Here is a 55,958-nt window from a genome sequence, read left to right on the forward strand (position 1 = left end):
CGCAAGCAGTTCGGGAAGGCGATCGCGGAGTTCCAGGGCGTGCAGTTCATGCTGGCGGACATGGCGATGAAGCTGGAGGCGGCGCGGCAGTTGACGTACGCGGCGGCGGCGAAGTCGCAGCGCGGTGACGGGGACCTGACGTTCTTCGGGGCGTCGGCGAAGTGCTTCGCGTCGGACGTGGCGATGGAGGTCACGACGGACGCGGTGCAGTTGCTGGGCGGGTACGGGTACACGCGGGACTACCCGGTGGAGCGGATGATGCGCGACGCGAAGATCACGCAGATCTACGAGGGCACCAACCAGGTCCAGCGCATCGTGATGGCCCGCAACCTGCCGTAACGGGCAGCGGGCGGCACCACCGGGGGCGCGGGGAACCGCGCCCCTTCCCCATGCCCGCTCCTCCGCGCGCCGGAGCTCTCTGATGCCGAGTCAGGGAACGCCTGTGCGAAGGACCGTGGCCCGGGGCGGGGGAGCGGGCCCGGTCGATGGGCTACTGGCGTTAATTGACGACGTTTCAGGCGGAATGTCGGATTGTTCGGTCGCTGTGAGTGACATCTATAGGCGTTGTGTGTGCGAATCGCGGGCTGCGGCCCGCCCTCGCCGCCCTCGCCGTCACTCCGTGTGGCCCGACTGCCCGACCGAGAGGAACCGTCATGAGACGTCGCCGACCCCCTTGCGAACGCACACACGGACGCCACGGGCCGACGGCGATCCGCGGCCGCGTCGCCCGCGCACTGCTGCCGCTCGCCCTCGCGTTCGCCACGGCGTCGGCCTCCTTCGCCGGACCCGCCACCGCCCACCCGACCTCGGCCGCGCACACGGCCGCGGGCGACCGGGCCGGCCGCCAGCAGCCCGTGACCCTGTCCAAGACCGGCACCGACCTCGCCACCGGCAGCACCACCCAGACCGCGCACGGCGACACCGTCCGCTGGGTGGTCTCCGCGACCAACCCCGACGGTGTCCCGGTCGACGCCACCATCACCGACGTGATCCAGGGCGGACCGGGCAGCGCCCCCGAGAGCCAGACGTACGTGCCCGGCACGCTCCAGGCCCCGCCCGGCTTCACCAAGCAGTGGTCCACCGACGGCGGCGCCACCTTCACCGGCACCGACCAGGGCCCCGCGACCAACGCCGTCCAGGCCCGCAACCCGATGCTCGCCTCGCCCGCGACCGGCCAGGTGGTCCAGATCCCGCCGCCGTTCACCCCGGTCAACACCGCCACCGGCGGCGACGGCTTCACGCCCATCCTGTACACCGCCACGATCAACGGCGTCGCCACGCCCGAGGTCTGGAACATCTACCACCACGGCTTCTCCAACCAGGCCAGCGTGGTCTGCACCGACCTGCTCACCAACGGGCCCTGCCCCGCCCCCGACGGGACGCCGGCGACCTGGCCCCGGGCGCTGAACTCCTCGGAGCCCGGCGCCACCACCGGCGACCTCGGCAGCACCCGCACCCCGACCTACGTGCAGATCGGCTCCAAGCTGTACTACGCGGCGATCAGCCGGGTCACGTTCGGGCTGATCGGCGTCGGCTGCATCGACCTCCAGGCCCAGGCCAGCTGCGGCTTCACCCCCCTCCAGACCGGCAGCGGACTGGTCGTCGGCGGCGTCGTCCAGGCGCCGAACGGGCTCCTCTACGCGGTCTCCGGCACCGGCGAGATCCTCTGCTACGACGCCGCCGCCAACGCGCCCTGCGGGACCTTCGACATCGGCCTCCCCCCCAACGAGGGCCAGGTCGTGTTCAGCGGCGACTACGCCGGCATCATGCGGACGATCAACGGAAAGATCTACGTCACCGACAACACACCGGCCCCCGAGCCGACGGTGATGTCCTGCTTCGACCCGTCGACCAACGCCGCGTGCGCCGGGTGGGCCACCCCCAGGACCGTGGTCACCCCGACCGGCAGCGCGCCCGCCCGGGCCGACAACGTCTTCGAGATGTACAACCCGGCCGGCGCCGTCACCGGCGTCTGCACGATCGTCGGCGGCGTCTACCAGGAGGTGAACCCGGCCGTCGGCACCGTCGTCTGCTTCGACCTCACCGGCAACCCGATCGCCGCACCGCCCGGCCTCACCACCCTGGTCAGCACCAACGCCGCCCCCGGCGAGGCGAACTACCAGGTGCCGCTGACGATCACCGCCCCCAACGGCCACCTGGAGACCGAGTTCCCGCTCTGGATCTACCAGGGCAACACGCCGACCCTCAACAGCACCTCGTACTGCTACGACTGGACGACCCAGGCGCCCTGCGCCCAGTACGGCACCAACGGCATCGTCAACGGCCCGCCCAACGTCAACGGCGGCAACACCAGCCCGTACGGCTACGCCTACGACGGGCAGTGCAAGTACAGCCTGGGCGACACCGGCTACCTGTTCACGCTCGACCCCGTCACCGGCGCCTCGCCCTGCCTGAAGACCAAGGCGCAGAGCACCGTCAACCCCGCCGCGTTCTACTGCGACGGGGCGACCGGGCACGTCAGGTCCTACGGAGCGGTCAGCCTCATCGGCATCGACCCGACCACCGTCGACTTCACCCAGTCCTCGGTGACCGTGTACGCGGCCGACGGCACCGTGGTCGGCACCTTCCCGTTCGACCCGGCGACCGGCACGGCGGACATCTCGTCCGTCCCGGTGGCCGACTCGCCGATCCAGGTGGTCGCCAACCTCACCCTGACCAGCGGCAGCTCCTTCACCCCCGACAACCACCCGCTGATGCAGGTCGGCTTCGTCGGCGACGCCCCGCAGATCTGCTACGAGACCAAGGTGGCGACCGACTGCGCCGTCACCTCCGTCTCCGACCACGCCACCGCCGTCACCAACGGCCAGCCGCCGGTCACCTCCAACACCGTGACGCTGCAGGTGGCTCCGAGCCCCGAGTGCGCGCCGGTCCTCAATGTCGTCAAGGAGGTCTGCACCTCCGACTCGCCCGGTGACTGCGGTCCCGGCGGTCCGGGCCCCTGGGGTCCCGTGACCACCGTCCCGCCGGGAGCGACCGCCTTCTGGCGGATCACCGTCATCAACCCCGGCCCGGTCGAGGTCAACGGCATCACCCTGACCGACGACGTCACCCCGTCCTGCGCGGCGGCGGCCGGAGTGTTCGACCTGCCCCCCGGCGCCGTCCACGAGGTCTTCTGCGAGCTCCCCGGCATCACCGAGACCACCACCAACATCGTCTTCGCCGCCTTCAGGGGCCCCGACGGCAGTGAGCACGTCACGCCGCCCGCCGAGGCGACCGCCGAGGTGAAGGGCGTCGGGGCGCTGGGGATCGAGAAGATCGCGGACGGCCCCGGCCCGTTCCAGGTGGGCGACCTGGTGCCCTACACCTACACCGTCACCAACACGGGCACGGTGGTGCTCCACAACATCACGGTGCACGACGACCACATCGCCGGAGTGACCTGCGACATCACGGTCCTGAGCCCGGGTCAGAGCACGCTGTGCCACGGTCTGTACATGGTCACGCCGGCCGATGCGGAGCTGGGCAAGGTGTACAACATCGCCCACGCGAGCGGTGTCGACGACCAGGGCCAGGAGATCAACAGCCCGCCCGCCGAGGCGAGCGTCCCGGTGGAGGGCGAGGCGGTGCTGGCCATCGAGAAGAGGGCCGACAGCGCGGGCCCGTTCCACGCGGGCGACAAGGTGCCCTACACGTACACCGTCACCAACACCGGTACCGCACCCGTCCACGCCCTCACGATCGCGGACGACCGGATCGTCGTGACGTCGTGCGACGTGACGGACCTCTTCCCGGGCCAGAGCACGCTGTGCCACGGCTCGTACGTGGTGACGGAGGAGGACGCGAAGGCCGGTCACGTGACGAACATCGCCCATGCGGAGGGCACCGACCCGCTGGGGCGGACGGTGATCAGCCCGCCCGCCGAGGCGACCGTCCCGGTGGTCGGCGAAGGGCTGCTGGTCATCGAGAAGACGGCCGACAGCGCGGGCCCGTTCCGCCTGGGCGAGACGGTGGACTACACGTACACCGTCACCAACACCGGGACGGCCGCGGTGCACAACCTGACCGTGGTGGACGACCGCGTCTCCTCGGTGACCTGCGACACGACGACGCTGAACCCGGGTCAGAGCACGCTGTGCCGCGGCTCGTACGTGGTGACGGCCGCCGACGTGACGGCCGGTCACGTGACCAACACCGCGCACGCGGAGGGCACCGACCCGCTCGGCCAGCAGGTGACGAGCCCGCCGACCGTGGCGACCGTCCCGGTGGTGGGCACCGCGGAGCTGACCATCCGGAAGGCGGCCGACAGCGCCGGCCCGTTCCACGCGGGTGACCACGTCTCCTACACGTACACGGTGACCAACACCGGTACGGCGACGGTGCACAATCTGACCGTCGCGGACGACCACGTCGCCACGGTGACCTGCGACACGACCACGCTGAACCCCGGCCAGAGCACGACCTGCCGCGGCTCGTACGTGGTGACGGCCGCGGACGTGACGGCCGGTCACGTCACCAACACCGCGTACGCGGAGGGCACCGACCCCGAGGGCCTGACGGTGACCAGCCCGCCGGCCGAGGCGACCGTCCCCGTGGTCGGCGAAGCGCTGCTGGTCATCGAGAAGGCGGCCGACAGCGCGGGCCCGTTCGGTGTGGGCGACACCGTCCCGTACACCTACACGGTGACGAACACGGGCACGGCCACGGTGAACAACCTCACCGTGACCGACGACCACATCGGCACGGTGACCTGCGACACGACGACCCTGAACCCCGGTCAGAGCACGTTCTGCCACGGCACGTACGTGATCACCGCGGCGGACGTGACGGCCGGCTCCGTGACCAACACCGCGCACGCGAACGGCACGGACCCGCAGGGCCAGGCAGTCCAGAGCCCCCCGGGCCAGGCCACGATCCACATCGTGGGCGACGCCCAGCTCACCCTCCAGAAGGTGGCGAACAGCGCGGGCCCGTTCCGGCTGGGTGACACGGTGAACTACACCTACACCGTCACCAACGCGGGCACGGCCGCGGTGAACAGCCTCACCGTGACGGACGACCACATCGGCACGGTGACCTGCGACCTGACCACGCTGAACCCGGGTCAGAGCACGCTGTGCCACGGCTCGTACGTGGTGACGGCCGCGGACGTGACGGCCGGTCACGTCACCAACACCGCGCACGCGCAAGGCACTGACCCGCAGGGCCGCGAGGTGACGAGCCCGCCGACCGACGCCACCGTCACGGTGGTCGGCGTCGGGCAGCTGACCCTCCGCAAGACGGCGGACAGTGCGGGCCCGTTCCACGCCGGTGACACCGTCTCCTACACGTACACCGTGACCAACACGGGGACGGCGGTCGTCGACCACCTCACGGTGGCGGACGACCACGTGGCGGTGGTGACGTGCGAGGCGACGACGCTGAACCCGGGGCAGAGCACCACCTGCCGCGGCTCGTACGTGATCGCGCCCGCCGACGTGACGGCGGGTCACGTCACCAACACCGCGCACGCGGAGGGCACCGACCCGCAGGGGCAGACGGTGACCAGTCCGCCCGCCGAGGCGACCGTCCCGGTGGTCGGCGAAGGGCTGCTGGTCATCGAGAAGACGGCCGACAGCGCGGGCCCGTTCCGCCTGGGCGAGACGGTGGACTACACGTACACCGTCACCAACACCGGCACGGCTGCGGTGCACAACCTGACCGTGGTGGACGACCGCGTCTCCTCGGTGACGTGCGACACGACGACGCTGAACCCGGGTCAGAGCACGCTGTGCCGCGGCTCGTACGTGGTGACGGCCGCCGACGTGACGGCCGGTCACGTGACCAACACCGCGCACGCGGAGGGCACCGACCCGCAGGGGCAGGCGGTGAAGAGCCCGCCCGCCGAGGTCACCGTCCCGGTCGCGGGCACGGCGCAGCTGACCATCCGGAAGGCGGCCGACAGCGCCGGCCCGTTCCACGCGGGTGACCACGTCTCCTACACCTACACGGTGACCAACACCGGTACGGCGGTCGTCGACCACCTCACGGTGACGGACGACCACGTGGTGACGGTGACGTGCGAGGCGACGACGCTGAACCCGGGGCAGAGCACCACGTGCCGCGGCAGCTACGTCGTCACCGAGGCCGACGTGAAGGCCGGTCACGTGACCAACACGGCCCGCGCGGAGGGCACCGACCCGCAGGGGCAGACGGTGACCAGTCCGCCCGCCGAGGCGACCGTCCCCGTCCTGGGGAGGGCGCTGCTGGTCGTCGAGAAGACCGCCGACAGCACCGGCCCGTTCCGCCTGGGCGAGACGGTGAAGTACACGTACACCGTCACCAACACCGGGACGGCCGCGGTGCACGACATCGCGGTGCGCGACGACCGGATCACCACCGTGCGGTGCGACGCCACGGTCCTGAACCCGGGGCAGAGCACGCTGTGCTACGGCTCGTACGTGGTGACGGCCGCCGATGTGACGGCCGGTCACATCACCAACACCGCGCACGCGGAAGGCACGGATCCGCAGGGACAGGCGGTGACCAGCCCGCCGGCCGAGGTGACGGTGCCGGTGGTGGGGGCCGGTCAGCTCGGGTTCCAGAAGAAGGCCGACAGCGCGGGTCCGTTCCGGGTGGGTGAGACGGTGAGCTACACGTACACCGTCACCAACTCGGGGACGGGCGCGGTGAGCGGCGTGAAGGTGACGGACGACCGGGTGTCGACGGTGACGTGCGAGGCGACGACGCTGAACCCGGGGCAGAGCACCACGTGCCGCGGCAGCTACGTCGTCACCGAGGCCGACGTGAAGGCCGGTCACGTGACCAACACGGCCCACGCGTCCGGCACCGGGCCCGACGGGCGTGAGGTGACCAGCCCGCCGGCCGAGGTGACGGTGCCGGTGGTGGGGGCCGGTCAGCTCGGGTTCCGGAAGAAGGCCGACAGTGCGGGTCCGTTCCGGGTGGGTGAGACGGTGAGCTACACGTACACCGTCACCAACTCGGGGACGGGCGTGGTGAGCGGCGTGAAGGTGGCGGACGACCGGGTGTCGACGGTCACCTGCGAGGCGACGACGCTGAACCCGGGGCAGAGCACCACGTGCCGCGGCAGCTACGTCGTCACCGAGGCCGACGTGAAGGCCGGGCATGTGACCAACACGGCCCACGCGTCCGGCACCGGGCCCGACGGGCGTGAGGTGACCAGCCCGCCGGCCGAGGTGACGGTGGAGACGGTCGCGGGCGCGTCGTCGCTGTCGGTGGTGAAGCGGGCCGAGGTGACGGGGGCGGTCCGTCCCGGTGACACGGTGGCGTACACGTACACGGTGACGAACACCGGGTCGACGGTGCTGACGGAGGTGTCCGTCAGCGACGACCGGGTGGCGTCGGTGTCGTGCGAGGCGACGACGCTGGAGCCGGGTGCGAGCACGACGTGCCACGGCACGTACGTGGTGACCGAGGAGGACGCGAAGGCCGGTCACGTGACGAACACGGCGACGGCGTCGGCGCGCGATCCGCAGGGGGAGGCGGTGCACAGCAAGCCGGTGGAGGTGTGCGTCACGGTCTCGCCGGCCTGCCCTGAGAAGGAGGAGTGCGGGAAGCCGCCCCGTCCGACCTCCCCTCCGGCTCCGCCGCACGGTGGCGGTGGCGGTGGCGGGGGCCTGCCGGAGACGGGAGCGCCGACCGCCCTGGCGGCGGCGGGCCTGGCCGGCGGCGGGCTGCTGACCGCGGGTGGCGTGCTGCTGTACCGGGCGCGGCGCCGGGCGGGAGCCGACCGGATCGCCGCGTAGCACCCGCGGATCCGCCGGTCCTCCGGTGAGCGACCGCCCCCGGGGCCTTCGGGCCCCGGGGGCGGTCGCGCGTAAAGGCGGTGGGCCCGGTCCCCGCGTTCCGGTGCGGCCTGCGGCCCGTCGTGACGTCGGTCACATGTATGGCCAACTCGCGTTCCCCGGAGGTTATTTGACCGAAAGCGACGGGTCGGCAGGTGACGGAGTGTCGACGGTGGTGTCGACCCTGGTGTGGCGGGGGATCTAAGGTATGCCTTAGCTTACTGAGCGGCGGTCCGACCGGGATTTCCGGAAGGGGTGCCGCACTGGTGTTTCCCCCTTCCCTCGCCTCTGGAGTGAGCATGCCCGCCCGCCGTACGACTGCCGCGACCTTCCTCGTTCTCGCTGTGGCGGGTGCCGCGTTGGTGGGGTGCTCGAAGAAGGACGACGGGAAGGCGTCCGCGGACGGCAGCGGCCCGGTGCAGGTCACGGCGACGGACAGCAAGTGCGAGCTGTCGCGGACGACGTTCCCGGCGGGCCACGTCGAGCTGGCCGTGGCGAACAAGGGCAACAAGACCACCGAGGTCTACGTCTACGCCGAGGGCGACAAGATCGTCACCGAGCGGGAGAACATCGGCCCCGGCACCAAGGTGAGCATCAACGCGGAGATCAAGGCCGGCACCTACGAGGTGGCGTGCAAGCCGGGCATGACCGGTGACGGCATCCGCCAGAAGATCACCGTGACCGCCGCGTCCGGCGCCCCCGTGAAGACCGACGACCGGCTGACCCAGGCGGTCGCGGACTACCGCAAGTACGCCCAGGAGCAGGCCGACGCCACCATCCCGGTGGTGGAGCAGTTCGCGGCGGCGATCACCGCCGGGGACGTGGAGAAGGCGAAGTCGCTGTTCGCGGCCTCCCGGGTGGGCTGGGAGCGGACCGAGCCGGTCGCGGAGAGCTTCGGCGACATCGACCCGAAGACCGACACCCGCGAGGACGCGCTCGAGGACGGCCAGCAGTGGACCGGCTGGCACCGCCTGGAGAAGGCGCTGTGGGTGGACGGGAAGATCGGCGACGAGGAGAAGACCCTCGCCACCCAGCTGGTCACCGACCTGAAGGACTGGCAGAAGCGCGTCCCCGCCGCGGAGATCACCCCGACCGGCATGGCCAACGGCGCCAAGGAGCTGCTGGACGAGGTCTCCAAGAACAAGATCACCGGCGAGGAGGACCGCTACAGCCACACCGACCTGTCGGACTTCGCCGCCAACGTCGAGGGCGCCCGCCAGGCCTACGAGCTGCTGAAGCCGGTCGCCGCGGAGAGCGACCCGGTGCTGTCGAAGACCCTGGACGCCGAGTTCGAGAAGATCACCGAGCTGCTGGCCAAGTACCGCCAGGCCGACGGGAGCTACACCTCGTACGACAAGGTGACCGAGGGGGAGCGGAAGACCTTCTCCGACGCCGTGAACGCGCTGAGCGAGCCGCTGTCGAAGCTGGCCGCGGCCGTCGTGGTGAAGTAAGGGCAGCGTAAGCTAAGGCGCTGTCAGCAGGTCGGGTCCGAGCAGGTACGAGCAGGTCATGTCCGAGAGGGAACGCACGATGGACGTCGAGAACGAGCAGCAGGCGGTCTCCGCCGACGGCGGCGCGGAGAAGCCGCGGGCCGGGCTCAGCCGACGGGCCGTCATCGGCTGGGCCGGTGCGGGGGTGGCGATCGGCGCGGCCGGCGTGGGCACGGTGGCCGCGGCGACCATGGCGGACGACGCTCCGGCCGCCGCGCCGCAGACCCCGGACGTGCCGTTCTACGGCGAGCACCAGTCGGGGATCTCGACGCCCGTTCAGGACCGGCTGCACTTCGCCGCGTTCGACGTGATCACCGAGGACCGCGACGCGCTGGTCAAGATGCTCAAGGAGTGGACCAAGGCGGCCGCCTCGATCACGGGCGGCCGCGAGGTCGGCGGCGGCGCGGTCGGCGTCGTCCCGCAGTCGCCGCCGGACGACACCGGCGAGGCGCTCGGCCTGCCGGCGTCCCGGCTGACGCTGACCATCGGGTTCGGGCCGACGCTGTTCGAGAAGGACGGCAAGGACCGGTTCGGGCTGAAGGCGAAGCGGCCCGAGGCGCTGGTCGACCTGCCGAAGTTCAAGGGCGACCGCCTGGAGGCGAACCGTTCGGGCGGCGACATCTGCATCCAGGCGTGCGCGGACGACCCGCAGGTCGCGGTGCACGCGATCCGCAACCTGGCCCGGATAGGCATGGGCGTGGTCAACGTCCGCTGGTCGCAGCTCGGTTTCGGCAAGACCTCGTCCACCACGCCCGACTCCCAGACGCCGCGCAACCTGATGGGCTTCAAGGACGGCACCCACAACATCGCCGGGACGGACGCCGACTCGCTCGCCCGGCACGTGTGGGTGGCGCCCGGTGACGGCCAGGACTGGATGACCGGCGGCTCGTACCTGGTGGCCCGCCGGATCCGGATGACCATCGAGACCTGGGACCGCGCCTCGCTGCAGGACCAGGAGGACACCTTCGGCCGCACCAAGATCGAAGGCGCCCCGTACGGCAAGCAGAAGGAGCGCGACGCTCCCGACCTGTCCGCGATGCCGGCCGACTCGCACGTGCGGCTGGCCCACCCGGACAGCAACAACGGGCTGATGATCCTGCGCCGCGGCTACTCGTTCACGGACGGCACCGACGGCCTCGGCCGGCTGGACGCCGGCCTGTTCTTCCTGGCGTACCAGCGCGACACCCGCAAGGCGTTCGTGCCGCTGCAGACCAAGCTCGCGGCCAACGACAAGCTGAACGAGTACATCACGCACGTCGGATCCGCCCACTTCGCCTGCCCGCCCGGGGTCCGCAAGCCCGGCGAGTGGTGGGGCCAGACCCTGTTCGGCTGACCCCCGCCCCCTCTCCCGCACGCCCTCACGCCCCCACGAGGAGAACCGCCGTGTTCGCCAACTACCTGATCGGCCTCCGAGAAGGCCTCGAAGCCAGCCTGGTGGTCTGCATCCTGATCGCCTACCTGGTGAAGACCGGCCGCAAGGACCGGCTCGGCCCGGTGTGGATCGGCGTCGGCAGTGCCGTGGCACTGTCGATGGCGTTCGGCGCGGTGCTGCAGTTCGGCTCCAACCAGCTGTCCTTCGAGGCGCAGGAGGCGCTCGGCGGCACCCTGTCGATCGTCGCGGTCGGCCTGGTCACCTGGATGGTGTTCTGGATGCGGCGCACCGCGCGGCACCTGAAGAGCGAACTCCAGGGCAAGCTGGACGCCGCGCTGGCGATGGGCACCGTCGCCCTGGTCGTCACCTCCTTCCTGGCCGTCGGCCGGGAGGGCCTGGAGACCGCGCTGTTCATCTGGACCGCCGTGCAGGCCACCGGCGACGGCTGGAACCCGCTGGTCGGCGCGATCCTCGGCCTGCTCACCTCGGCGGTGCTGGGCTGGCTGTTCTACCGCGGCGCGCTCAAGATCAACCTGGCGAAGTTCTTCACCTGGACCGGCGGCATGCTGGTCGTGGTCGCCGCGGGCGTCCTCGCCTACGGCGTGCACGACCTGCAGGAGGCCGGCTGGATCCCCGGCCTGCACGAGCTGGCCTTCAACATCTCCTCCACCGTTCCGGTGGACAGCTGGTACGGCACCCTGCTGAAGGGCGTGTTCAACTTCCAGCCCGACCCGACGGTGGTCCAGGTCGTGGTGTGGCTGCTGTACCTGGTGCCGACGCTGTACTTCTTCTTCCGCAGGCCGAAGGCCACCGGCCCCGCGCCGAAGCCCGCCGTCACGGAGGCGAAGGCCGCCTGACGGCCGGTCAGGACAGAAGAACCGCCCGGTTGCCGCTGATGCGGCAGCCGGGCGGTTCGGCGTTTTCCGGGCGGTCTAGTAGATGGAGAAGACCGACGCCCAGTTCTGGCTGTACGCGGTGGAGGCGGTGGTGGCGGTGACCGCGTGGCCGGCGGTGGCGTCGCCGTCGAGGACGAAGCCGGTGGCCGGGTTCTTCAGGGTGTAGGTGCCGACGGCGTTCTGGGTGACCGTCCACTTCTGGTTGGCCTGGCCGAGGTTGATGGCCTGGAGGGTGATCTGGCCGCCCGCGTTGGCCGGCGCGGTCAGGTAGAGCGGGATCAGGCAGCTGTCGTAGATCCGCACGGTGCCGTCGCCGTTGGAGGCGAACTTCCAGCGCTGCGAGGCCCGGGAGGTGTCCAGCGCGGCGAACTCGGCGACCGAGGGGATGCTGCCGCTACAGGTGCCGCCGCGCTGCAGGGCGTTGCCGGCGCCGTTGGTCAGCGCGTGGTAGCCGTTGTCGTCGATCACGGTGGGGCCGTAGTTGATGGAGCTGCTGTCGAGCGCGGTCAGGGCCGCGCCGGTGGTGGACAGGCCGCTGGCCAGCCGGACGTTCTTGAACCAGTCGGCGAAGGTGGTGGGCGTGTTCGCGCCCAGCGAGGCGATGGTGCCGTTCCAGTTGCCGTCCACCGTGTTCCAGAGCTTCAGCAGCGCCATGTCGACGTTGCCCTGCACCTGGTCGCCGGTCTGCCAGCCGGCGGCGGCGACGAAGGGCGTGACGTCGCCGTTCGGGAACACGAACCGCTGGTCGCCGAGCACGTAGGCGGCGGCCGCGTCGGCGAAGGCCTCGGTCCAGGAGCAGGTCGCGGAGGACGGCCAGTTGATGTAGTGCGGGTTGCAGTTGGGTATGTTCGCCGGCCAGAAGTCCTTGTACAGCCGGTGCTGGAAGAAGTGCGAGGCCTCGTGCAGCACCATGTGCTCCGAGTCCGGGTCCTGGTCGGACAGGAACACGGTGTGCGAGGCGGTGATGTACCACGGGCCGCTGGTGGAGCCCGAGGTCCAGTTCAGGTTCAACGTGGTGCAGGCGGCGGCGTTCGCCTCGGCGGACGTCCAGCACGGGGTGGTGGAGTTGGCCCGCTTCGACCAGAGCGCGTTGACGGTGTCGAAGGCGTGCCAGGCGCGGTTGGTGGCGACCGGCGGCTTGACGGTGCCGAGCGCCACGCTGCTCGACACGTTCGACTGGGTCGCGGTGTTGAAGCTGTACGGCGTGTTGTTGGAGTCCTGGACGACCCGCCAGACCTGGTTGTTCTGGGTGGTGAAGCGGACGTACAGGTGGTCCATCGAGGTGGTGGTCACCGGGGTGTAGCAGAGGTTGAACGAGCCGTCGGCGGCACCGGTCAGCTGGGTGTCGGTGTTCAGCTTGTGGTCGGTGTCGGTGGACTTCTCCCGGCCCCACAGTTCGACCGAGGCGTTGCGGGCGGACCGGGTCAGGGTCGGCTTGGTGGGGCCCGCCTCGGCGGACTGGTAGTCGAACTGCAGGGTGCCGTTCATGCAGATCGGCGTCGCGGCGGACGCGGTGCCCGCCGTCAGCGGGACGATGCCGCCGGCAGCGAGCAGCGCCGGCACCAGCAGGCGCAGCAGGGTGGTGGAGCGGTGTGCCATGGACGTCCTTCCAGACGGTGGCCCGGACCGCGCACGGGTCGGCCGGGCAGGCGAAGGCCGGGTGAGGGCCCGGCCCCGGCCCGGACGCGTCGTCCGGCGACGGGCGTCGGCGGGCCGGGAGCCATCGTCGGGGCCGCGACACGGGGACCACCAGGGGCGCGCGGAATCATCTGTTCCGGTTGTGCTTGCCCCCGGTGTGCCGGGCGCATGGCGGAGGGTTCGTGCGCCCCCGGGCCGACCTGCTGACGGACCGTCAGGCGGACGGCCAGGCGCGCAGGGCGAACTCGGCCGTGCTGCGCAACTGTTCGGCCGGAGCGCCGTCGGCGGCGCGGACGGCCAGGCCGTGGGTGAGGGTGGTGAGGTAGTCGGCGAGCACGGCCGGATCGGTGCCGGGGGCGAACTCGCCCGCCTCGGCGGCCCGTTCGAGACGGGCCCGGAGGGCGGCGCGGCCCTCGGCCCGCCTGGCGGCGGCGTCGGCGCGGACGGCCGCGGAGCCCTCGCCGGTGGCCAGCGCCCCGTGCACCATCAGGCAGCCCGGGCCCTCCTCGCGGGTGATCGCCTCGACGGTGCCGCGCAGCAGGTGCTCGGCGACCGCCCGGGCGGTGGGCTGGTCGAGCGACTCCCGGACGTGCCGGCCCGGGCCGCGGCGGTAGTGGTCCAGGCACTGTCGGAACAGCGCCTCCTTGTTGCCGTACGCGGCGTACAGGCTGGGCCGGTTGATGCCCATCGCGGCCGTCAAGTCGGACAGCGCGCTGCCCTCGTAGCCGTGCCGCCAGAACACCCGCATGGCGCGCTCCAGTCGGTCCTCGACGTCGAACGTGCGCGGACGGCCCGTCATGTCGCCCTGCCTCCAAGGGTCTCGGCCCAGTTCTGTACCGATCGATATGGTAGCTTCCCCGCTGTGTACCGAACGGTACAGAATTCGGAGGGGAATCCACCATGACGCTCACCACCGCCACCTTCGCGCCCGACGTGCTGGCCGGCCGCACCGCGCTGGTCACCGGCGGCTCCCGCGGCATCGGCGCCGCCACCGCGCGGGCCCTCGCCGCGGCCGGTGCGGACGTGGCGATCAGTCACAGCGGTTCGGCGCCGCGCGCGCAGGCCGTGGTCCGGGAGATCGAGGCGCTCGGCCGCAGGGCCGCCGCGTACCGGGCCGACCAGAGCGACCCGGCGCAGGTCGCCGAGCTGGTCGCCGCCGTCGCCGCGGACTTCGGGCGGCTCGACGTGCTGGTCAACAACGCGGGCGTGATCGCCACCGGCCGGGTCGACGAGCCGGTCGACGAGGAGGCGCTGGCACGGCAGTACGCCGTCAACGTGGGCGGGGTCGCGGCCGCGATCCGGGCCGCCGCGCCGGTGCTGGGCGACGGCGGACGGATCGTCACCATCGGCTCCAACCTGGCCACCCGCCCCACCCGGCCCGGCACCGCGGACTACGCGGCCGGCAAGGCCGCCGTCACCGCGTACAGCCGGGCCGCCGCGCTGGAGCTCGCGCCGCGCGGGATCACCGTCAACGTGGTGCAGTCCGGGTCGGTGAACACCGAGATGAACCCCGCGGACGGCCCGAACGCCGACGCCCAGCGCGCGCTGAACGCGCTCGGGCGCTACGGCCGGCCCGAGGAACTCGCCGCCGCCGTGGTCTTCCTGGCCACGCCCGCCGCCGCGTTCATCACCGGCAGCGTGCTCGCCGTGGACGGCGGCTTCTTCGCCTGAGCGGCCGGTGGGGGCCGACGGGCGGCCGTCGGGCGAGTCGGCCGACCCGCCCGAGCGGTCGTCAGGTGAGCTGGCCGGGCGGGAGGGTGGCGATGCCGGCCGCCAGGAAGGCCATGGCGGCTTCCAGGTTGGCCTCGGTGGGCCGCAGGTAGAGCTCGCTGACCACGGCGGCCGCCGCGGCGGCGACCATCCGGGGCGCGAAGTCGTCGGGGGCGGCGCCGTGCTCGGCGGCGAAGATCCGGGCGCCCTCCTGGATCGCCTCGGCCAGGCGGCTGTTGGCGACGGCGCGCAGCTGCGGGTTGCGGTCGAGCATCGCCTCCCACAGCCCGTCCAGCTCGCCGTCGGCGGGGTGCTCGGCGAGGTCGGTGCGCAGCCAGCTCTCCAGTGCCTCCAGGGTGCTGGTGCCGGGCGCGCGGTCGTTGAGGGTCTGGGCGAGGCGGCCGGTGAACTCGGCGAGGTGGCAGGTCGCCAGGTCGAGCTTGGCCGGGAAGTACAGGGTGACGGTCCGCGCCGACACCTCGGCCCGGTCCGCGATGTCGGCGATGGTGGTCGCCTCGAAGCCGCGCTCCGCGAACAGCTGGTAGGCCGCCCGCAGGATCGCCTCCCGACGGCGGGCCTTGCCGCGTTCCCTCGCACCCTCGGTCATGGGACGCATGCTACCAGTGTTACCGGCGGCGGTAATTTTGCAGTCCACTGCAAAGTTGCCTTAGAGTGCAAAAACTCCACTGGTTTCGAGCACGAGGGGGCGCCATGGCGTCGGTCCTGTACGGATGGGGACGGTGGGCGGTACGCCGCCGAGGCCGGGTGATCGGGCTGTGGCTGCTGCTGCTCGCGACGATCGGCGCCCTCGGCGCCACCCTCGCCGGGCCCACCAGCACCGAGTTCACCGTCCCCGGCATCGAGTCGCAGCAGGCCCAGGACCTGCTGGAGCGCCAACTGCCGGAATCCGCCGGCGGCACCGCCCGCCTGGTGGTCGCCGCGCCCGCCGGCCGGACCCTCGACACCCCCGCCGCGCACGCCGCGCTGCAGGACGGCCTGCACCGGGTCGCCGCGATACCCGGCGTGGTGCACGTCGCCGACCCGTTCGAGAGCCGCACCGTCTCGCCGGACCTCCGGATCGCCTTCGCCGACGTGCAGTTCGCGCAGCCCGCGCACGACGTCCCGCAGAGCGCCAAGGATGCGCTCACCGACGCCGCCGCCCCGCTGCGGGACGCCGGACTGCAGGCCGAGTACGGCGGCACCGTGATGGAACCCGCCATCGAGGTCGGCGGCCCCGCCGAAGTGATCGGCGTGGTGGTCGCGTTCGCCGTCCTCGCCGTCGCGCTCGGCTCGCTGGTCGCCGCCGGACTGCCGCTGCTGACCGCCCTGGTCGGCGTCGGCATCGGCGTGCTCGGCGCCCAACTGCTCGCCAACGTCGTCGAGATGACCGGCACCGCGACCGTGCTCGCGCTGATGATCGGCCTCGCCGTCGGCATCGACTACGCGCTGTTCATCATCGCCCGGCACCGCGAACAGCTCGCCGACCCCGACACCGGCGTCGAGGAGTCGGCGGCCCGCGCCACCGCCACCGCAGGCAGTGCCGTGGTGTTCGCCGGCGCGACCGTGATCATCGCGCTGGCCGCGCTCGCCGTCACCGGCATCCCGTTCCTGACCGTGATGGGCCTGGCCGCCGCCGCGACCGTGCTGCTCGCCGTCCTGGTCGCCGTCACCCTGGTGCCCGCGCTGCTCGGCCTGCTCGGCGAACGCCTGCGGCCGCGCGCCCGGGCCGCGAACCCGGAGAAGCGGCCGGGCACCTGGTCGGCGGCCTGGGCGCGCGCCGTCACCCGCAAGCCGCTGGTGGTGCTGCTGGTCGGCGTGGTCGGCCTGCTCGCCCTGGCGCTGCCCGCCCGGGACCTGCGGCTCGGCCTGCCCGGCAACGCCTCGCAGCCCGCCGCCAGCACCCAGCACAAGAGTTACGACCTGCTCAGCGAGGGCTTCGGCCCCGGCTTCAACGCCACCCTGGTCGCCGTGGTCGACGCCACCGGCATCCCCGCCGAGCGCCGCGAGCCGGCCCTCGCCGAGCTGCACGCCACGCTCTCCGCCGACCCGGGCGTGGCCGCCGTCGGCCGCCCCGTCGCCAGCGCGGACGGCAGCACGGTCGCCGTCCCCGTCGTCCCGCGCACCGGGCCCGACGACCGGGCGACGAGCGAGCTGGTCGACCGGCTGCGCGAGCACAAGGCCGCCGTCACCGCGAGCGGCGGCACGCTGTACATCGCCGGGGCGACCGCCGCCGCGATCGACGTGTCCGGCAAACTCGCCGACGCGCTGCCGCTGTTCGTCGGCCTGATCGTCGTGCTGGCCCTCGCCCTGCTGACCGTCGCGTTCCGCTCGCTGCTGGTGCCGCTCAAGGCGGTGCTCGGGTTCCTGCTGTCGGTGGCGGCCGCGCTCGGCATCACCGTGTGGGTGTTCCAGGACGGGCACCTGAACGGGCTGCTCGACATCCCGTCCGCCGGGCCGGTCACCAGCTTCCTGCCGGTGCTGCTGATCGGCGTGCTGTTCGGGCTCGCGATGGACTACGAGGTGTTCCTGGTCAGCCGGATGCGCGAGCACCACCAGCACACCGGCGACGCCGCCGGGGCCGTCACGCACGGCGTCGCGCGGAGCGGACGGGTCGTCACCGCCGCCGCGCTGATCATGGTGGCGGTGTTCGGCGGCTTCGTGTTCAACCACGACCCGATCATCAAGTCGATCGGGTTCGCGCTCGCCGTCGGCGTGTTCATCGACGCCTTCGTGGTCCGGATGACCCTGGTGCCGGCCGCGATGGCCCTGCTCGGCCGCAGCGCCTGGCGCCTGCCGCGGTGGCTCGACCGGGTCGTCCCCGACGTCGACCTGGAGGGCGCGAGCCTGCCCGCGTCCGCGCCCCGTCCCGCCGCGAAGGCGGCCGCGGCGGAGGTTGCGAAGGCGGCGGAGGCCGAGCGGGTCTGACGGCGCGGCAGACGGGCCGGGCCCGGGAGCTGCGCCTCCCGGGCCCGGCCGGCACGTCCTCGGGTCAGCAGGACACCGCGGCGTTGACGGTGACCGGGGACGGGCCCCAGCCGAACTTGGTGACGCTGAAGGTGCCGCTCACGGTGGAGCCGCAGGCGACCGTGGCGCTCGGGCCGTTGACGGTGACCGTGCTGGCGAGGAAGTTGACGTACTGCGAGGTCGAGCCGAGCGAGGCCCCGCCGACGACCTGGCCGGAGATCGTGGTGGCGAGCTCCTGGGGCTGCGGCGGGAAGTCCGGGCTGGGCGGGCCGGCCAGGGCGATCCGGCCGAGGAACTGGACGCTGCCGCCGGTGACCGAGGCACAGACCTGGGTCATCAGACCGGACTGGAGCGACCAGGGGCTGCAGGTCTCGGTGGTGGTGGCAGTGGTGGCGGTGGAGGCCTGGGCGGGAGTGGCCATCAGGGCGCCGGCGGTGGCCAGGCCTGCGGCGAGCAGGGTCAGCCCCTTGATCGAGCGTCGGTTCATCGCGCGTTCTCCTTCACGTGGTGGTGCCCGGCCGAGGGCAGTGATAATGGGGTTGCACATGTGATATTTCACATGTCGCGTGACTTAAGGTGCCACACGTTCGAATGCCGGGTGGGCTTTTCAGGGAGGAAATGCGGTGCTCGGCCGGATCATGACCATGGATGGCGAAATTGCACCCCGGTCTGCTCCGACCCCCGTCACCGGAGGCCGGAGCAGACCGGGCCCGGCCGCTACGCGGCGGCCGGGCCGTACACCACGTGCAGGGTGCCGCCGGCGAACGCCTCGCTGGACAGCAGCGACAGCTCGACCGGGTCGGCGCCGTCGTCGAACAGGCGCATCCCGCGGCCGCGGGCCACCGGGTGGACGAACAGGTGCAGCTCGTCCAGCAGGCCCGCCGCCAGCAGCTGGCGGACCACCGACACCGAGCCCGACATGCCGATCGGGCCGCCCTCCTCCTGCTTGAGGGCCCGCACGCCCTCGATCAGGTCGCCCTTCAGCTGCTCGGAGTTGCGCCAGGTGAAGGAGAGGTCCCGGCGCGAGACGACGATCTTGCGGGTGTCGCCGATCGCCTTCGCCATCTCCGCGTCCTCGCCGCCCTCCAGCTCGCGGGCCGGCCAGGCGCCCGCGAACACGTCGTAGGTGGTGCGGCCCATCAGCACCGTGTCCGACGCGCCCAGCAGCGCGCCGACCGCCGCGCCCAACTCGGCGTCGAAGTACTTGAAGTGCCACTGCTCCGGGCTCTCCACGACGCCGTCGGCGGAGATGAACAGGCCGGCGGTGATCTTCCTCATGCGTCCGTGCTCCTTGCTCGGGTGGTGCGCTGTTCGCTGACAACCGGTCAGACGGGGCCCGCGCACCGGACTCATCGGTCCGGCGAAGAAAAATCGGAGAAATTTCGGCCAGGTCGGCCGGCCACCGATGAGTCCGGGGCCGACGACCGGTCAGGACGGGCATGGACCGCACCCGGACGACCGTCGAGTTCGACGTACCACCGCACCACGCCGCCCGCCCCGCACTGGAGGCGCGGTTCACCGCCCTGCTGGACGCCCACGACCCGCCCGTCCGGATCGCCCTGCTGGTCGGGAACGTGCTGCGGCCCGCCCCCGGCGACCTCCACCGCCTCGGCAGGCTGGCGGTGCTCGCCCGGCGGACGGGCCACCAGGTGGTGCTGCGCGGCGTCGGCCCCCGGCTCCGGCTGCTGCTCGACCTCACCGGGCTGACCGACGCCCTCCCCGAGGGCTGACGGCATGTCAGGCCCGCGGATCCTCCGTCAACCGCATCGGAAGGCCCCACAGCGGGAACAGCCGCTCGACGTCCATGTGATTGGTCATGGTGGCGATCCGGCCGTCCACGATCTCCAGCACCGTGATGCCCCACGGCGTCCAGCCGTCGCCGTCCTCGGCCACCCGGTACTGCGCGAACGCCGGCGAACCGTTCGCCTCCACCGGCAGCAGCCGGGAGTTCACGCAGCCGCAGCCCGGACCCCGCCACCACGCGTCGAGCTCCTCGACGCCCCGCACCCACATCCGGAACGGCGGCATGTTCAGCACCGCGTCCTCGTGCAGCAGCCGCTTCAGGGCCTCGATGTCGAACGCCTCGAACGCCTGCACGTAGCGGGCCAGCAGGGCGCGCTGCGCCTCGTCCAGCGGCTTGAACGTGTCACCCGTCGACGCGCCGTCGCCCAGCGTCGCCCGGGCCCGCTGCAGCGCGCTGTTCACCGACGCCACCGACGTCTCCAGCAGCTCCGCCGTCTCCGCCGCCGACCACGCCAGCACCTCCCGCAGGACCAGCACCGCCCGCTGACGGGCCGGCAGCTTCTGCAGCGCCGACACGAACGCCAGGCGGATCGACTCCCGGCCCAGCGCCACCTCCGCCGGATCGCCCGACAGCACCCGCGCATCCGGCACCGGCCCCAACCAGATGTGCTCCTCCAACTGCGTCAGGTCCGGCGCGCCCGCCGGACACGGCGAGGTCAGGTCCATCGGCCGGGCCCGCCGCTGCGCCGCCGGACCCATGTCCAGGCAGACGTTGGTGGCGATCCGGTACAGCCACGTCCGCAGCGCGGACCGGCCCTCGAAGCCGTCGAACTTCGACCAGGCGCGGACCATCGTCTCCTGCACCGCGTCCTCGGCCTCGAAGGCCGACCCCAGCATGCGGTAGCAGTACGCCGTCAGCTCCCGCCGGAACGGCTCCAACTGCTCCGCGACCCCGTCACGATCCATGATCATTGGCACGCCGGCCACCCTAGCGGGAGCCGCCGACAACCGGCCCGCGCGGCGCCGCCGACCCGTGGCGCCCCACGCCCGGGCGCTCCCCGGGGCGGCGGCCGGAAACCGGCCCGGCCCGGCGGAATGACAGGTACAGTCCGAGATTGACCGCGCGTTCGGTCCGACCGCCAACCAGCCCGCCGGAGGAGCCTCCTGATGGACACTCAGCGCTGCCCCTACCGACTCGACACCACCGGAAGCGACCTGCCCGGCGAGGCCGCCGCGCTGCGCGCCCTCGGCTCCGCCGCCCCCGTCGAACTGCCCGGCGGCGTCCCCGCCTGGTCCGTCACCGACCCAGCCCTGATCAAGCGCCTGCTCACCGACCCCCGGGTCTCCAAGGACGCCCACCGGCACTGGCCCGCCTACATCGACGGCGAGATCGCCGAGGACTGGCCGCTGCGCATGTGGGTCGACGTCCGCAGCGCGCTCACCGCCTACGGGCCCGAACACGGCCGGCTGCGCCGGCTGATCAGCCCCGCGTTCACCGCCCGCCGGATCCGTGCCCTCACCCCCGAGATCGAGCGGATCACCGCCGAACTCCTCGACCGCCTCGCCGCACTGCCCGAAGGCCGCCCCGTCGACCTGCGCAACGAATTCACCTGGGTGCTGCCGCTGATGGTGGTCAACACCCTGCTCGGCGTCCCCGAGGAGCTGCACGACGCGTTCCGGGCGAGCATCGGCCGGCTCTTCGACACCGCCGTCACCCCCGAGGAGTCCGTCCGCAACGGCGAGGCCGTCTACGGCCAACTCGCCGACCTGGTCGAGGCCAAGCGCCGCGACCCCGGCGAGGACGTCACCACCGCGCTCATCCAGGCCCACGACGAGGAGACCGGCACCGGCCTCACCGAACGCGAACTCCTCGACAGCCTGCTGCTGTTGATCGGCGCCGGCCACGAGACCACCGTCAACCTGCTGGGCAGCGCGATCACCGCGCTGGCCGCCCACCCCGAACAGGTCGACGCCCTCCGCAAGGACCCGGCCCGCTGGCCGGACGCCGTCGAGGAGACGCTGCGCCTGCGCCCGCCGGTCGCCAACATCCTGCCGCGCTTCGCCGTCGAGGACCTGCACGACGAGGCCAGCGGCATCACCTTCGCCCGCGGCGACCTGCTGCTGATCAACTTCACCGCCACCGGCCGCGAGGAGGCGCTGCACGGCCCCGACGCCGACCGCTGGGACCACACCCGGGAGACCCGCCGCGACCACCTCTCCTTCGGCCACGGCACGCACTACTGCCTCGGCGCCGAACTCGCCCGGCTGGAGGCCCGCATCGCCCTCGCCGCGCTCTTCGACCGCTTCCCCCGCCTGGCCCTCGCCACCGCCGAGCTCCGGCCGCTGGAGTCCTTCATCTCGGACGGCCCCCGCGAACTCCCGGTCCTGCTGCACGGCTGAGGGCCGGACCAGGGGGCTGGTCGCCGGCATGGGCCGGGAGTAATTTGGTTCACCTCGGCCAACTGTCATCACGGCCACCAGGGGCGGGAGATGGGTGACGTGGGCACGGGAACGGCCGGGTCGGGCCGGCTCGGGGCGGAGCATCCGCGCTACAAGTGGGTCGCGCTGTCGAACACCACGCTCGGGATGCTGATCGCCACGATCAACTCCTCGATCGTGCTGATCTCGCTGCCGGCGATCTTCAACGGGATCCACCTCGACCCGCTGAAGCCCGGGAACGTCAGCTACCTGCTGTGGATGCTGATGGGCTACATGCTGGTCACCGCCGTGCTGGTGGTGACGCTCGGGCGGCTGGGGGACATCTGGGGACGGGTGCGGATCTACAACGCCGGGTTCCTGATCTTCACGATCACCTCGGTGGTCCTCTCGCTCGACCCGATGGACGGCGGGGGCGGTGCGCTCTGGCTGATCGGCTGGCGGGTGGTCCAGGCCGTCGGCGGCGCGATGCTGATGGCCAACTCGGCGGCGATCATCACCGACGCGTTCCCGGCCCGGCAGCGCGGCACGGCCCTCGGCGTCAACATGGTCGCGGCGATCGCCGGTTCGTTCGTCGGGCTGGTCCTGGGCGGCCTGCTCGCCGAGTGGAACTGGCGCTCTATCTTCTGGGTCAACGTCCCGATCGGCATCGTCGGCACCGTCTGGGCCTACCGCTCGCTGCGCGAGACCGGCGTCCGCCGGCCCGGTCGGATCGACTGGTGGGGGAACGTCACCTTCGCCGTCGGCCTCACCGCGCTGCTCGCCGCGATCACCTACGGCATCCAGCCGTACGGCGACAGCGCCATGGGCTGGGCGAACCCGTGGGTGGTGGCCGGGCTGTTCGGCGGCACCGCCGTGCTGGCCGCGTTCTGCGTGATCGAGCGCAGGGTCGCCGAACCGATGTTCCCGCTGCGGCTGTTCCGCGACCCGGTGTTCGCCGGCGGCAACCTGGCCGCGCTGCTCGGCTCGGTCGCCCGCGGCGGACTCCAGTTCATGCTGATCGTCTGGTTGCAGGGGATCTGGCTGCCGCTGCACGGCTACGACTACGTCGAGACCCCGCTGTGGGCCGGCATCTACCTGCTCCCGCTGACCGTCGGCTTCCTCGCCGCCGGGCCGATCGCCGGACACCTCTCGGACCGGTTCGGTGCCCGGATGTTCGCGGCCGGCGGTCTGGTGGTGACGGCCCTCTCGTTCGCCGGACTGCTGGTGCTGCCCACCGACTTCGGGTACCCGTGGTTCGCGCTGCTGGTGTTCCTCAACGGCCTCGGCGGAGGCCTGTTCGCCGCGCCGAACACCGCACTGGTGATGTCCGGCGTGCCCGCCGCCGACCGGGGTGCGGCCTCCGGCATGCGGGCCACCTTCCAGAACGCCGGCATGGTGCTGTCCATCGGCGTGTTCTTCTCGCTGATGGTGGCCGGCCTGTCCGGCTCCCTGCCGGAGGCCCTGCACAGCGGGTTGAGCGCGCAGGGCGTCGCCGCGGGGGACGTCCACCAGATCGCCCGGACCCCGCCCGTCGGCCTGCTGTTCGCGGCCTTTCTCGGCTACAACCCGATCCGTGAACTGCTCGGCCCGCACGTGCTGTCCACGCTGCCGGCGGCCGACCGGCAGGCGCTGACCGGGCGCGAGTTCTTCCCGAACCTGGTCTCCGGCCCGTTCCACGACGGACTGATGGTGGCGTTCTCGCTGGCCATCGCGATGTCGCTGGTCGCCGCCGGCGCCTCGCTGCTGCGCGGCCGCAGGGCCGCCGGGGCCGGCGACGGCGCCGAGGAGCCCGCCGCCGACCGGGCCGTCACGCGGGGCGCGGCCTCGTGAACACCGGTCCGGAGCAGGCGGGTCCGGGGGCCGAGGGCGGGTTCGACCCGGCGGACGTGGTCCGCCTGCGGCTGGTCGTCGCCCGCCTGCACCGGCAGCTCGCGCAGGCGTCCGACCGGCGGGACTTCACCTTCGCCCAACTCTCCGCGCTGGCCCGGATCGAGGCCCACGGCCCGATCCGGCTCGGCGAACTCGCCGCCCGCGAACGGGTCGCCGCCCCCTCGATGACCCGCACCGTCGCCCCCCTGGTCGAGTCCCACCTGGTCAACCGCCTCCCCGACCCGGACGACCGCCGCTCCGCGCTGGTCGAACTCTCCGCCGAGGGCGTGGAGTTGCTCGCCGAGATCCGCCAGCGGCGGTCCGAGGTGCTGGCCCGCCGCACCGCCGACCTCGACCCGCGGGAACGCGCCCTGCTGCTGGCGGCGCTGCCGGTGCTGGAACGGCTGGTCGCCTTCGAGGACTGACCGCACCGGCGGCCGGCGGCCCTGAGGGGACGTCAGGAGCCGTTCCGGGGTGCGAGGGCCGGTGTGCGCGGGGGAGGAGCGGCTGCTTTCGGACAGGCCGGGGGCCGGGCCGGCCACCCGGGGCGGCGGGACATCCTCCATGTGCGGCCGGGTCCAGTCGCTCAAACGTCCGGATTATGTCCGATTCGTCGTCAGGATCTCCCGGCCGGAACGCATCTGATGCGTACATGCTCCTTTGCGTAGCCTTGACCCGGCGGCCCCCCTCGACCGCCGTCCCCCACACTCCCCAGGAGCGCAGATGCGTCGTTCCGTTCGCGTCCCCTCGCGTGCCGTCAGCCGCCTGCTCAGCGCCGCCGCGCTGGTCGCCGCCGTCGGCCTCACTCAGTTCGCCGCCCCCGCCACGGCCACCACCGCGCAGGCCGGGGCCTCCACCGAGTGCACCGCAGCGGAGACCCACGACGACGCCGCGGCCCGCAAGCCCGCCGGCAACACCGCCGGGCACGACCCCAACGCCGTCACCGACGCGCAGGCCAAGGCGATCGAGGCCGACCTCCAGGCCCGCGTCGCCCAGTTGGCGAACTCCGCCCAGGGCGGCGCCCTGCTCGCCCCCGGCACGCTGGCCGCCACCACCATCCCGGTGTACGTGCACGTGATCCACTCCGGGACCACCGGCAAGCTGTCGGCCACCACCATCGCCAAGCAGATCGACGTCCTCAACGCCGCCTACAGCGGCCAGGGCGCGGGCAACACCCCCAGCCAGTTCCAGTTCCAGCTGGTCTCCACCGACTACACCGACAACGCGGGCTGGTACGCCGGCGTCACGCCGGGCTCCAGCGCCGAGAGCTCCATGAAGAACGCGCTGCGCAAGGGCGGCGCCAACGCCCTCAACCTGTACACCGCCAGCCTCGGACAGTCGCTGCTCGGCTGGGCGACCTTCCCCAGCAGCTACAAGTCCAACCCGAAGGACGACGGCGTGGTCATACTCGACACGTCCTTCCCCGGCGGCTCGGCCACCAACTACAACGAGGGCGACACCGCCACCCACGAGGTCGGCCACTGGCTCGGCCTCTACCACACCTTCCAGGGCGGCTGCGGCGGCCAGGGCGACTACGTCTCCGACACCCCCGCCGAGAAGACCGCCGCCTACCAGTGCCCGACCGGCCGGGACACCTGCACCGCCACCGGCGTCGACCCGATCCACAACTTCATGGACTACACCTACGACTCCTGCATGACCCAGTTCACCGCGGGCCAGGTCGCCCGGATGGCCAGCTCCTGGGCCGCCTACCGGGCCTGACGAAGCATCCGGTCCGGACTCCGGGCCACCCGTCGTTGCCGGCGGGTGCGAGGTCACGGGACCGCGCACCCGCCGGCGGCGCGTCGTCGGCGACGGGGCGGACGGGGCGTCAGAGCGTGACGGAGCGGCGGCGGCGGCGGCGGGCGCGCAGGGCCAGCCGGAGCCAGAAGAGGAAGAGCGCCAGACCGGCCGCCGCGACGGCCAGACCGCGTTGCCAGGCGTTGCCGCCGCCGGGCGGGTACACCTTGCCGGCGTAGGCCACGGCGGGGGAGCGGTCGCCCAGCAGGCGGGCCGGGAGCCGGCCCATCACGTGCGCCGCGGTGAGCGCGGGCCCGGCGGGGTCGTCCGGGGTGAAGGTGCCCTCGACGACGCAGCGGCCGCAGTCGACGGCCTCCGCGGTGACGGTGAACGTGCCCGGGGCACCGGCGCCGTGCGCCACCGACCAGCCCGGGGCCGCGTAGCCCGCGCCGACCAGGAGCAGCAGCAGGGCCGTCACCAGGACCGCCCAGCGGATCGCCGCCGCCCGCACCCTGCTCCGCCGGTCCTCCATCGCCGCACCGCCCCCGTGGTTCGTGCTGCCCGAGCCGAGGGCCATCGTGCCACAGGGGGTGGAGCAGCGGAGCCGGGCCTTCTCCGGGGGGCGGGGATCGCCGCCGCGCCCACCGCTCCGGGCGCCTCCCGGAGCCGGGGCACGGGTCCGCTGCGGAGGCCGGGGCCGGTGTCGGGATGCCGTGCCCGCCCGGCCGGCGAGGGGCGGCGGGGCGGGACGGCGGGGCAGCAGTCATCAGCCTCGGGGTGGTGGCCGAGGCCCGGCAAGCCGGATCGGGGGGAATGGCCGGGGGACCGTCGGCCTGGCCGGAGATGTTCGGCCGGCTGCGCGATCCCGAGGGCGGATCAGGACACCAGTGCGGCGATTCCGTCCAGCACGATCTCCAGGCCCGCCTCGAACTCCTCGGCGGGTGCAGGGTGTTCGCCCTCGACGATCAGCTCCGCCAGGAGCGGGTGCCGGCCCGCCGCCACCACCCGCCGCAGGTACGGGGAGTTCGCGTCGCGCCACTGCTCCTCCGAGCGGCCCTCCGCCCGGTCCGCCTGACGCTCCGACAGCTCCGTGCGCAGCGACCCCACCAGGTAGGACTGGAACGCGGCGGCGGCCCGCCGCAGCTCCGCGGGCCGGCCGGCGAGGTTGGGGGCGCTGTTCAGCGCGGCGAGCTTCGCCTCCAGCGCGGCCAGCGCGTGCGGCCCCACGTGCGGTCGGCCGCCCAGCAGTTCGGGGAACCACTCGTGCCGCAGCGCGGCCCGCCGGGTCAGCGCCGCGATCAGGCGCAGGCCCGCGCGCCAGTCCAGCGGCGGCCGGCCGGCGGCCGGGGCGGGCGGGACGATCTCGGCGTAGACCGCGTCCGCCATCAGGTCGAGCAGTTCGCTCTTGGTGTCCACGTACCCGTACAGCCGCATCGGGCCGACCTCCAGCGCCGCCGCCACCCGGCGGATCGAGACGCCGTCCAGGCCGTCCGCGTCGGCGAGTTCGAGCGCCGCGCCGACGATCAGCTCCCGGCTCAGCGGATGCGGCGTCCGCCGGGCCGGGGGCTCCGGGCGCTCCCAGACGGGGGCGGGCTCGGGATCTGCGGTCCGACGTGGCGTCATGAGGGGTTCTCCACAAGGGCGGTGACAGGCGTGCGCGGCGGTCGATACAGTGTATCGACCGATACGGTGTATCAACCACAGGGGGAACGCACATGCCACGCACGGCCCCGGCCACGGAGATCGGAATCGTCGGAGGCGGCCCCGCCGGCCTCACCCTCGCCCGGCTGCTCACCGTGCGGGGCACCCCGGTCACGGTCCACGAGCGCGACGCCGGACCGGATGCCAGGACCCAGGGCGGCACCCTCGACCTGCGCCCGGACACCGGCCAACGCGCCCTGCGCGCCGCAGGACTGACCGAGGCGTTCGCCAGGCACGCCCGCCCCGAGGGGCAGGACATGCTCCTGTACGACCGCAGCGGCACCCTGCTGTACCGCGAGGACACCCCCGACCCCGCACCCGGCGACGCCCCGTCGCCCCAGCCCGAGATCGACCGCGCCGACCTGCGCACCCTGCTCCTCGGCTCCCTGCCGCCCGGCACCGTCCGCTGGGGGCACGCCCTCCGCGACGCGGCACCCGCCCCCGGCGGCGGCTGGCGCCTGCGGTTCGACGACGGCAGCACCGCCGAACACCGCATCCTGATCGGCGCGGACGGCGCCCGCTCCCGGCTGCGCCCGCTGCTCACCCCCGCCGAGCCGCACCATCTGGGCGTCAACAGCGTCGAGGGCACCGTCCCCGCCATCGACCGCACCCACCCCGATCTGGCCGCCGCCGTCGGCCGCGGCACCTACTGGGTGATCGGCGACGGCGACTCGTTCGCCGCCCAGCGCTGCACGGACGGCCGGGTCCGGATCGGTCTGTCGCTCCGGGGTCCCGCCGACTGGCCGACCACCTGCGGCATCCCGTTCGACCGCCCCGCCGAGGCCCGGGCCGCCCTGCTGGAGCTGTTCGCCGACTGGCCGCCGACCTGCCGCGCCCTGCTCGCCGCCAGCGAGGGCGAACTGACGCCCCGTCCGTTCACCGCGCTCCCCGTCGGCCTGCGCTGGCCGCACCGCCCCGGCCTCACCCTGCTCGGCGACGCCGCGCACCTGATGCCGCCCGTCGGTCTCGGCGCCAACGCCGCGATGCGCGACGCCCTCGAACTCGCCGACGCGCTGGCCGCCCACCCCGGCGACCGCGGGAGCGCGCTGCGCGCCTACGAGGACGAGATGTTCGCCCGCACCGCCGAGGACGCCGCCCGCTCCGACCGGATGATCCGGCTGATCCACTCGCCGGGCGGAGCCCGCGGCGTGGCGGCGTTCTTCGCCCCCGACGGACCGGCCGCCGGAGATCTGGAATCCTCGGTGGCATGAGCACACTTCCGCACACTCCGCCGGACGGCCTGCCCCGCTACCGCGTGCTGACCGGACCGGACGACGCCGCCTTCTGCCACCGCGTCAGCGAGGCGCTCGCCCTCGGCTACCGACTGCACGAGGGGCCCGCCGTCACCTTCAACGGCGAGCGCGTCATCGTGGCCCAGGCGGTCGTCTGGCCGAGCACGCCGTAGCGGCGCGCCCTCAGCCGGCCGGGCGCAGTCGGCAGGGGTGGACCAGGAACGGGCCGAGCAGGCCGTCGTGGTCGCCGTTCTTGAAGGCGACGGCCCGGCCGGTCAGCCCGTCGCCGTCCGCCCGGAGTGCCAGGCCGACCGAGGGACTGTTCAACCGGGCGTCGGCGGTGGGGAGTTGGACGTCCGCGACGAACTGCACGTCCCACTGGCGGGAGGCGGCGGCCGGGACGGTGACCGGAGGGTGGTCGGCGAGCCGGAGCCGCACCCGACGGTCGTCCAGGAGGTCCACCTGCACCGGGATCCCGCCCTCCGGGGCATCGATCACGCCCGCCCAGCTGCCCGGGGACAGCGTCAGCTCGCGGGCCGGGTCGCTGACGGGCTGGAGGTGGCCGGGGTCGAACTCCGGGGCCTGCGCGGCCATCAGGTGGCGGACCACGGCGTCGCGCGCGGCCTTGTTCGTCGAGTTGGTCAGCACGGCCAGGGACAGCCCCCGGTCGGGCAGGTCGATCATCATGGCGGCGACGCCGCCCATGCCGCCGCCGTGGCTGGAGATCACCGCACCGCCCTCGCGCTGGACGATCCGCCCGAAGCCGTAGCCCAGCCGGTCCGTGATCGGCAGGCCGTCCAGCACCGCCGCGGCCGTCTCCGGCCGGAGCAGCCCCGCCGAGCGGCGGGCGAACAGGGCGACGTCGCCGGCCGTCGCCCACCCCGCGCCGGCCGCCGGGTGGCTGGTCCAGCAGTCCGGGTAGGCCCGGCCGTCGGCGGTGCAGCGGACGGCGACGGGCCCCGAACCGGGGTAGGCGTCGCCGAACTCGAAGGACGCCAGGCCGAGCGGCTCCGCGAGCTGCTCGCGCAGGAAGGTCCGCAGCGGCCGGCCGGTGGCCTCCTCCAGCAGCCCGCCGAGCACGTGGTAGCCGTGGTTGGAGTACTCGAAACCGCCGCCCGGCTCGCGCACCTGGCGGCGGTAGGCGCCCGGATCGATCGGCCCCGGCCGGTCGCCGTAGTGGAAGTCGTAGTACGCCGGGAACCCGCCCCGGTGACGCATCAGCTGACGCGCCGTCGGCGCCCACCGGTGCGCACCGGACAACGGGGCGTCCAGGTCGAGGAGCCCGCGGTCGGCGGCCAGGCAGACGGCGAGCGCGGTGAACGACTTCGTGACCGACGCCAGCCCGTAGACGGTCTCCGGCCCCGCCGCGCGATCCGTCCCCGGGTCCGCCCGCCCGTAGGCCCGCGCGAACACCAGCTCGTCCCCCTGTGCCACGGCCACGCTCACCGACGGACAGCCGTGCTCCGCCAACGCCTTCTCGCAGACCTCGTCCAGCCCGTCCAGACCGTTCAGCACGCTCATGCCCTCCCCGCGCAGCGACACCCGTTCCGGTCCGGATGGTAGCCGTCCGCAATCGAACGGCCGTCACCGGGCCGGGAGCTGACTCCGCGTCGGCGGCGACGGCGTCCGGTGCGGTGTTCATCCGACAACTGCGGCCGACGGATGAACGCGCGAGCGTGTCCCGGTCGGCGGCGGCGCTCCGGTGCGGACGCGAGCCGGAGACTGCCCCTCGACGAGGCCGCCCGACGACGGGAGCAGTGCGAGCGTGATCATCGGGACCTGGAACCTGGAGAACTTCTGCCGACCGCTGCCGCCCGGCAGCGCCCCCGACCCCCTCAAGTGCGCCGCCAAGGACCAACCCACCTACGACGCCAAGGTCGGCGCGCTGGCCGGCGTCATCGCGGAGTTGGCGCCCGACCTGCTCGGCGTCCAGGAGGTCGGCGGCCAGGAGGCGCTGGACGACCTGGTGGCCGCACTGCCCGGCAGCTGGCACACCGCCCTGTCCGACCACCCCGACCCCCGCGGCATCCGGGTCGGCGTCATCAGCCGCCTCCCGCTGCTCGACGTGCAGCAGCGCAAGGCCTTCCCGGACCACCTGCGCCCGATCCAGGTCGCGGACGAGGGCGACGACGCCCTCACCGCCGAAATGGGGCGAGGCGGCCTGGCCGTCCGGGTCGAGCCCGCCCCCGGCAAGAGCCTCCAGGTGGCCGTCTGCCACCTCAAGTCGAAGCTGCTGACCTTCCCCGGCAACCAGCACAGCACCCACGACGAACGCCTGCGGGCCCGGGTCGCCGCCTACGCGCTGTTCCGGCGCACCGCCGAGGCCGCCGCCATCCGCGACCTCGCCGACGACCTGCTCCAGGGCGACGGCAAGAACCGCGACGTCATCGTGCTGGGCGACTTCAACGACGACTGGCAGGCCGCCACCACCCAGATGCTGTACGGCCCGCCCGGCTCCCAGATCGGGACCGGCGGCTTCACCCACCCCGACGGGGGCGACGCCACCAGGCTGTGGAACCTGGCGCCGCACATCCTGGAACAGGGCGGCTTCTCCCGCCTCTTCGAGGGCCAGCACGAGCTGATCGACCACATCATGATCAGCCACTCGCTGCTGGCCAAGTTCCGGACGGTCTCCACCGGCACGGCCAAGCTGCCGACCGTCGTGGCGGCCAGGCCGGCCGCACCGCACGACGGGCCGTCCGACCACTCGCCCGTGGTGGCCACGTTCGACCTGTAGGCGACGCGGCGGGCCGGCCCGGCGTGAACCAGGGGCGCCGGGCCGACCTGCCCTTCGGTGCCGCCGTTGTGAGGCGGCGTCAGGACCGGGGGGTGGCGCGGAGGGCCACTTCGAGTTCGAAGCGGGCGTCGGGGGAGGCGAGGGACGGGCCGAAGAGGCGGTGGACGCGGTGGAGGCGCTGGCGGGCGGTCTGCGGATGGATGCCGAGCCGGGCGGCCACCTGCGGGGCGGTGCCGCGGCCGGTCTGGAGCCAGGCGAGGAGGGTGGCGGCGAGGCGGTCGCGCTGCTTGGGAGTGAGCGGTGCGAGCGGAGCGAGCCGGCGCTCGGCGATCAGCCGGACCAGGGCGGGGTCGGTGAGCAGCAGGAGGTCGGCCAGGCGGTCGCGGCAGTCCACCGGCTGGTCGGGGGCCTGCGGCAGGGAGGCCCGGACCAGGCGGGCCCAGCGCAGCGACTGCGCGGCGAGCGCGGGCGGGACGGCCGGGCCGATCACCGCGCCGCGGCCCTGGAGGGCCGCCGTCAGCCGCGGGTCGGCCAGCGCGGTCGCCGGGTCGGGCAGCAGCAGGTGCGGCCGCGGGTCGTCCAGGTTGGCGAGCACGTTGTCGGGCAGCCGGCCGTCGCCCGGCGGCCGACTGCCGAACACCGCGACCCGGGCCAGTGGTTGACGGACCGTCGGGCGCGGGACGGACGGCGCGGCGGAGCGCGGGTCGAGCGACACGCCGGCCAGCAGCGCGGGAAGCGGCCAGTCCGCGGACTGCGCGGCGGCGGCGAGTTCGGCCGGGTCGGCGTCCGCGCCGCCGGCCAGCAGCAGGTCGAGCAGCCGGTGCCGGGCCCGGCCGAGCGCGCCCGCCCGGTCGGTGCGGGCGTCCATGTAGCCCTGGACGCTGGCCGCCGCGACCTCGTCGATGTGCGCGAACACCGCCTCGGCGAGCGTCACCAGCTGTTCCGGGCCGAGGCCGTGACGGCGCGCCACCCGGGCGTAGCGGCGCCAGGCGATCCGGGCGCCCAGGCGGAACGCCGCCTGCAGGGCGTCCAGGCTGCGGCCCTCGGCGAGTTCGCCGCGGCCGAGCGAGCGGTACACCCGTACCTGGCGCAGGTCGGGCGAGGGCAGGCCGGCGACCCGGTCGATGAACTCGGCGAGCGCGGTCTCCACGCCCTGCTGGATTCCGGCCCCGAATTGACCGGACATCGGCCTGGCGAATTCCGGGACGGCGGACCTGATCTCCCGGATGATCTCGGCGGCCAGGGATTGCTGCTCCGCCCTCAGCGCGGCCGATAAATCGCGCGGAAGTCCCTCCCACGGCCCGCCCAATTCCGCTCCTTCGGGTAGCGATAATCTGTTTCACCGGTGCCCCGGACCGGACCTTCCGGCGGCCGGGGACAGGGGGAGTATGCGGCGAGGCTACCCGCCGGTCAATAGGTTCGGCGCAAGCTTGCGGGCCCCGACCGGCTCGCCCGGCGGCCGGAAACGCGCACCCCGGTGACAGTTCCGCCGGAGGGGGGAAGAAATTCCTGGCACCCGCCGATGGACTTTCCCCGGGTGCGCGCGGCGGGTGTTGACGGCCCGTCGGACCGCTCCTAGCTTCTGGCTGATCCGGGTCGAACAGTAATTCCGGGCCGGACCGAAACCCACAGTGAGGACGGAAGGTGAGCGGAATGCGGAGAAAGCGCCTACGCGCCACGGCGGTCGCGGCACTCGCGGCGGCGGCCCTGACCGCCGCGGCGGTCCAGCCCGCGGCGGCCGCCGGGTACCGGCCGGTGGAGACCCACTTCTCGACCGGGTTCGTGACGGGCTTCCTCTTCCCCGGGCAGAGCCCGCCCGGCGCCGACGACTGGAACTGCCGCCCCGGCAGCGCGCACCCGAACCCCGTGGTGCTGGTGCACGGCACGCTGGAGAACCGGAACGACAACTGGCGCGGCGCCGCACCGCTGCTGGCGAACCAGGGCTACTGCGTCTACTCCTTCAACTACGGCGGGCCGTCCGGCGGTTCGCCGGTCCAGGGGACCGGCGCGGTGGCCGACGGCGCGCGGACGCTGGCCGGGTTCGTGGACCGGGTGCTGGCCGCGACCGGTGCCGCCGAGGCCGACCTGGTCGGCCACTCGCAGGGCGGCATGCTGCCCCGCTACTACCTGAAGAACCTCGGCGGTGCGGCCAAGGTCGGCAAGCTGATCGGCCTGGCGCCCAGCAACAACGGCACCACGCTCGACGGCCTCACCGAACTCGGCCGCCGACTGCACCTGTTGGAGCCCGCCAACGACTTCCTCTCCGGCCCCTGCCAGGCCTGCGTGGACCAGGAGATCGGCTCGCCGTTCCTCACGGAGCTGAACGCCGGCGGCGGGACCGTCCCCGGCGTCGAGTACACCGTGATCGCCACCCGGTACGACGAGGTGGTGACGCCCTGGACCAACGCCTTCCTCCCGGCCGGCCCGCACGTCACCAACATCCTGGTGCAGGACCAGTGCGCGCTGGACGCCACCGACCACCTGGAGATCGCCTACGACCCGGTCGCCCTGACCGACGTGCTGAACGCGCTCGACCCCGCGCACCCCCGTCCGATCCCTTGCCAGGTCGTCCTTCCGGTGACCGGCCCGCTGCTGTGACCGCGCTGCCGTTCGGCCCCCGAACGGGACGGCCGGAGGCCGGCGCACCCGGTGGTCATCCGGGTGCGCCGGCCTCCGGCCGTGCCGCGGGCGGGCTCCGCAGGGCCGGGTGCGGTGGGCCCGGTGGCCGGAACCGGGCGGCTGTGACCTGCGGGGCGGGTGGTTCGCGGTCAACCTGAGTTGCCCCGGGTCATCCGGATGGCAAACAGGCCGGTGCCAATCCCAATCCTCCAGGGGGCAAGGTTCACCTGATCGGGTGCACCCTCGGCCTCCCGGCGAGTTCGGGCGGTGGCAAAGATCTACTGTTCGGGAGGCGGTGGACAGCCCGGTGGACCGAGGTCGCGCGAAGACGGCCAGGCCCGGCGAACTCCCGTCAGCGAACCCCTTTTTCACTCTGCCAAGACCCATTCCCCCCCACGGAATCTGACGCCAGATCAGGTCCCGTGGCGAGACGAAGGAGAGCCCGGCCCGATGTCCGTGGACAGCAGCCCGGAGACTCAGCAGGCACAGCGCCAGCAGACCAGCCTCACCACCGCCGCCGCGCGCAACCTTGCGACCACCACCAAGTCCGCGCCGCAGATGCAGGAGATCACCTCCCGGTGGCTGCTGCGGATGCTGCCGTGGGTGCAGACCTCCGGCGGCACCTACCGGGTCAACCGGCGCCTGACCTACACGGTCGGCGACGGCCGGATCGAGTTCATCCAGACCGGTGGCGACGTCCGGGTGATCCCCCGGGAGCTCGGTGAACTCGCTCTGCTGCGCGGCTACGAGGACGACGACGTGCTGTCCGCGATCGCCGACCGCTGCGTGCAGCGCGAGTTCCGGGCCGGCGAGACGCTGGTCGAGCGGGGCACCCCGTCCGACAAGATCCACCTGATCGCGCACGGCAAGATCAACCAGGTCTCGACCGGCAAGTACGGCGACGACGCGGTGATCGGCGTCCTCGGTGACGGCGACCGGTTCGGCGAGAACGCGCTGCTGGACGCCGACGCGACCTGGGACTACACCGCCACCGCGAAGACCTCCGGCACGCTGCTCACCCTCAGCCGGGCCGACTTCGAGGCCGTGCTCGCCCAGTCCGAGAGCCTGCAGGCCCACATCCGGGACTTCGCCAGCCTCCCGCTGCAGCGGCAGAACGAGCTCGGCGAGGCCGAGATCGCGATGTCCGCCGGCCACGAGGGCGAGGTCGAGCTGCCCACCGCGTTCGTCGACTACGAGCTCAAGCCGCGCGAGTACGAGCTGTCCATCGCACAGACCGTGCTGCGGGTCCACTCCCGCGTCGCGGACCTCTACAACCAGCCGATGAACCAGATCGAGCAGCAGCTCAAGCTGACCGTCGAGGCGCTCCGCGAGCGCCAGGAGCACGAGCTGATCAACAACCGCGAGTTCGGCCTGCTCTCCAACTGCGCCTTCAACCAGCGGATCCAGACCCACTCCGGGCCCGCCACCCCCGACGACCTGGACGAGCTGCTCAGCCGCCGCCGCGACTCGGAGTTCTTCCTCGCCCACCCGAAGACCATCGCCGCGCTCGGCCGCGAGTTCAACTCGCGCGGCCTGTACCCCGACACGGTCGACATCCAGGGCCACAAGGTGCCGGCCTGGCGCGGCGTCCCGATCCTGCCGTGCAACAAGATCCCGATCACCCGGGAGAACACCAGCTCCATCCTGGTGCTGCGCACCGGCGAGGACAACCAGGGCGTCATCGGCCTGCACCAGACCGGCATCCCGGACGAGTTCCAGCCCAGCCTCTCGGTCCGCTTCATGGGCATCGACGAGAAGGCCGTCATCAACTACCTGGTCACCGCGTACTACTCCGCGGCGATCCTGGTGCCGGACGCGCTCGGCGTGCTGGAGAACGTGGAGATCGCCGTCCGCTGACGCCGGGTCGACGGCTGCCTCCAGGAAGATCACGAAGGACCGCCGCAGGCCGTAACCAAACGGCGGTCCGCCCAGTTGAGGGTGCGTCGGATTGATCATGCAGTTCCGTTTCTGCGACGGAACCGCACCGGTCCTCCGACGCGCCCTCGACTGCGCTCCGGCCGAACCCGGGCCGGGGCGGTCGTCCACAGCCACAGGAAGGTTGGACCACGCCCATGCAGCGGAACGACCGGCCACCCGCGGACGGCGGGGAAGCGGCAGAGGCCTTACCGGCCCGCACCAGCAGGCGCGGTGCGCGGGCGGGGGGAGCGGACCGGACACCCGGGCCCGGGGGCGGGGGAGTCCGGGCGACCGGGGCCCGGACGGCCGGGGCGCTCGCCGGGGTCGCCGTGGTGTGCGCGGTGCTCACCGGCGCCACCCAGGCCGCCACGGTCGTCCGGGACCGGGCCGACGAGCGGCGGTTGGAGATCTGCGTCCACGTGCACACCTCCGTCGACGCGGCCGGAGTCCAGGTCGAGACGGACACCGTGGCCGGCGCGAGCGTCCCGTTCGACCCGCCGCGCGGCCCGGCTGCGGGGAACACCCAGGGGGAGCGGGGGGACCACGGGGGCGGACACGGCGGAGGGGGCGGGCACGGCGGGGGAGGCGACGGGGACTGGCACCACTGCCACCCGCGGCCGACACCGACACCCAAGCCCAGCCCGTCGCCCAGCCCCACGCCGACGCCGACGCCGGTGAGGCCGACCCCGACCCCGACCCCCACGCCTTCGGCGAAGCCGGTGCCCACCCCGACGCCGACACCGGCGAAGCCCGCGCCGCCCGCACCCCGGCAGCCCACCCGCAGCGCGCCGCCCACCCCCGCGCCGACGCCGCCCGCGCCGAGCCCGACACCCGGCCGGCCCGCGCCGAAGCCGTCCGTCCATCTGCCGCCGCCGCCGGTGCACGCCGCACCGCCCAAGCGCCACGGCACGCCCACCACCACCCGGATGCTGGTGGTCACCGTTCCCGCCGTCATCGCCGCCGCGGCGCTGCGCCCGGGCGGGAAGTCCAGGGCCGCCGCCGGACGCCGCGGCCGTTCCTGATCGGACGTCAACTCGCCTTGTCGGCGAGTGAGTTCAGAAGCCGAAGAAACAACCCTGACAACCGGAGAGGATCCGTCATGTCCGAATGGCTGGCACTCGCCATCGCGATGGCCGGGGCGTGCCTCGTCGTCGTCGCGGTGGTGCTGGTGAGGCACCGCAAGGCCGACGCGCACGAGGACACCTCGGAGACGCCCGACGTCATCGAGTACATCACCATGATGATCGGCGTCGTGTACGCCATCGTGCTGGGCCTGGCCATCGCGGGCGTCTGGGAGTCCCGGTCGTCCGCGCAGGACGACGTGCAGCGGGAGGCCCAGGCGCTGCACGAAGTCGCCGCCCGCGCCGAGGTGTTCCCCGCCGACTTCCGGGACACGGTGGTCAGGGACGTCGACGGCTACGTCTCGTTCGTGGTGGACACCGAGTGGCACCACATGCGCACCGACGGGGAACTCTCGCCCGAGGGAACCGAGTTGCTCGCCAAACTGCGCACCGACGTGGCCACCCGCACTCCGCAGAACGACATCGAGGCGCAGGCCTACCAGGCGATGATGGACAAGATCGCCACCGTCGACGAGGCCCGCAACTCCCGCGGCGGCAACATCGGTCCGACCATGCCCGCCGTGGTCTGGTTCGGGCTGATCGTCGGCGCGCTGGTCACCATCGGTATGCTGTTCGCCCTCCAGATCCGGCGCACCCGGAGGGAGTTGGTGCTGGCCGGCACGTTCAGCGCGCTGATCGGATTCCTGCTGTTCCTGATCTGGGACTTCGACGACCCGTTCGGACGCGGCATGTCGGTCACCACGCAACCGTTCCTGGACCTGTTCCCGTCCCTCAACCAGTAGCCCGAGCGGCGGAGATGGCAGACATCCGGCCGCCCCGGGCCGGTTCGCACATTACGCTGGGGACGGCCGCCCCGGAGGGGACGGGGGTCCGGTTCCGGGCGGCCGACGGGGAGTCCGCGCGGCGTGCCGCCACGGGCGGCACGGGCGCGGCAGCACAACGCGCAACGGGGAGGCACGGCATGGGGGAACAGGACGCGGGGGCGTCGAGGAGGGGCAGGAACTTGGCAGGTCCGGGGGCCGGGAGCAGGTACGCGCGGGTCGAGCGGGAGCGCCGCTTCCTGCTCGACCGGGCCCCGGAACCCGGGGCCGTCACCTGCGCCCGGCTGATCACCGACCGGTACGTGGACGGCACCCGGCTGCGGCTGCGCCACGTCGAACGGATCGACACCGGCGAGTGCGCCCACAAGCTCACCCAGAAGATCCCGGCACCGCCCGGCACGACCGGGCCGGAGCAGGGCCTGATCACCAACCTGTACCTGTCGGTGGACGAGTACGCCCTGCTGCTGGACACGCTGCCCGGACGGGAGCTGACGAAGACCCGGTTGAGCGTCCCCCCGTTGGGCGTCGACGTCTTCGACGGCCGGCTGCTCGGACTGGTGCTGGCGGAGGCCGAGTTCGAGAGTGCCGAAGATGCAGAAACGTTCGTTCCGCCGACGAGCTGTCTCGCCGAGGTCACCGACGACCCGCGCTTCACCGGCGGCTCACTGGCCCGCGCGGACCGAGGCCAACTGCGGGGCTGGCTGGCCGACTACGGGCTGGTGCTGACCTGAACGGCCTCTCCGGTCCGAAACATGATGGATGATCAGGAGCCGTTCCGGTGGTGCGAAAAAATATTTCGTGCCCTGCTCGACCGGTCCGTACGGTCGAATCCATGGAGTGGAACTTCGAATCGGCCGAGAAGCTCGCGGCCGCACTGCGCGCCGGTGACGTGACCTCGGCGGAACTGACCGACGGAGCGATCGCCGCCATCGAGCGGGACGACGCGGCGATCAACGCGATCTGTGTGAAGGACTTCGACCGCGCCCGGGACGCCGCGCGCGAGGCCGACCGGGCGCGGGCCCGCGGCGAGGACCGGCCGCTGCTGGGCATCCCGGTGACGGTCAAGGAGAGCTACGACGTCGCCGGGCTGCCCACCACCTGGGGCATGCCGCAGCACCGGGACTTCGTGCCCGCGGAGGACGCGCTGCAGGTGGCACGGCTCAAGGCCGCGGGCGCGGTGGTGCTCGGCAAGACCAACGTGCCGGTGGGACTGCAGGACATCCAGAGCTTCAACCCGCTGTACGGCGCCACCAACAACCCGTGGGACCGCACCCGCACCTCGGGCGGGTCGTCCGGCGGATCGGCGGCGGCGCTGGCGTCCGGCTTCGGCGCGCTGTCCATCGGCTCCGACCTGGCCGGCTCGCTGCGCACCCCGGCCCACTTCTGCGGCGTCCACGCGCACAAGCCGACGCTCGGGCTGGTGGCGACCCGCGGCATGGTCCCGCCGCCGGGTCCGGCCCTGCCGGCCGAACTCGAACTCGCCGTGGCCGGCCCGATGGCGCGCACCGCCCGGGACCTCACGCTGCTGCTCGACGTGATGGCCGGCCCGGACCCGCTGACGCACGGCGTGGCGTACCGGCTGGAGCTGCCGCCCGCCCGGCACGAACGGCTCGCGGACTTCCGGGTGCTGGTCGTCGAGGACCATCCGTACATCCCGACCGGGGCCGCCGTCCGGGCGGGCGTGAACCGGATCGCCGACGTGCTCGCCGCCGGCGGCGCCCGGGTCGACCGGCACAGTCCGCTGCTGCCGGACCTCGCCGACGCCGCGGAGCTCTACCGGCTGTTCCTGTTCTCCGGTTCCGCCGCCCGCTTCCCGGTCGGGGAGCTCGCCCAACTGCGCTCCCGCGCCGCCGAACTGAGCCCGGACGACCGGAGCCTGGAAGCGGCCGTGCTGCGCGGCATGGTGCTCTCCCACGCCGACCGGGCGGCCGCGGACCACCGGCGCGAGCTGCTGCGCCACCAGTGGCGGCAGCTGTTCGCCGAGTACGACGCCGTGCTGTGCCCGATCACCCCGACGCCCGCGTTCCCGCACGACCACCACCCCGACCCGTTGAAGCGGGTGCTCGACATCGACGGCACCGCGCACCCCTACTTCGACCAGCTGGTCTGGGCGGGCGTGCCGACCCTGCCCGGACTGCCCGCGACCGCCGTGCCGACCGGACGCTCCGCCGAGGGCCTGCCGGTGGGCGTGCAGCTCATCGGGCCGATGTACGAGGACCGCACCCCGCTGAAGCTGGCGGAACTGCTGGAGCGGGAGACGGGCGGGTTCCGTCGGCCGGCCTGACCCCGCCTCCGCCCGCCGGGGTTCCCGACCCGTCCGGATGTACAGGCAAACTGTACATCCGGCGGTCGGGAACCTAGGGTGGCTCCATGAGTGAAGACCGGGAGGCCACGCCGTCCGCCGTACAGGCCTCGCAGCAGGTGCGATCGGTGATCGGCCGGCTGCGCCGGCGCATCCGGGCCGCCGCCGGCACGGGCGACCTGACGCTCACCCAGGCGTCCGCCATGGGGCGGCTGTTGGACGATCCCACCGGACAGGGACTGACCACCAGCGACCTGGCGGTCGCCGAGGGCATGCGCCACCAGTCGATGGCCACCACCATCGCCACCCTGGCCGGCGAAGGCCTGGTGGACCGGCGGCGCGACCCCGACGACGGGCGGCGGGTGCTGATCGTGCTCACCCCCGAGGGCCGCCGCCGGGCCGAGGAGGGCCGGCGGGCGCGCGGCGAATGGCTCGCCGCCGAACTCCAGGCCAAGTGCACCGAGGAGGAACGGCAGACGGTGATCGCGGCGATGGCCGTCCTGGAGCGCCTCGGCCACGACTGACCGGTCCCGGCCCGCCCCGCCCGCACCGAACTCCCGGGAACCGCCCATGTCCGACCGCAGCACCACCGAACTCGGCGAGGCCGCCGCCCCCGCACCGGCCTTCGACCGCCGGCTCGTCCCGCCGATGGTGCTGGGATCCGCCCTCAACCCGATCAACTCCACGATCATCGCGGTCGCCCTGGTCCCGATCGGCGCCGCACTCGGCGCCTCGCCCGCGCGGACCGCCTGGCTGGTGTCCGCGCTGTACCTGGCCACCGCGCTCGGCCAGCCCGTGGTCGGCCGGCTCGTCGACCTGTTCGGCCCCCGCCGCCTGTTCCTGTCCGCGACCACCCTGGTCGGCGTCGCGGGCGTGCTCGGCGCCCTCGCGCCCAACCTCGGGGTCCTGATCGCGGCCCGCGTCGTCCTCGGCTTCGGCACCTGCGCCGGCTACCCCGCCGCGATGGCCCTGCTGCGCGCCGAGGCACGGCGCACCGGACAGCAGAGCCCCGCCGGCGTCCTCACCCTGCTCGCCGTCGCCAACCAGACCGTCGCCGTGGTCGGCCCGCTGCTCGGCGGACTGCTCACCGGCCTCGGCGGCTGGCGCGCCACCTTCGCCCTGAACGTCCCGCTGTCCGTGCTCGCGGTCGTGCTGGGCGCCCTCCGGCTGCCCGGCACCCCGCCCGCCGCCGAGCCGGCCGCCCGCCGGCCGGGCGGGTTCGCCCGGCGCATCGACCTGCCCGGCATGGCCCTGTTCGCCGTCCTGCTGCTCGCCCTGCTGCTGTTCCTGATGGACCCGCACCCCGACCGCTGGTACCTCCCGGTGCTCACCGCCGCCGCGGCGACCGCCTTCACCCTCCGGGAACGCCGCGCCGCGGAACCGTTCATCGACCTGAAGGTCCTCGGCGGCAACGCCCCGCTGCTGCGCACCTACGCCCGCGCGCTCGCCGCGTACGTGGTCGCCTACGCGTTCCTGTACGGCTTCGCGCAGTGGACCGAGGAGGGCTTCGGCCTGACACCCCTTCAGGCCGGACTCGTCCAGGCCCCCACCTTCCTGGTCGGCATCGCCGTCTCCGTCGCCGCCGGGCGGCGCGGCGGCGTCCGGGCCACCCTGCTGGTCGGCGCCGTCGGCCAACTCGCCGCCTGCGCCCTGATGCTCGCCCTCGGTGCGGACAGCCCGCTGTGGATGCTGCTGGTGCTCGCCGTGGTCTTCGGCATCCCGCAGGGCGCCAACGGACTCGCCCTGCAGAACTCCGTCCTCCAGCAGTCCGACCCGGCCCGCACCGGCTCCTCCGCCGGCCTGCTGCGCACCTTCGCCTACCTCGGTTCGATGGTCGCCTCGGCCGCCACCGCCGCCGCCTACGGCCCGCACGCGGGCACCGCCGGCATGCACCGGCTGGCCTGGGTGATGCTGGCCGCGGCCGCACTGTTCCTGCTGCTCACCGTGTTCGACCGCGGCCTGCGCACCCTCCCCGCCCGGTGAGGTGCCGGCGCGCGGCGGCTCAGGACGTGCGCCCGCCGGTCAGGGCCAGGCCGTCCAGGTAGTCGCGGGCATGGACGACCAGGCCGTCGCGGACCCGCAGCACCAGCAGCCCGGAGACGGCGAAGGCGCCGCCCCCGCCGGCGATCGTGCCGCGCACCGTCTGCTCGACCACCAGCACCTCGGGGTCGACCGACCGGTGCACGGCCGTCTCGTCGATCCCCTCCGGCCGCACCGGGGTCGCCCCCCATGCCGCCCGGTACCCGGCCCGGACCGCCTCCCGCCCCTCGTACCGCTCCGGGAACCCCGGCGCCCGGAACGGGAACTCGTGCACCGCGTCCGGCGCGTAGAGGTCCGCGAGCGCGTCGGCGTCCAGCGCGAGCACCGCCCGCCGGTAGCGGGCCAGGACGTCCAGCGGTGTCGACTCGGTCATGGCGGGTGCTCCCCGTGTTCTGGTGCACGACCTGCGTGCACGGTGGAATCGATCGGACCGTACACCCGTCTGACGGGGCGTCGGCCGCAAACCTGACAGCTCCCCGACCGCGCCCGCGACGCGGACGGGTCCGGACGCACCGTTGTCCGACCGTTCGATCCCGTGCTTACATGGCGCACCTCGGCGCCAACGGCACGGAAGGACGTGGTGCTCGATGTCATGGTGGAAGCGCCGGGGCGAGCTGGTGCTCGTCCCCGCCGACTACAACCCCGAGGAAGTGCTGTACGCCGTGGACGGTTCGACCGTCGTCGGCATGGTCACCACCAGCGACGTCTACCCCGGCCAGTTCCGCGCCGGGGTCTACGCCCGGGACACGGTCCGGATGCACGGCGTCCCGGTGAGCGGCACGCACTGGATCTGCGTGTCCGAGGACGGCGGCGAGCGGCTGGTGGACAAGCCGCAGGCCGGCACCGAGGAGTTCCGCAGCCCGGAGGAGGCCCTCGCGGCGATCGGCCGGAACCGTCTGCTGTAGGCGGCCGCGCGTGAACTGACGGCCCGTCGCCCGCTCAGTCCAGGAAGAGCGCGGCGAGGCGCGGCAGGCGGCGGCGCACCTCCTCGTCGTCGGCGACGTCCCACCGGACTCCGGCCGGCCCGGTCACGGTCCTGAGCGGGCCGGCCTCCGGGGAAGCGGCCAGCGCCTCGCCGAGTCCGTCCGGTTCGCCGGTGAGGCGCTGGTGGGCCCGGTGGGCGGTCCGGCCGAAGTCCGCGTCCCCGATGAGCACGTCGCCGCCGTCCCGCACCGCCGGATGGCCGGCGAGGGCATCGGGATCGGCGAGTGCGCGCTCGTACCACTGCCGGCCGAGCGAGACGAGGCCGTCGCGGAAGTCCATGAACCCGTCGTCGGACCACCAGCCCTCGATCAGGAACGCCGCCGCCCACAGGTCGTACCGGTAGGCGCGGTCGCGCAACTCCCGCTGGCGCAGGCAGAACTGGACGATCTCGGCAGGGGTGCGGCGCAGCAGCCGCTCCTCGCACGCGCGCCCGACGGCGTCGCGCCGATCGTCGAAGTCCAGTGCCTGCGCGTCGACTTCGGCGCAGGCGTCGTCGATCACGGCCCAGAACTCCTCGACGTCCATCACGGGCCGAGTATGACAGCGGCCGCCCGGCCGCCGCCCGGAGGCCCCGCCCGCGGGCGTCCGGGTCCGCGCGGCCGGGCGGCCGTCGGGGCGGCTCCGGCCGCCGGAAGCCGCCGTTGCCGCCGCGGGCGCCTCAGGTCCCGGGACGGGCCAGGCGGCCGAGCAGGGCCACCGCCTCGTCGAGCGGCACCGGCCGGAAGAACTGCGCGTCGGCGTGCTCGACGGCGGCAATCGCGCGCGGAGCCAGGTCGGCGCCGGCGTCGGTGACGCGCAGGCGCTTGGCGCGGGTGTCCGCCGGGTCGACCTCGCGCTCGACGAGCCCCTTCTGCTCCAGGGTGCGCAGGACCTGGGAGGTCATCTTGACGTCGGTGCCCGCCCGGCGGGCCACGGCCAGCTGATTGGGATGCTCGCCCTGGGAGTTGAGCCACCAGGTGCAGGCCAGCAGGACGAACTGCACGTGAGTCAGGTCGAGCGGGCTCAGGGCGGCGGCGATGTCGCGCTGCCAGCGCAGGGTGGCGTGCCACAGCAGGAATCCGGGGCTGTCACCCGGGTCGAGGGGCATCAGCGAAGCGCCAGTTCGGTCAGCGAGGCCATCGTCTCGGGCCAGTCGGCGGTGATGCCCGGTCCGATCTGCGGGCCGATCTCGTCGGCGCCGGCACCGGTGATCTCCATCCGGTACACCACGCGGACCCGGCCCCGGTCGATCCGGTCGATCCGGTGGGTGGTGCGCAGCAGCAGGCCGTCGAAGCGCGCCTCGTCGACGAACAGTTCGTCCTCGACCGCCTCGGCGACGAGCAGCAGGACCGGGTCGTCCCCGGGCGGCGTCATGGTGATCCGCGCGCCCGCCGCGAACGGGCCGTCCAGCTCGATCTTCTCGATCTCGGCGTTCCAGGCGCCCCAGTTCTCGACGTCGGCCCAGAGCCGCCAGATCGCCCCGGGGGCGGCGCTGGTCTCGATGCTGTGCTCGTACTCCCACACGGGCGGTCTCCTTCGTCGGATGATCTGTCCGTAGATTATCTGCGCGGAGGCTATCTGTCCATGGCGGCACGGCAGGGGAGGCGGCTGGTCGTCGGCCACCGGGGTCGGACAGGATGGGCCGGTGGAGATGCCAAGGGTGATGCCGGAGATCGCGGCGGAGAACGGATTCCGGCTCCGACGCTGGGAACTGACGGACCGGGAGCTGGTGCGGGCGGCCGGCGCCGACCCGTACATCCCGCTGATCACCACCGTGCCCGCGCCGTACACCGACGAGGAGTCCGACGCGTTCGTGCGGCGGCAGTGGCTGCGGACCGAGATCGGCACCGGCTACCCCTTCGTGATCGAGGCACCCGACGGGGAGGCCGTCGGGAACGTCGGCCTGTGGGTCGGCGAACTGCCGCTGCGCGGCAGCGCCACCGCCGGCTACTGGGTGGCCGGCGGAGCCCGCGGCCGGGGCGCGGCACTGGCCGGCCTGAACGCCGTCACCGCCTGGGCCCTCGACGAACTGGCCGTCCCCCGCATCGAGCTGTACGTCGAACCGTGGAACACCGGCTCCCTGCGAACCGCCGAACGGGCCGGCTACCGCCGGGAGACCCTGGTCCCCGCCCACCAGGAGGTCGCCGGAGAACCCCGCGACATGTGGCGCTTCGCGCGCCCGTGACCGTCGTAGGGCTGTCGAGGGCCGTGCGCACACCCCCGCCGCGCCGGAGCCGCGCGGGAGGGGCCCCGACCAGGGGGGCTGCGCCACCTCGTGGCGTTGCGTCACGCCCGACGCGAGCGGGCCGGGCGGCTCGACGACCCGTCACTGCCGGGCGCGCCGCTCGTCCTCCTGTAGGTGGTGGGCGTCGCGGGCGGCCTCGGCCGAGGCGGGGGACGGGCGCGCGGGTAGCTGCGGGCCGACGAGGACGGGCGCAGCAGGTCGTGGCAGGACCGCACCGGCCCGGGCGAACTCGTCCTGGACCGAGCGGAGCTCGCCTGCCTCGGGCCGGCGCCCGCGCCCGTGCTGCTGCGGTACACGCTTCCGCACCCCGACGCCGAACGGTCCGGCCGCCCGGGCCTGCGCGGCCGCGGCGGTCGGGTCGTCGGCCCCCCGCCTCTCGGACCCGCACAACGGCTCGCGCCGGCGGACATGGTGGCGTCGGTGGCCCGGGCGGCCGAGTCCCGGTGCGGGTCGGCGCGGTGGTGTCGGCTCTCGGCAGGTAGGCGATCCTGGCGCGTCAACTGCCCTGCGGCGGCCGGATTTGGCGGTGGTGCGACGGCAGGGTGGCGTGCGGCCGAGTCCCGGTGCGGGGGCGGCGAGGCGGTGTCGGCCTTCGGCGGGTTCGGTGGCGGTGGTCGTTCTTGGCTTGCCGTTGCGGCGTGGGGGTTCGGCGAGGGTGCCAGGGCAGGGGGCGTGGGGCTGAGCCTGCGTGCGAGGGGCGAGGCGGTGTCGGCCGTCGGCGGGTAGGCGCTCCCGGCGTGCCGACTGCCTTGCGGTGCCGGGGTGTGGCGGTGGCGCCGTGGCAGGGGCGGGCGGTTGGGCCTTGTTCGTTCGGCGGATGCGTTCGGCGGTCGAACCCGGTGGGCGGTTCGTCACCCGCGACGGTGATGTCGGAAAGGTGCCAGCTTCCGCCGGGGCGCGTTGGTGGACTGGGCGGGAACCGGAAAGCCCAGGCACAGGACGGAAACGATGGCGTCGACCAGTACCACCGCTTCGCACTCCGGCACGACCGGGGCGGTGAGACGTTCGCCGGTGGTCGAGTGGCTGTCGGTGGTGGCCGTCACGGCGGGGATCTTCGTGATCGTCACCACGGAGATCCTGCCGATCGGTCTGCTCACCTCGATCGGGTCGGGGTTCGGGGTCTCCGACGGGATGGCCGGGCTGATGATGACCATGCCCGGGTTCCTGGCGGCGGTCGCGGCCCCGGTGGTGACCGTGGCGACGGCGCGGGTCGACCGGCGGGTGATGCTGTGTGCGTTCATGGCGCTGCTGGCCCTGGCGAACGGGCTGGCCGCGGCGGCGCCGGGGTACGGCCTGGTGCTGGTGTCGCGGGTGATGGTGGGGGTGACGATCGGCGGGTTCTGGTCGATCGGCGCGGGGCTGGCCGATCGGCTGGTGCCCGCGGAGAAGGCCGGGCGCGCCGTGTCGGTGATCTTCTCGGCCGTGCCGCTGGGCTCCGTGCTCGGGGTGCCGGCCGGGACCCTCCTCGGCGAAGTGGCGGGCTGGCGGGCGGCGTTCGCCGCGATGGGCGTCCTGACGGTCGGCGTGCTCGGGCTGCTGGCCCTGGTCCTGCCGCCGCTGCCGCCGACCGCGACCACCCGGCTGGGCGTGCTGGGCGGGCTGCTGCGCCGGGCGGACGTCCGGTACGCGCTGCTGCTGACCTTCCTCGTCGTGCTGGCGCACTTCGGCGCCTACACGTACGTGACCCCGTTCCTGGAGGAGGTCACGCACGCGAGCGCCGGGCCGGTCACCGCGCTGCTGCTGGTCTACGGGGCCGCGGGCATCCTCGGCAACTTCGCCGGCAGTGCCCTGGTCGCCCGCCGTCCGAGGGCCGGGTTCGGCGCCGCGGCCGCGCTGCTCGCCGGTGCGACGCTGCTGCTTCCGGTGCTGGGCGGCTCGACGGCCGGCGCGGCGGTGCTGCTGGTCGGGTGGGGAGTCGCCTACGGGGCGGTCCCCGCCTGCTCGCAGACCTGGTTCGTCAGGGCGGCCCCCGAGGCGCCCGAGGCGGCGTCGGTGCTGTTCACGGCCTCGTTCCAGGCGACGATCTCGCTCGGCGCGCTGGTCGGCGGCGGCATCGTGGACCGCACCTCGCCGTCCGCGGTGATGGCGTTCGGCGGCGTCACCGCGGCCCTCGTGGTCGTCGCCGTCCTGGCCCACGCGGTCCGCGGCAAGCCCTGACCGGCCGTCACCTGCCGTGCGTCAGGCGGCCAGCGCCTCGGCCGTCGCCCGCACGAAGGCCTCCGGGTTGTCCAGCATGATGTTGTGGCCGCAGTCCGGCACCGCCACCACGGAGACGCCGGCGGCGGCGAGCGCGTCCGCGCCGGGGAACGCGCCGTCGGCCGCCGGGTGGAGGAACGTCCGGGGCACCGGCAGGTCGAGCAGCAGCTCCCGCATGACCGGGACGCTGCCCCGGGTCAGCTGGACGGCGCTGCGGTGCAGCGCCTCCAGGCCGGCCAGCCGCATCGTCGACCACCAGCCGGGCCCCACCGCGTCCCTGACCTGCCGCCAGGCGCCCGCGAGGAACTCCTCCTCGGTGAACGCGGCGATGCCGCTGCTGCCCGCGCCGGGCGGACCCGGCTCCGGGATCGGGTCGAGGTTGGCGTCGACCAGCACCAGCCGCGACACCAGGTGCGGGTGCCGGGCGGCGAGCACGATCGCGACCGAGCCGCCCATGCTGTGCGCGACGAACTCCGCCCCCTCGACGCCGGCCGCGGTGAGCGCGGCGGCGAGGGCGTCGGCGTGCGACTCCAGGCGGTAGTCGAAGTCCACCGGCCGGTCGCTGAGCCCGAACCCCAGCAGGTCGATCAGCAGGGACCGCCGCCCGGCGAGCAGCGGATGCGCCGCGACCTCGGTGAAGTACGCGGGCGAGGAGGAGCCCAGCCCGTGGACGTACACCCGGGCCGGACCGTCGCCGCCCGGCAGTTCGACCCACCGGATCAGGTCTCCCGACGGGGTGACAGGTGCGCTGTGCATGACTCGACCTCCCAGAGCGATCTTGAGGGAGGGAGCCTACGGCACCGCCGGCGCCCCGGCGCCGGCCGGCCGCTCGTCCCGGGCCTCCGGGGTGTAGGCGTCACGGCGGGCCAGCGCCACGGCCGGCGGCACGCCCTGCCGCTCGGCAGCGCGCCGCCGGGCCCGCAGCTGCGCCCTGGTCCGGGGCCGGAACGAGGGCAGCGCCGTGCAGCCGCAGCCCGGCCGGTGATCGTACGTCAGGCCCTCGGCGAGCACGGCCGCGACGACCGACCACGCCTTCGTGTCGCGCCGCCGGGGAGCCGCGAAGTCGAACCCGGCGAACGCGAGTTGCCCGCGGCAGCCCGGACAGACGCGCCGCTCGACCGGCCGCCACGTGCTGCCCTTGAAGGAGAGCCGGCACGCGACGCAGACGTAGTGCCGGAGGGCGCCGTTGAACGCGTGGTAACACATGATCGGACAGCGTAACCCGTCGGCCTGTCGGCACCCGGTCGAACGCTCCGGCTCCCCGGCCCCGGCGAGGGGACGGCGACCGGACCGGGTGAACGGCCCCCGCCCGGCCCGGAGTAGCGTGCCCGACCATGCAGAAGGAACTGATCGAGCGGGCGTTCCGGGCCGAGAGCGGGGCACTGGCCGCCGCCACGGCGGGGCTCTCGGACGAGGAGTGGGCGCGGGCCACGCGGTGCGAGCCGTGGGCGGTGGCGGAACTGCTGGCGCACGTCCGGGTCGCGGTCGGCCGGGTGGTGGACATGCTGGCCGCCCCCGAACCGGACCGGGCGACCGTGACCGCCGTGGGGTACTACCGGCCTGACGAGCGGTTCGACGCGGCCACCAACAGCGCCCGGATCGCGCTCGCCCGGGAGGCCGCGGGAGCGGACCCGGCAGGGGAGTTCGAGCGGACCTGGCGGGAGGTGGCGGCCCGGTTCGACGCCGAGAGCGACCGGCGGGTGGTGCGCACCAGGCACGGCGACCCGATGCTGCTCACCGAGTTCATGGTGACCAGGGTGGTCGAGCTGGCCGTCCACGGGCTCGACCTGGCCGATGCGCTGGACCGGCCTGCCTGGCTCACCGAGCAGGCGTCGGACGTCCTGGAGGCACTGCTGCTGACCGGCGCCGACGGGCCGTCGGTGCGGGCGGCACTCGGCTGGGACCGGGCGACCTTCCTGCGCAAGGCGACCGGGCGGGCCGCCCTCGACGCCGCCGAACAGGCCGAGGTGGAACGCGCCGGGATCACCTGGCTGACCCTCGGCTGACCTCCCCGCACGGCCCCGGACGGACCGGTCGGCAGGGGCTGCCCGCGGGAGGACCGTGATCGACACCACGCCCCGGCGGCGGCCCGACTTCCGCCGGGCGCACCGAAGTTCGGGCACGTCCGCATATGCTGCCCCGGTGATCGAATCGAACAAGGCGACCGCGGGCAGGCCCGTCGAACTGGTGATCTTCGACTGCGACGGCGTCCTGGTCGACAGCGAGCGGATCGCGGTCCGCGTCCAGCGGGAGGTCGGCGCGCAGCTCGGCTGGCCGCTCACCGAGGCCGAAGTCGTCCGGCACTTCATCGGACGCTCGCACGCCGCCGGCTGGCAGGTCGTCGCCGAACGCCTCGGCGGCGAAACCGCCGCCGAATGGGAGCGGCGCTTCGAACAGCGGCACCGCGAGCTGGTGGACACCGAACTCCGGCCGGTGGACGGCATCCTGGAGGCACTCGCCGCACTCGACCTGCCGTACTGCGTCGCCTCCAGCGGCACACACGCCAAGATGCGGCACACCCTCGGCCGGACCGGCCTGTACGAGCGCTTCGAAGGACGGATCTTCAGCGCCACCGAGGTCGAACGCGGCAAGCCCGCACCCGACCTGTTCCTGCACGCCGCCCGGCAGATGGGCCACGCCCCCGAGGCCTGCGCCGTCGTCGAGGACAGCGGGCCCGGCACCCAGGCCGCCCGCGCCGCCGGCATGCGCTGTCTCGGCTACACCGGCGGCCCCACCGGCCCGGACGCCCTCACCGGCCCCGGTACCGTGCTCTTCTCCGACATGCGGCGCCTGCCCGTACTGCTGCGCACCGCCCAACCACCCACCACGAGCTGAGGACACCCATGCCCCAGGCCGAACTGCCCGCCGGCTACACCGCACGGCCGATCGACCCGGCCGCCGACCTCCCCGCCCTCCAGGACCTGGTGAACACCTGCGAGCGCGCCCTCGACGGCACCGCCACCACCGACGCGGGCGCGCTCGTCGCGATCCTCGCCCGCGCCGGACTCGACCCCGCCGCCGACACCCTGCTGGTGCACGCCCCCGACGGCAGGCTCGCCGCCTGGGCCTGGACGGACCGGCGCACCGACGCCGACGTCCACCCGCAGCACCGCGGCCGCGGCCTCGGCGCCGCGCTGCTCCGCTGGATCGAGGACCGGGCCCGCGAACAGGGCACCGCCGAACTCGCCCAGATCGTCCCCGACCGCGACGAGGCCGCCGTCGCACTGCTGCACGCCCACGGCTTCCGGCCGACGGTCACCAGCTGGCTGCTGGCGGTCGACCTCGACGAACCGGTCGAACTGCCGCCCGCGCCCGACGGCATCACCGTCCGGACGTTCCGCGCCGCGGACCCGGCCGACGAGCAGGCCGCCCACCGGCTCACCGAGGACGCCTTCGACGAATGGCAGCAGCGCCGCAAGGAGTTCGACGAATGGGCCGCCCACACCGTGCGCCGCCCCACCTTCGCCGCCGACCGCTCCCCGCTCGCCTTCGCCGACGGCCGACTGGTCGGCGCCGCCCTCGCCCTCGACCTGCCCGACACCGGCGAGGGCTACGTGGAGACCGTCGCCGTCCACCGCGACTTCCGCCACCGCGGCATCGCCCGCCACCTGCTCCGCCACACCTTCCACGCCTGCCGCGCAGCCGGCCTGCGCAGCTGCACCCTGTGGACCCACTCCGCGACCGGCGCACTCGACCTCTACCTGAAGGCCGGCATGACGGTCCGTCACAGCTCGACCGTGCTGAAGAAGGCCCTCCGCTAGGCCGTCGGCAAGCCCAGCAGACCCAGCAGGCGACCGGCCTGCCGGCCGCCGGTGCCCGGAGGGTTGCGGGCCGCCGTCGCCGGGTCGCCGGCCAGGAACACCAGCCACAGCAGGGCGAACAGCCGACGGCACTCCCGCAACCGCGCCGACTCGACGGCCGGCAGCGCGAAGCGCGACAGGAACGCCGCCGCGTCCAGGTCGGTGTCCACCCGGGCCGAAACATGCTCGACCAGCTCGGCCGGCTCGTACGGGCGGTCGCTGCGCCCGGAGTCCTCGAAGTCGACCAGCCGGACCTCGGCGCCGTCCCACAGGTGGTTGGCGAGGTTGCCGTCCGCCTGCCCGAGCACCGGCACCGCCGTGGCGCACCCTGCCAGGAGGGCGGCCGCCGCCCCCGGCGGGACGGCGTGCAGGAGGCGGTCGACGGTGCGAGCCAGGGCGTCCAGGTGACGGTCCGTCAGTGCGGTGCCGCGTAGCGGGAGGCCGGGCAGGCGGGTCATGGTGACGGTGCGGCCGGTCAGCGACAGCGGGCGGGTTGCCAGGCCGGGGGCGTGGCGGGCGAGCAGGGTGAGGGCCCGCCATTCGCGGGACGGGGTGGTGTCGGCGGTCGGGCGGAAGCGCTTGCGGACGGTGTCGGGGAGGAGCTCGACGTGGTGGGTGGTCCAGGCGGCGGTCATGGCGTCGGTCTCCGGGGCGGGGGCGGCGGTTGGCGGGGGAAGTCGCGGACGGCGGGCGGGTCGGGTCACTAGGGTGGGGGGAGCGGTACACGGACGAGGGAGGCGCGGGGAGATGGTGGGGACCGAACTGGCGGAGTTGGCGGCCTCGGGGGCGACGGCGCTGGTCGGGGCGGTGGCCACCGACCTGTGGGGGCAGGTGCGGGACCGGGTGGGGCGGCTGCTCACCCGCGGGCGGGAGAGCCGGGTCGAGGCCGCGCGGATCGAACTCGCCTACGCCGAGGTGCTGGACGCCGAGGAGAACGGCCTGCCCGAGGTGCGGGAGAGCGTCCGGCAGGACTGGGAGCAGCGGCTGCTGACCGTGCTGCGCGAGGACCCGACCGCCGTCGTCGAACTGCGCGCCCTGCTCGACGAGATCGCCCCGCAGGGCGGCGGGCAGCGGATCGAGGTGACGACCGTCCACAACGAGATCAGCGCCGACGTGCACGGCATCGCCCTGCAGATCGGCCGGGTCGGCACCAGCAACGTGACGGTGCAGCAGCCCGGCGATCAGCAGTCCTGAGCGTCCAGCGCGGCGAGCAGGTCCGGCCCCGACCAGGACGGCGGGGCCGGCGCGGACTCGGCGGCCCGGACCAGTTCCAGCAGCCGCCGGTTCGCCGGCGCGGCCAGCCCGTGGCGCCCGGCCAGGGCCAGCACCTCGCCCTGGAGGGAGTCGACCTCGGTGCGGCGCCCGCGCTGCAGGTCCTCCCACATCGAGGAGCGGGCCCGCGCGTCCACCTGCAGGCCGGCCGCCGCGACCCGCCGGAACAGCGCGTCCGGCAGCCCCAGGACGGCCGGCATCCACCGCGCCGGCACCGGACTCAGGCGGGCCGGTGCCAGGCCCGCCGCGCGGAGCGCGGCCAGGCCCTCGCGCTGGCAGCGCGCCAGCACCAGCCGGTAGGGCCGGCTGCCGAGCTGCTCGCGCAGCGGCCGTCCGGACAGCGCGTTGACGGCGTTGTTCAGGTTCATCAGCAGCTTCGCGGCCTGCACCCGCGGCATGTCGCCGCGCAGCTCCACCGGCAGGCCGGCGGCCCGGGCGGCGGCCGCGAACCGCTCGGCGGCGTCGGCGCGTTCGAGCATCAGGCGGCCCGCGGTGCCCTGGTGGAACGCGCCCGGCCCGGTGCGGACCACGTTGTACGGCACCATGCCGGCCAGCACCCGGCGGCCGGGCAGGGCCTCGGCCAGCACCCGGGCGTTGTGCAGACCGTTCTGGAAACTGATCACGGTGCTGCGGTCGTCCAGGTGCGGGGCGAGCAGGCGGGCCGCACCGGCGGTGTCCGCGGACTTCACGGTGACCAGGACGTAGTCCGCGCCGGCGGCCGCCGAGGCGTCCACGGCGGTGCCCGGGCGGGCCTCGGTCCTGCGGTCGCCGGGGCCGGTCAACGTCAGCCCGGCGCGGTCGAGTTCGGCCATCGCGGCGGGCCGCCCGATCAGCGTGACCTCGGCAGTGGCGGTCAGCGCGCCGCCGAGGCGGCAGCCGATGCTGCCCGCGCCGAACACGGCGATCCGCAGCGGCGGCACGGCACGGTCCTCGGGCACCGGGGGCTCCTTCGTCGACGGCACGGCCCCCGAGGTTACCGCCCGGTCACCCGGGCGTCAGCGCCCTGACGGCGGGTCAGTCCGCGGACGGTCCGCCGGCCGGGACGTGCCGGGCCGCCAGCAGCGCGGCGACGTCGTCGTCGGCGGGCTTGCCCGCGTAGCGGCGCAGGTCGCGGCGGAGGCTGTCGAGGAGCCTGGCGGACGGCTCGGCGGTCCAGCGGCCGAGCCGCTCGGCGAGCGGGTAGAACTCGCCGTCGCGGTCCCGGGTCTCGGAGACGCCGTCGGTGTAGAGCAGCACCCGGTCGCCGGGCCCGAACGGCACGGTCGCGACCCGGTACTCGGAGGAGACCAGGCCGGACAGGTTCAGCGGCGGCAGCGGCACCTCCGGGTCCAGCATGCGCACCCCGTGCGGCTGGATCAGCACCGGAGAGGGGTGGCCGCAGTTCAGCAGGCGGGCCTCGGGCCGGTCGTCCGGGATCTCCAACAGGACGGCGGTGGCGAAGCGTTCGGAGGCGTCCGGCGAGGAGGCCCGCTCGGCGTACCGCTGCAGGCCGGTCTCCAGCCGGCTGGCCAGGGCCGGGAGGTCCTTGGAGTCGTAGGCGACCTCGCGGAACGAGCCGAGCAGCGCCGCCGCCATCTCCACCGCGGGCAGGCCCTTGCCCTGCACGTCGCCGAGGATGATCCGCACGCCGAACGGGGTCCGCACCGCCTCGTACAGGTCGCCGCCGATCTGCGCCTGCTCGGCGGCGGCCGTGTAGTACAGCGCCAGGTCGACGCCGTCGATCCGGTCCGGCAGCGGGCGCAGCACCACCTGCTGGGCGGTCCGGGCGACCGAGCGGACCAGCGCCAGGTCGTGCTCGCGGCGCACCCGCTGCCCGGCGGCGTACGCGGCGGCGAAGGTGACGGTGGCGGTCGCGGCGATCACCGAGGCGCCGGAGGCGCCGACCCGGCCGTCCCGGGCCAGGGCCAGCGCCACCTCGGTCAGCACCGCGAGGACGCCGATCATCAGCGTCCCGAACGGGCCCCAACTGGCGGCGGCGAGCGCGGGGGCGGCCACCACGAAGCGGTCGTAGCGCTGGCCCGCGGGGGTCTCGCTGTCCGCGGCCGCCGCCAGGCCGATCAGCAGGAACGGCGCCAGGCGGCTGAGGGTGCTCAGCACCGGGCGCGGGCGGGCCGGATCCGGTTTGTCGGTGATCGTGGGCATGACCCGGTGAACGGTACCCGGGAGAGCCGTCCGGGTGTGGGAGGCGCGGGCGGGCCGCACCGAGAAGATGATCAATCGTCGGCCGCTCAATGGTCGCCGCCACCATGGCGTTCCGGCCCGCGATGGTGCGCCGGGCCATGGGCGGTGCCCGCGGCCCGCGCCGATGATTCACGCCAACCGTGCTCGGCCACCCCCCACCCGGCCCGGGCACACAGCGAGAGCGGAGCCCCCACATGACACGACACCACGGCGGAGCGGGACGGATCGGGCGCTGGGCGAAGGCGCTGGTCGCGGGAGCGGTGCTGGCCGCCGGCGTGCTGACCGGCGCGCCGCCGGCCTCGGCGGCCGGGCTCGGCCAGGTCACCGGCTTCGGCACCAACCCCGGCAACCTGGCGATGTACAGCTACGTGCCGGGCGGACTGGCCACCGGCAAGCCGCTGGTGGTCGCCCTGCACGGCTGCACCCAGACCGCGACCGACTACTACAACAACTCCGGCTGGGCGCAGCTCGCCGACCGCTGGGGCTTCGCGGTGGTCTTCCCGCAGACCAACTCGACCAACAACCTGCTGTCGTGCTTCTCCTGGTTCGACAGCGGCAAGGACACCCGCGGCAAGGGCGAGGCGCTGTCGGTCAAGCAGATGGTCGACAAGGCGGTGGCGCTGTACGGCAGCGACCCGTCGCGGGTGTACGTGACCGGCCTGTCGGCCGGTGCGGGCATGGCCGCCGACCTGCTGGCCGACTACCCGGACGTGTTCGCGGGCGGCTCGATCGCCGCCGGCCTGCCCGCGCAGTGCGCGACCACGCAGGCCGCCGCGTCCGGCTGCCAGAACTCCAGCCAGAACCTGACGCCCGCCCAGTGGGGCGACAAGGTCCGCGCGTCCGCCCCGGGCTGGACCGGCCCGTGGCCGCGGGTGGCGATCTGGCACGGCTCCTCGGACACCACCGTCGCCCCGGTCAACGCCACCGAGCTGCGCGACCAGTGGACCAACGTGTGGGGCGTCCCGCAGACCGCCTCCGCCACCCAGTCGCTGCCCGGCGGCACCACGCTGAGCGTCTACAACGACGGCGCGGGCCGGCCGGCCGTGCAGCTGTACAGCGTCTCCGGGATGGGCCACGGCCTGCCGGTCAGCCCCGGCAGCGGCACCGCCAACTGCGGCCAGAGCGGCGCCTACTTCCTCAACACCATCTGCTCGTCGTACTACACCGGGCTGTTCTGGGGCCTGGACGGCAGCACCGGCGGCGGTGACGGCGGCGGCAGCACCAAGCTGCCCGCGCCGGGCGGACTG

Annotated in this window: 51 protein-coding genes (1 of these 51 running past the window's edge); 31 read left to right on the top strand and 20 right to left on the bottom strand. The window is 73.7% G+C overall.

From position 1 onward, the window contains the following. From ACFV1L_RS16395 to efeU, 5 genes are all read left to right on the top strand, one after another. On the top strand, positions 1–339 hold a 339-nt coding region (locus tag ACFV1L_RS16395), incomplete at its 5' end, for an acyl-CoA dehydrogenase family protein (RefSeq protein ID WP_380366403.1). Positions 340–653: 314 nt separating this feature from the next. Continuing rightward, positions 654–7,724: a hypothetical protein gene (locus tag ACFV1L_RS16400; RefSeq protein ID WP_380366405.1), complete on the top strand. Its 7,071-nt coding sequence runs from the start codon at positions 654–656 to the stop codon at positions 7,722–7,724. 338 nt (positions 7,725–8,062) lie between these two features. After that, on the top strand, positions 8,063–9,214 hold the full coding sequence (gene efeO, locus ACFV1L_RS16405) for an iron uptake system protein EfeO (protein WP_380366406.1): 1,152 nt from the start codon (positions 8,063–8,065) through the stop codon (positions 9,212–9,214). A gap of 79 nt (positions 9,215–9,293) precedes the next feature. Next, complete coding sequence (gene efeB / locus ACFV1L_RS16410; protein WP_380366601.1) at positions 9,294–10,586, top strand: iron uptake transporter deferrochelatase/peroxidase subunit; 1,293 nt, start codon at positions 9,294–9,296, stop codon at positions 10,584–10,586. 50 nt (positions 10,587–10,636) lie between these two features. Further along, positions 10,637–11,482 carry an iron uptake transporter permease EfeU gene (efeU, locus tag ACFV1L_RS16415; RefSeq protein WP_380366407.1) on the top strand — a complete coding sequence of 282 codons (846 nt, stop codon included), beginning with the start codon at positions 10,637–10,639 and terminating at the stop codon, positions 11,480–11,482. A gap of 75 nt (positions 11,483–11,557) precedes the next feature. On the opposite strand, the gene ACFV1L_RS16420 is transcribed toward efeU, so the two are convergent. Further along, on the bottom strand, positions 11,558–13,120 hold the full coding sequence (locus ACFV1L_RS16420) for an RICIN domain-containing protein (protein WP_380366409.1): 1,563 nt from the start codon (positions 13,118–13,120) through the stop codon (positions 11,558–11,560). Positions 13,121–13,373: 253 nt separating this feature from the next. Next, on the bottom strand, positions 13,374–13,958 hold the full coding sequence (locus ACFV1L_RS16425) for a TetR/AcrR family transcriptional regulator (protein WP_380366411.1): 585 nt from the start codon (positions 13,956–13,958) through the stop codon (positions 13,374–13,376). Positions 13,959–14,059: 101 nt separating this feature from the next. Between ACFV1L_RS16425 and ACFV1L_RS16430 the strand changes: the two genes are divergently transcribed. Further along, on the top strand, positions 14,060–14,830 hold the full coding sequence (locus tag ACFV1L_RS16430; protein WP_380366413.1) for an SDR family NAD(P)-dependent oxidoreductase: 771 nt from the start codon (positions 14,060–14,062) through the stop codon (positions 14,828–14,830). Positions 14,831–14,891: 61 nt separating this feature from the next. On the opposite strand, the gene ACFV1L_RS16435 is transcribed toward ACFV1L_RS16430, so the two are convergent. Next, positions 14,892–15,476 (bottom strand): TetR/AcrR family transcriptional regulator, encoded by a 585-nt coding sequence (locus tag ACFV1L_RS16435; protein WP_380366415.1) that lies wholly within the window; start codon positions 15,474–15,476, stop codon positions 14,892–14,894. 104 nt (positions 15,477–15,580) lie between these two features. On the opposite strand from ACFV1L_RS16435, the gene ACFV1L_RS16440 reads away from it, so the two are divergent. Then, a complete protein-coding gene (locus ACFV1L_RS16440; RefSeq protein WP_380366417.1) occupies positions 15,581–17,794 on the top strand; it encodes an MMPL family transporter in 2,214 nt (737 codons plus the stop codon). 64 nt (positions 17,795–17,858) lie between these two features. On the opposite strand, the gene ACFV1L_RS16445 is transcribed toward ACFV1L_RS16440, so the two are convergent. Further along, positions 17,859–18,320, bottom strand: coding sequence for a hypothetical protein (locus tag ACFV1L_RS16445; RefSeq protein WP_380366418.1), 462 nt, complete (start codon positions 18,318–18,320; stop codon positions 17,859–17,861). 230 nt (positions 18,321–18,550) lie between these two features. Continuing rightward, entirely contained in the window at positions 18,551–19,111 is a 561-nt protein-coding gene (locus tag ACFV1L_RS16450; protein WP_380366420.1) for a dihydrofolate reductase family protein, read from the bottom strand. Between the two features lie 161 nt (positions 19,112–19,272). On the opposite strand from ACFV1L_RS16450, the gene ACFV1L_RS16455 reads away from it, so the two are divergent. Beyond that, positions 19,273–19,563 carry a hypothetical protein gene (locus ACFV1L_RS16455; protein ID WP_380366421.1) on the top strand — a complete coding sequence of 97 codons (291 nt, stop codon included), beginning with the start codon at positions 19,273–19,275 and terminating at the stop codon, positions 19,561–19,563. 7 nt (positions 19,564–19,570) lie between these two features. Here the strand turns inward: ACFV1L_RS16455 and ACFV1L_RS16460 are convergent, their stop codons facing one another. After that, positions 19,571–20,548, bottom strand: coding sequence for a sigma-70 family RNA polymerase sigma factor (locus tag ACFV1L_RS16460; protein WP_380366423.1), 978 nt, complete (start codon positions 20,546–20,548; stop codon positions 19,571–19,573). Between the two features lie 195 nt (positions 20,549–20,743). On the opposite strand from ACFV1L_RS16460, the gene ACFV1L_RS16465 reads away from it, so the two are divergent. From ACFV1L_RS16465 to ACFV1L_RS16480, 4 genes are all read left to right on the top strand, one after another. After that, positions 20,744–21,976, top strand: coding sequence for a cytochrome P450 (locus ACFV1L_RS16465; protein ID WP_380366425.1), 1,233 nt, complete (start codon positions 20,744–20,746; stop codon positions 21,974–21,976). 90 nt (positions 21,977–22,066) lie between these two features. Next, positions 22,067–23,824 (top strand): MFS transporter, encoded by a 1,758-nt coding sequence (locus ACFV1L_RS16470; RefSeq protein ID WP_380366426.1) that lies wholly within the window; start codon positions 22,067–22,069, stop codon positions 23,822–23,824. After that, positions 23,821–24,288, top strand: a complete 468-nt coding sequence (locus tag ACFV1L_RS16475) for a MarR family winged helix-turn-helix transcriptional regulator (protein ID WP_380366427.1) — start codon at positions 23,821–23,823, stop codon at positions 24,286–24,288. Before ACFV1L_RS16470 ends, ACFV1L_RS16475 begins: the two co-directional genes overlap by 4 nt. 298 nt (positions 24,289–24,586) lie before the next feature. After that, positions 24,587–25,585, top strand: coding sequence for a zinc metalloprotease (locus ACFV1L_RS16480; RefSeq protein ID WP_380366429.1), 999 nt, complete (start codon positions 24,587–24,589; stop codon positions 25,583–25,585). A gap of 109 nt (positions 25,586–25,694) precedes the next feature. On the opposite strand, the gene ACFV1L_RS16485 is transcribed toward ACFV1L_RS16480, so the two are convergent. Together ACFV1L_RS16485 and ACFV1L_RS16490 are read right to left on the bottom strand one after the other, a co-directional pair. Continuing rightward, positions 25,695–26,135 carry a hypothetical protein gene (locus ACFV1L_RS16485; RefSeq protein WP_380366430.1) on the bottom strand — a complete coding sequence of 147 codons (441 nt, stop codon included), beginning with the start codon at positions 26,133–26,135 and terminating at the stop codon, positions 25,695–25,697. A 344-nt stretch (positions 26,136–26,479) separates the two neighbouring features. Further along, on the bottom strand, positions 26,480–27,226 hold the full coding sequence (locus ACFV1L_RS16490) for a TetR/AcrR family transcriptional regulator (protein ID WP_380366432.1): 747 nt from the start codon (positions 27,224–27,226) through the stop codon (positions 26,480–26,482). 92 nt (positions 27,227–27,318) lie between these two features. Here ACFV1L_RS16490 and ACFV1L_RS16495 point away from each other — a divergent pair, with 92 nt between their 5' ends. Together ACFV1L_RS16495 and ACFV1L_RS16500 are read left to right on the top strand one after the other, a co-directional pair. Beyond that, entirely contained in the window at positions 27,319–28,515 is a 1,197-nt protein-coding gene (locus ACFV1L_RS16495) for an FAD-dependent oxidoreductase (protein WP_380366433.1), read from the top strand. After that, entirely contained in the window at positions 28,512–28,709 is a 198-nt protein-coding gene (locus tag ACFV1L_RS16500; protein WP_380366435.1) for a DUF1737 domain-containing protein, read from the top strand. Before ACFV1L_RS16495 ends, ACFV1L_RS16500 begins: the two co-directional genes overlap by 4 nt. Before the next feature lie 10 nt (positions 28,710–28,719). On the opposite strand, the gene ACFV1L_RS16505 is transcribed toward ACFV1L_RS16500, so the two are convergent. After that, entirely contained in the window at positions 28,720–30,078 is a 1,359-nt protein-coding gene (locus ACFV1L_RS16505; protein ID WP_380366437.1) for a serine hydrolase domain-containing protein, read from the bottom strand. 223 nt (positions 30,079–30,301) lie between these two features. Here ACFV1L_RS16505 and ACFV1L_RS16510 point away from each other — a divergent pair, with 223 nt between their 5' ends. Continuing rightward, positions 30,302–31,273, top strand: a complete 972-nt coding sequence (locus ACFV1L_RS16510) for an endonuclease/exonuclease/phosphatase family protein (RefSeq protein ID WP_380366438.1) — start codon at positions 30,302–30,304, stop codon at positions 31,271–31,273. A gap of 79 nt (positions 31,274–31,352) precedes the next feature. On the opposite strand, the gene ACFV1L_RS16515 is transcribed toward ACFV1L_RS16510, so the two are convergent. After that, entirely contained in the window at positions 31,353–32,459 is a 1,107-nt protein-coding gene (locus ACFV1L_RS16515) for a helix-turn-helix domain-containing protein (protein WP_380366440.1), read from the bottom strand. 467 nt (positions 32,460–32,926) lie between these two features. Here ACFV1L_RS16515 and ACFV1L_RS16520 point away from each other — a divergent pair, with 467 nt between their 5' ends. The 8 genes from ACFV1L_RS16520 to ACFV1L_RS16555 all read left to right on the top strand — a co-directional run bounded on the left by ACFV1L_RS16520 (position 32,927) and on the right by ACFV1L_RS16555 (position 41,997). Continuing rightward, positions 32,927–33,871, top strand: a complete 945-nt coding sequence (locus ACFV1L_RS16520) for an esterase/lipase family protein (RefSeq protein WP_380366442.1) — start codon at positions 32,927–32,929, stop codon at positions 33,869–33,871. Between the two features lie 471 nt (positions 33,872–34,342). Beyond that, complete coding sequence (locus tag ACFV1L_RS16525; protein ID WP_380366443.1) at positions 34,343–35,749, top strand: family 2B encapsulin nanocompartment shell protein; 1,407 nt, start codon at positions 34,343–34,345, stop codon at positions 35,747–35,749. Between the two features lie 401 nt (positions 35,750–36,150). Further along, positions 36,151–36,831 carry a hypothetical protein gene (locus ACFV1L_RS16530; RefSeq protein WP_380366445.1) on the top strand — a complete coding sequence of 227 codons (681 nt, stop codon included), beginning with the start codon at positions 36,151–36,153 and terminating at the stop codon, positions 36,829–36,831. 77 nt (positions 36,832–36,908) lie between these two features. Then, positions 36,909–37,673: a hypothetical protein gene (locus ACFV1L_RS16535; RefSeq protein ID WP_380366446.1), complete on the top strand. Its 765-nt coding sequence runs from the start codon at positions 36,909–36,911 to the stop codon at positions 37,671–37,673. A gap of 221 nt (positions 37,674–37,894) precedes the next feature. Continuing rightward, complete coding sequence (locus tag ACFV1L_RS16540; RefSeq protein WP_380366448.1) at positions 37,895–38,443, top strand: hypothetical protein; 549 nt, start codon at positions 37,895–37,897, stop codon at positions 38,441–38,443. A 101-nt stretch (positions 38,444–38,544) separates the two neighbouring features. Then, the gene (locus tag ACFV1L_RS16545) at positions 38,545–39,996 is read left to right on the top strand and encodes an amidase (RefSeq protein ID WP_380366449.1); all 1,452 of its coding nucleotides are present in this window, start codon (positions 38,545–38,547) and stop codon (positions 39,994–39,996) included. Positions 39,997–40,082: 86 nt separating this feature from the next. Continuing rightward, entirely contained in the window at positions 40,083–40,538 is a 456-nt protein-coding gene (locus ACFV1L_RS16550; protein ID WP_380366451.1) for a MarR family transcriptional regulator, read from the top strand. A 46-nt stretch (positions 40,539–40,584) separates the two neighbouring features. Beyond that, on the top strand, positions 40,585–41,997 hold the full coding sequence (locus ACFV1L_RS16555) for an MFS transporter (protein WP_380366452.1): 1,413 nt from the start codon (positions 40,585–40,587) through the stop codon (positions 41,995–41,997). 19 nt (positions 41,998–42,016) lie between these two features. Here ACFV1L_RS16555 and ACFV1L_RS16560 read toward each other — a convergent pair whose 3' ends face one another. Beyond that, positions 42,017–42,427 carry a nuclear transport factor 2 family protein gene (locus ACFV1L_RS16560; protein WP_380366453.1) on the bottom strand — a complete coding sequence of 137 codons (411 nt, stop codon included), beginning with the start codon at positions 42,425–42,427 and terminating at the stop codon, positions 42,017–42,019. A gap of 214 nt (positions 42,428–42,641) precedes the next feature. Between ACFV1L_RS16560 and ACFV1L_RS16565 the strand changes: the two genes are divergently transcribed. After that, positions 42,642–42,959 carry a hypothetical protein gene (locus tag ACFV1L_RS16565; protein ID WP_380366454.1) on the top strand — a complete coding sequence of 106 codons (318 nt, stop codon included), beginning with the start codon at positions 42,642–42,644 and terminating at the stop codon, positions 42,957–42,959. A 34-nt stretch (positions 42,960–42,993) separates the two neighbouring features. On the opposite strand, the gene ACFV1L_RS16570 is transcribed toward ACFV1L_RS16565, so the two are convergent. The 3 genes from ACFV1L_RS16570 to ACFV1L_RS16580 form a co-directional block, all read right to left on the bottom strand. Beyond that, positions 42,994–43,563: a DUF4240 domain-containing protein gene (locus ACFV1L_RS16570; protein ID WP_380366602.1), complete on the bottom strand. Its 570-nt coding sequence runs from the start codon at positions 43,561–43,563 to the stop codon at positions 42,994–42,996. 133 nt (positions 43,564–43,696) lie between these two features. Beyond that, positions 43,697–44,125 (bottom strand): MarR family winged helix-turn-helix transcriptional regulator, encoded by a 429-nt coding sequence (locus ACFV1L_RS16575; RefSeq protein ID WP_380366456.1) that lies wholly within the window; start codon positions 44,123–44,125, stop codon positions 43,697–43,699. Then, positions 44,125–44,541 carry a polyketide cyclase gene (locus ACFV1L_RS16580; RefSeq protein WP_380366457.1) on the bottom strand — a complete coding sequence of 139 codons (417 nt, stop codon included), beginning with the start codon at positions 44,539–44,541 and terminating at the stop codon, positions 44,125–44,127. The genes ACFV1L_RS16575 and ACFV1L_RS16580 overlap by 1 nt, the downstream gene beginning before the upstream one ends. Before the next feature lie 127 nt (positions 44,542–44,668). Between ACFV1L_RS16580 and ACFV1L_RS16585 the strand changes: the two genes are divergently transcribed. Beyond that, complete coding sequence (locus ACFV1L_RS16585; RefSeq protein ID WP_380366604.1) at positions 44,669–45,202, top strand: GNAT family N-acetyltransferase; 534 nt, start codon at positions 44,669–44,671, stop codon at positions 45,200–45,202. 911 nt (positions 45,203–46,113) lie between these two features. Here ACFV1L_RS16585 and ACFV1L_RS16590 read toward each other — a convergent pair. After that, positions 46,114–46,329, bottom strand: coding sequence for a hypothetical protein (locus ACFV1L_RS16590; protein ID WP_380366607.1), 216 nt, complete (start codon positions 46,327–46,329; stop codon positions 46,114–46,116). On the opposite strand from ACFV1L_RS16590, the gene ACFV1L_RS16595 reads away from it, so the two are divergent. Then, the gene (locus ACFV1L_RS16595) at positions 46,274–47,419 is read left to right on the top strand and encodes an MFS transporter (RefSeq protein ID WP_380366606.1); all 1,146 of its coding nucleotides are present in this window, start codon (positions 46,274–46,276) and stop codon (positions 47,417–47,419) included. The genes ACFV1L_RS16590 and ACFV1L_RS16595 overlap by 56 nt on opposite strands. A 21-nt stretch (positions 47,420–47,440) precedes the next feature. On the opposite strand, the gene ACFV1L_RS16600 is transcribed toward ACFV1L_RS16595, so the two are convergent. Both ACFV1L_RS16600 and ACFV1L_RS16605 read right to left on the bottom strand, forming a co-directional pair. Continuing rightward, positions 47,441–48,214, bottom strand: coding sequence for an alpha/beta fold hydrolase (locus ACFV1L_RS16600; protein ID WP_380366458.1), 774 nt, complete (start codon positions 48,212–48,214; stop codon positions 47,441–47,443). A gap of 36 nt (positions 48,215–48,250) precedes the next feature. Next, positions 48,251–48,664: a hypothetical protein gene (locus ACFV1L_RS16605; protein ID WP_380366460.1), complete on the bottom strand. Its 414-nt coding sequence runs from the start codon at positions 48,662–48,664 to the stop codon at positions 48,251–48,253. Positions 48,665–48,792: 128 nt separating this feature from the next. On the opposite strand from ACFV1L_RS16605, the gene ACFV1L_RS16610 reads away from it, so the two are divergent. The 3 genes from ACFV1L_RS16610 to ACFV1L_RS16620 all read left to right on the top strand — a co-directional run bounded on the left by ACFV1L_RS16610 (position 48,793) and on the right by ACFV1L_RS16620 (position 51,219). Beyond that, the gene (locus ACFV1L_RS16610) at positions 48,793–49,464 is read left to right on the top strand and encodes a maleylpyruvate isomerase N-terminal domain-containing protein (protein WP_380366461.1); all 672 of its coding nucleotides are present in this window, start codon (positions 48,793–48,795) and stop codon (positions 49,462–49,464) included. A 136-nt stretch (positions 49,465–49,600) separates the two neighbouring features. Next, the gene (locus ACFV1L_RS16615; RefSeq protein ID WP_380366463.1) at positions 49,601–50,293 is read left to right on the top strand and encodes an HAD family hydrolase; all 693 of its coding nucleotides are present in this window, start codon (positions 49,601–49,603) and stop codon (positions 50,291–50,293) included. A gap of 8 nt (positions 50,294–50,301) precedes the next feature. Then, on the top strand, positions 50,302–51,219 hold the full coding sequence (locus ACFV1L_RS16620; RefSeq protein WP_380366464.1) for a GNAT family N-acetyltransferase: 918 nt from the start codon (positions 50,302–50,304) through the stop codon (positions 51,217–51,219). On the opposite strand, the gene ACFV1L_RS16625 is transcribed toward ACFV1L_RS16620, so the two are convergent. After that, entirely contained in the window at positions 51,216–51,893 is a 678-nt protein-coding gene (locus ACFV1L_RS16625; RefSeq protein ID WP_380366466.1) for an aminoglycoside phosphotransferase family protein, read from the bottom strand. The genes ACFV1L_RS16620 and ACFV1L_RS16625 overlap by 4 nt on opposite strands. A gap of 112 nt (positions 51,894–52,005) precedes the next feature. On the opposite strand from ACFV1L_RS16625, the gene ACFV1L_RS16630 reads away from it, so the two are divergent. Further along, positions 52,006–52,452 (top strand): hypothetical protein, encoded by a 447-nt coding sequence (locus ACFV1L_RS16630; RefSeq protein ID WP_380366467.1) that lies wholly within the window; start codon positions 52,006–52,008, stop codon positions 52,450–52,452. Here the strand turns inward: ACFV1L_RS16630 and ACFV1L_RS16635 are convergent. Then, positions 52,440–53,468, bottom strand: coding sequence for a 2-dehydropantoate 2-reductase (locus tag ACFV1L_RS16635; protein WP_380366469.1), 1,029 nt, complete (start codon positions 53,466–53,468; stop codon positions 52,440–52,442). The genes ACFV1L_RS16630 and ACFV1L_RS16635 overlap by 13 nt on opposite strands. 76 nt (positions 53,469–53,544) lie before the next feature. After that, on the bottom strand, positions 53,545–54,672 hold the full coding sequence (locus tag ACFV1L_RS16640) for a PP2C family protein-serine/threonine phosphatase (protein ID WP_380366470.1): 1,128 nt from the start codon (positions 54,670–54,672) through the stop codon (positions 53,545–53,547). A gap of 233 nt (positions 54,673–54,905) precedes the next feature. On the opposite strand from ACFV1L_RS16640, the gene ACFV1L_RS16645 reads away from it, so the two are divergent. Then, a protein-coding gene (locus ACFV1L_RS16645) for a PHB depolymerase family esterase (RefSeq protein ID WP_380366472.1) crosses the window boundary here: on the top strand, positions 54,906–55,958 show its 5' portion. The gene runs 429 nt beyond the window's last position; 1,053 of the gene's 1,482 nt are visible here — the first part of the coding sequence; its start codon is at positions 54,906–54,908; the stop codon falls past the right edge of the window.

Origin of the sequence: Kitasatospora sp. NPDC059646 (genome assembly GCF_042734615.1) — a bacterium.
Classification (GTDB): domain Bacteria; phylum Actinomycetota; class Actinomycetes; order Streptomycetales; family Streptomycetaceae; genus Kitasatospora.

What these genes read in the sequence shown, in the direction of transcription:
- ACFV1L_RS16400 (WP_380366405.1), top strand. Translation starts at nt 654, where the DNA reads ATGAGACGTCGCCGACCCCCTTGCGAACGCACACACGGACGCCACGGG.
- efeO (WP_380366406.1), top strand. Translation starts at nt 8,063, where the DNA reads ATGCCCGCCCGCCGTACGACTGCCGCGACCTTCCTCGTTCTCGCTGTG.
- efeB (WP_380366601.1), top strand. Translation starts at nt 9,294, where the DNA reads ATGGACGTCGAGAACGAGCAGCAGGCGGTCTCCGCCGACGGCGGCGCG.
- ACFV1L_RS16420 (WP_380366409.1), bottom strand. Translation starts at nt 13,120, where the DNA reads ATGGCACACCGCTCCACCACCCTGCTGCGCCTGCTGGTGCCGGCGCTG.
- ACFV1L_RS16425 (WP_380366411.1), bottom strand. Translation starts at nt 13,958, where the DNA reads ATGACGGGCCGTCCGCGCACGTTCGACGTCGAGGACCGACTGGAGCGC.
- ACFV1L_RS16430 (WP_380366413.1), top strand. Translation starts at nt 14,060, where the DNA reads ATGACGCTCACCACCGCCACCTTCGCGCCCGACGTGCTGGCCGGCCGC.
- ACFV1L_RS16435 (WP_380366415.1), bottom strand. Translation starts at nt 15,476, where the DNA reads ATGACCGAGGGTGCGAGGGAACGCGGCAAGGCCCGCCGTCGGGAGGCG.
- ACFV1L_RS16440 (WP_380366417.1), top strand. Translation starts at nt 15,581, where the DNA reads ATGGCGTCGGTCCTGTACGGATGGGGACGGTGGGCGGTACGCCGCCGA.
- ACFV1L_RS16445 (WP_380366418.1), bottom strand. Translation starts at nt 18,320, where the DNA reads ATGAACCGACGCTCGATCAAGGGGCTGACCCTGCTCGCCGCAGGCCTG.
- ACFV1L_RS16450 (WP_380366420.1), bottom strand. Translation starts at nt 19,111, where the DNA reads ATGAGGAAGATCACCGCCGGCCTGTTCATCTCCGCCGACGGCGTCGTG.
- ACFV1L_RS16455 (WP_380366421.1), top strand. Translation starts at nt 19,273, where the DNA reads ATGGACCGCACCCGGACGACCGTCGAGTTCGACGTACCACCGCACCAC.
- ACFV1L_RS16460 (WP_380366423.1), bottom strand. Translation starts at nt 20,548, where the DNA reads ATGATCATGGATCGTGACGGGGTCGCGGAGCAGTTGGAGCCGTTCCGG.
- ACFV1L_RS16465 (WP_380366425.1), top strand. Translation starts at nt 20,744, where the DNA reads ATGGACACTCAGCGCTGCCCCTACCGACTCGACACCACCGGAAGCGAC.
- ACFV1L_RS16470 (WP_380366426.1), top strand. Translation starts at nt 22,067, where the DNA reads ATGGGTGACGTGGGCACGGGAACGGCCGGGTCGGGCCGGCTCGGGGCG.
- ACFV1L_RS16480 (WP_380366429.1), top strand. Translation starts at nt 24,587, where the DNA reads ATGCGTCGTTCCGTTCGCGTCCCCTCGCGTGCCGTCAGCCGCCTGCTC.
- ACFV1L_RS16485 (WP_380366430.1), bottom strand. Translation starts at nt 26,135, where the DNA reads ATGGAGGACCGGCGGAGCAGGGTGCGGGCGGCGGCGATCCGCTGGGCG.
- ACFV1L_RS16490 (WP_380366432.1), bottom strand. Translation starts at nt 27,226, where the DNA reads ATGACGCCACGTCGGACCGCAGATCCCGAGCCCGCCCCCGTCTGGGAG.
- ACFV1L_RS16495 (WP_380366433.1), top strand. Translation starts at nt 27,319, where the DNA reads ATGCCACGCACGGCCCCGGCCACGGAGATCGGAATCGTCGGAGGCGGC.
- ACFV1L_RS16500 (WP_380366435.1), top strand. Translation starts at nt 28,512, where the DNA reads ATGAGCACACTTCCGCACACTCCGCCGGACGGCCTGCCCCGCTACCGC.
- ACFV1L_RS16515 (WP_380366440.1), bottom strand. Translation starts at nt 32,459, where the DNA reads ATGTCCGGTCAATTCGGGGCCGGAATCCAGCAGGGCGTGGAGACCGCG.
- ACFV1L_RS16520 (WP_380366442.1), top strand. Translation starts at nt 32,927, where the DNA reads ATGCGGAGAAAGCGCCTACGCGCCACGGCGGTCGCGGCACTCGCGGCG.
- ACFV1L_RS16525 (WP_380366443.1), top strand. Translation starts at nt 34,343, where the DNA reads ATGTCCGTGGACAGCAGCCCGGAGACTCAGCAGGCACAGCGCCAGCAG.
- ACFV1L_RS16535 (WP_380366446.1), top strand. Translation starts at nt 36,909, where the DNA reads ATGTCCGAATGGCTGGCACTCGCCATCGCGATGGCCGGGGCGTGCCTC.
- ACFV1L_RS16545 (WP_380366449.1), top strand. Translation starts at nt 38,545, where the DNA reads ATGGAGTGGAACTTCGAATCGGCCGAGAAGCTCGCGGCCGCACTGCGC.
- ACFV1L_RS16550 (WP_380366451.1), top strand. Translation starts at nt 40,083, where the DNA reads ATGAGTGAAGACCGGGAGGCCACGCCGTCCGCCGTACAGGCCTCGCAG.
- ACFV1L_RS16555 (WP_380366452.1), top strand. Translation starts at nt 40,585, where the DNA reads ATGTCCGACCGCAGCACCACCGAACTCGGCGAGGCCGCCGCCCCCGCA.
- ACFV1L_RS16560 (WP_380366453.1), bottom strand. Translation starts at nt 42,427, where the DNA reads ATGACCGAGTCGACACCGCTGGACGTCCTGGCCCGCTACCGGCGGGCG.
- ACFV1L_RS16565 (WP_380366454.1), top strand. Translation starts at nt 42,642, where the DNA reads ATGTCATGGTGGAAGCGCCGGGGCGAGCTGGTGCTCGTCCCCGCCGAC.
- ACFV1L_RS16570 (WP_380366602.1), bottom strand. Translation starts at nt 43,563, where the DNA reads ATGGACGTCGAGGAGTTCTGGGCCGTGATCGACGACGCCTGCGCCGAA.
- ACFV1L_RS16575 (WP_380366456.1), bottom strand. Translation starts at nt 44,125, where the DNA reads ATGCCCCTCGACCCGGGTGACAGCCCCGGATTCCTGCTGTGGCACGCC.
- ACFV1L_RS16585 (WP_380366604.1), top strand. Translation starts at nt 44,669, where the DNA reads ATGCCAAGGGTGATGCCGGAGATCGCGGCGGAGAACGGATTCCGGCTC.
- ACFV1L_RS16600 (WP_380366458.1), bottom strand. Translation starts at nt 48,214, where the DNA reads ATGCACAGCGCACCTGTCACCCCGTCGGGAGACCTGATCCGGTGGGTC.
- ACFV1L_RS16605 (WP_380366460.1), bottom strand. Translation starts at nt 48,664, where the DNA reads ATGTGTTACCACGCGTTCAACGGCGCCCTCCGGCACTACGTCTGCGTC.
- ACFV1L_RS16610 (WP_380366461.1), top strand. Translation starts at nt 48,793, where the DNA reads ATGCAGAAGGAACTGATCGAGCGGGCGTTCCGGGCCGAGAGCGGGGCA.
- ACFV1L_RS16620 (WP_380366464.1), top strand. Translation starts at nt 50,302, where the DNA reads ATGCCCCAGGCCGAACTGCCCGCCGGCTACACCGCACGGCCGATCGAC.
- ACFV1L_RS16625 (WP_380366466.1), bottom strand. Translation starts at nt 51,893, where the DNA reads ATGACCGCCGCCTGGACCACCCACCACGTCGAGCTCCTCCCCGACACC.
- ACFV1L_RS16630 (WP_380366467.1), top strand. Translation starts at nt 52,006, where the DNA reads ATGGTGGGGACCGAACTGGCGGAGTTGGCGGCCTCGGGGGCGACGGCG.
- ACFV1L_RS16640 (WP_380366470.1), bottom strand. Translation starts at nt 54,672, where the DNA reads ATGCCCACGATCACCGACAAACCGGATCCGGCCCGCCCGCGCCCGGTG.